Genomic DNA, 55,746 nt, shown 5'->3' on the forward strand with positions numbered 1-55,746 from the left:
AATCCGGACGAACGGCAGCCGGGTAGAACCCGGCTCTACGCGGCTTGCATCAGGTGTGCACGAATCCAGACGAAAGGCAGCCGGGTAGAACCCGGCTCTACGAGGTTTGCATCAGGTGTGCAGGAATCCAAACGAAAGGCAGCCCCGTAGAGCCGGGCTCTGCCCGGCTGGTGTCAGGTGTGCACGATTCCAAACGAACGGCAGCCCCGTAGAGCCGGGCTCTGCCCGGCTTGCGTCAGGTGTGCACGCATCCAAACGAAAGGCAGCCGGGTAGAACCCGGCTCTACGCGGCTTGCGTCAGGTGTGCACGAATCCAAACGAACGGCAGCCCCGTAGAGCCGGGCTCTGCCCGGCTGGTGTCAGGTGTGCACGCATCCGGACGAACGGCAGCCGGGTAGAACCCGGCTCTACGGGGGTGCGCGCCAAGCAGCCGGGGATCAGTCGCGGAAGTTGTCGAACTGCAGCGGTACTTCGAAGGTTTCCTTCTTCAGCAGGGCGATGGCGTCCTGCAGATCGTCGCGCTTCTTGCCGTTGACGCGCAGCTTGTCGCCGTTGATCTGGCTGTCCACCTTGAGCTTGGCTTCCTTGAGCTTGGCCGCGATCTGCTTGGCCACCTTCTGCTCGATGCCCTGCTTGACGGTGACCTTCTGGCGCGCGCCGGCCAGGTTGGTCTCGATGTCGCCGAACTCCAGGCAGCGGGTGTCGATGCTGCGGGCGATCAGGCGTGCGCGCAGGATGTCGGTCATCTGCTGCAGCTGGAAGTCGCTCGGGGCCGACTGGCTGATCACGCTGTCCTCGAGCACGAACTTGGCGTCCACACCCTTGAAATCGAAGCGGGTGGACAGCTCGCGGTTGGCCTGGTCGACCGCGTTGGTCAGTTCGTGGGTGTTGACTTCGGAGACGACGTCGAAGGAGGGCATGGGAATACTCCAGCAGGTGAAGCCCCCATTCTAACCAACCCGACGTGGACGGCCCGGCCGTGGCGGCGATAATGGGCCATGAACATGCAACGCTCTCCCTCCCGCGCGGTCGCCTGGATGCTCCTGGCGGTCGCCTGCTTCTCGCTGATGGATGCGGGCATGAAGCAGCTCTCCGCCAGCTATCCGACCCTGCAGGTGACCTTCCTGCGTGGCGCCGCCTCGCTCCCGTTCGTGCTGGTCTGGGTGCTGGCCACGGCCGGCCCGCGGTCACTGGTGCCGGTGCGCTGGGGCCTGCACCTGCTGCGCGGCCTGCTGGGCATGGCGATGATCGGCTGCTTCGTGTTCGCCCTGCGCAGCCTGCCGCTGTCCACCGCGTACACCATCTATTTCGTCGCGCCGCTGCTGATCGCCGCGCTGTCGGTGCCCCTGCTGGGCGAGCATGTCGGCCCGCGCCGCTGGATCGCCATCGGTATCGGCCTGGTCGGCGTGCTGGTGGTACTGCGGCCGGGCGGGGATGGCTTCATCTCGATCCCGGGGTTGATGGTGCTGCTGGCGGCGACCGCCTACGCGGTGGCTGCGATCACGGTCAGCATGCTGACCCGCACCGACACCCCGCAGTCGATGGTGGTCTGGTTCCTGGTGATCATGGCGGTGGGCGCGGGCCTGCTGGCGCTGCCGGACTGGCAGCCGCTGCAGTGGGGGCATGCGGCCCTGATCGGCGGCATGGGCCTGGCCGGGGCCGCCGGGCAGGTTGCGCTGACCCGTGCCTTCCAGCTCGGGGAAGCCTCGCTGATCGCCCCGCTGGAGTACACCGGGCTGGTCTGGGTGATCGGCTGGGACCTGCTGTTCTGGAGCGTGCTGCCCGACCAGGTGACTTGGCTGGGCGCGGCGATCATCGTCGCCTCGGGCCTGTACCTGCTGCACCGTGAGCGGGTCCGCCAGGTCCAGCCGCCGGCGCCGCTGGACCACCCCTGACCGGCCCCGGGCGTCGTGTGGCGCCCGATCACGCCGGCTTAGAACCAAACGGAATATCATTCCGCGCAACCGCACGGGCGAGGGCCGTCCCGCGCTGGTAGGCTGCACGCCCCCTCCCGTCGATGCCCCGGTTGACCGCGAAAGTGATCGAGTTCCAGCGCCTGCACAAATCCTATGCCGTCGGCGGCCGCGCGATCGCCGCGCTGCAGCCGCTGGACCTGACCATCGAGGCCGGCGAGGTATTCGGCATCATCGGGCACTCCGGCGCGGGCAAATCGACCCTGATCCGGCTGATCAACCGGCTTGAGGAGCCCACCGGTGGGCGCCTGCTGATCGACGGCGAAGACGTCACCGCGCTGGACGCCGATGGCCTGCGCACGCTGCGCCGGCGCATCGGCATGATCTTCCAGCACTTCAACCTGCTGTCGTCGCGCACGGTGGCGGCCAACGTCGCCTTCCCGCTGGAGCTGGCAGGCACGCCGCGCGCGGAGATCGATGCGCGCGTGGACGAACTGCTGCACACCGTGGGCCTGGAGGCGCACGCCACCAAGTACCCGGCGCAGTTGTCCGGCGGCCAGAAGCAGCGCGTCGGCATCGCCCGCGCGCTGGCCACGCGCCCGCAGATCCTGCTGTGCGACGAGGCCACCAGTGCGCTGGACCCGCAGACCACCGCGTCGGTGCTGAAGCTGCTGGGCAGGATCAACCGCGAACTCGGCCTGACCATCGTGCTGATCACCCACGAGATGGATGTGATCCGCCGCGTCTGCGACCGCGTGGCCGTGCTCGATGCCGGCGCACTGGTTGAAACCGGGCCGGTGACCGAGGTCTTCCTGCACCCGCAGCACCCGACCACACGCCGCTTCGTGACCGAATCCGAGCAGGTGGACGAGGGCGAGCTGCACAAGGATTTCGACGCCGTCGCCGGGCGCATCGTGCGCCTGACCTTCCTCGGCGCGGACACCTACGAACCGTTGCTGGGCCGCATCGCGCGCGACACCGGCGTGGACTACAACATCCTGTCCGGCCGCATCGACCGGATCAAGGACACCCCGTATGGCCAGTTGACGGTGTCGCTGGTTGGGGGCGATGTGCAGGCCGCGCAGGCCGGCTTCGTCGCTGCCGGTGTCCACCTTGAGGAGCTGCGCCGATGATGTTCGCCACCGCCGGCGGGTTCTTCCGCCATCTCGATGCCGGCAAGTGGGCCGATATCGGCCAGGCCACGCTCGATACCCTGCTGATGCTGGGTGGCTCGCTGCCGCTGACGCTGGCCATCGGCCTGCCGCTGGGTGTGCTGCTGTTCCTCACCGGCTCGCCGCAGCTGCACCGCAAGCCGGTGGTGTACGGCGCGCTGGCGCTGCTGGTGAACCTGCTGCGCTCGGTGCCCTTCATCATCCTGATGATCGTGCTGATTCCGCTCACGCTGTGGATGATGGGCACCTCGCTGGGCGTGCGCGGGGCCATCGTGCCGCTGGTGATCGGCGCGGCGCCGTTCTATGCGCGCCTGGTCGAAACCGCGTTGCGCGAAGTGGACCGCGGCGTGATCGAAGCCACCCAGGCGATGGGCGCAACCACCTGGCAGCTGGTGACGCGGGTGCTGCTGCCCGAAGCCCGGCCCGGTCTGATTGCCGGTGCCACGGTCACGGTCATCGCACTGATCGGCTTCACCGCGATGGGCGGTGCGATCGGCTCCGGTGGCCTGGGCGACCTCGCGTTCCGCGACGGCTACCAGCGCTCGCACACCGATGTGGCCCTGGTTACGGTGGTGCTGCTGCTGATCCTCGTCCAGATCCTGCAGATGCTCGGCGACCGCCTCGTCGCACATTACAGCCGCCGGTAACCCTGCACCGTCTGCCGGTAGCGCCGACCGTTGGTCGGCTGCTCTCCGTTCCGACATCGACAAACCCCGCGCTGCGCGCGGCAGCCGACCAACGGTCGGCTCTACGGGGTGCGGTGCCGATGGACCCATCGCGACAGCCGCCCAGAGGTCGGCTCTACGGGTTCCGGTGCCGATGGACCCATCGCGACAGCCGACCAGAGGTCGGCTCTACGGGGTCACGCTCAGCGGACGTTCGGGACCTCGTAGCCCAGGCGGTCCACCTGCTCGCGGTGCTGCGGGACGCGCTTGAGCTTGTCGGTGTTGACCCCGTACTCGTCGCGCAGGCGCGTGGCCAGGTCCTTGTACAGGTCTTTGTCCATGTCCGGCTGGCGCGCGAAGATCCACGCCATTTCACGGCCCGGGTAACCCACCAGCGCCCACGAATAGTCCGGCGCCACTTCCAGTACGCGGGTGTGGGTCGGCACGATCTTGTAGAACCAGGTGCGCCAGTTGTGGTTGCCGCTGTCCTCGTCCACCGACGCGCGCACCGTGAGTTCTTCCTGCGGTTCGGAGAAGCCGTTGCGGTAACGATAGGTGATGGCAACCTTCTGGTCGCCGCGCAGCCGGTATTCGTTGACGCTGGCCACATGGCCGCGCTCGACCGGATTCGGGACGCGTCCGATCACATACCAGGTGCCCATGAAGCGCTGCAGGTCGATCGCCGGGCCCACGCGCTCGGTCGTCGTCGGTGCCGGCGCCGGCTTGGCCTCATGACGGAAGGCGCAGGCAGGCAGCAGCGACAGCGTGGACAGCAACAGGACAGCGCGAAGCGGGCGGTTCACAGACATGCGGCGGTTGGCTCCAGGGGCTGGCAGGGGCATGGTGGGTGGGACGGCGAAGAACGTCAATGGTGGCGCACCGGTTGCATGACCGGTTCACGCTGCGGCACAAGGTCGCAGCCGGTGAGATGGTGGCACGGCAAGGTGACGCATCACTTTCGCACGGAGCGGTGTCATGTCCCTGTCGTCTTTGCAGCGTTCGTCCCGTTCCGCCGAGGCACCCGACCCGCGGGTGCTGCGTTGCGTCAGGCAGGCGGCCCTTGCCGGGCTGGCCCTGGTGCTGGTCTGGCCGGCCGCACGCGGCTACAGCAGCTGGTTGGGGTGGGGGCCGTTGTGGCTGGTCGGAATGCCGTGGCTGGCCTGGTGGGCGCTGTACCGCTTCCGGCTGCCGCTGCGCTGGTGGGCCCAGCGCCGGGCCACGGCCCGCCGGCGTGCGCCGCAGGCCCGGCGGCGGCGGCCGGCGCGGCGCCTGCGCGCGGCCTGACCTTCGACACGGGAGGGGCAGTGGCCGCCTGTGATAGCGTCCGGGGCCTATGACTGCCTGGAGCTGCAATGTCCCGAATCGCTTCCGCCTGCCTGGTGGCAGGCTTGATGTCCGTCGCCACGGCCGCGACCGCCGTGGCCGCTGAAACGCCGGCCGATCCGTACGCCTGGCTGGAGGACGTGACCGGCGACAAGCCGCTGTCCTGGGTCAAGGAACAGAACGCCAAGTCCGAGGGGCGCCTGGCGCAGACCCCGGCCTTCAAGGCGATGGAAGCCAGCATCCGCGAGGTGCTCGATTCGGACGCCAAGATTCCCGGCGTGCAGAAGATCGGCGATTACTACTACAACTTCTGGAAGGACAAGCAGCACGAGCGCGGCGTGTGGCGTCGTACCACGCTGGAGGAGTACCGCAAGGCCTCGCCGCGCTGGGAAACCGTGCTCGACCTGGATGCGCTGAACAAGAGCGAAGGCGAGAACTGGGTCTGGCACGGCGCCGACTGCCTGCGCCCGGATTACGCGCGCTGCCTGGTCGCGCTGTCGCGCGGCGGTGCCGACGCCGACGTCACCCGTGAGTTCGACCTGGCCAACAAGACCTGGATCAAGGACGGTTTCTTCCGCCCCGAGTCCAAGGGCGGCCTGAACTGGATCGATCGCGATACCGTGTTCGTCTACACCGACTTCGGCGCCGGCACGATGACCACCTCGGGCTACCCGCGCGTGGCCAAGCTGTGGAAGCGCGGCACGCCGATGGCCTCGGCCAGCGTGGTGTACGAAGGCAAGCCGGATGACATGTACATCTCGGCGATGCACGACGACACCCCGGGCTACGAGCGCAACCTGGTCAGCCGCACCCTGGCGTTCTACAACAACGAGATCTACCTGCGCGCCAACGATGGCACGCTGACCAAGATCGACGCGCCCAACTCGGCCGAGAAGGGCCTGCGCAAGCAGTGGCTGACCCTGGAACTGCGCGATCCGTGGACCGTGGGCGGCAAGACCTACGCAGCCGGTTCGCTGCTGGCCACCAAGCTGGACGATTACCTGGCCGGCAAGCGTGAGTTCGAGGTGCTGTTCGCGCCGACCGAGACCACCTCGCTGGCAGGCGCCAGCTGGACCCGCTCGCACCTGGTCCTCAACGTGCTCGACGACGTCAAGAGCCGCCTGAGCGTGCTGACCCCGACCGACAGCGGCTGGAAGAAGAGCGCGTTCACCGGGGCGCCGTCGTTCGGTACCGTGGCCGTGAGCGCGGTCGATGCCGACGAAAGCGACGCGGTGTGGATGACCGTCACCGACTACCTGACCCCGACCACGCTGGCCCTGGCCGAGATCGGCAAGCAGCCGGAAGTGCTCAAGACCATGCCGGCGTTCTTCAATGCCGACGGCAAGGTGATCGAGCAGCACTTCGCCACCAGCAAGGACGGTACCCGCGTGCCGTACTTCGTGGTGCACGGCAAGGACATGAAGCTGGACGGTTCCAACCCGACCCTGCTGTACGGCTACGGCGGCTTCGAGATTTCGCTGACCCCGTCGTACTCCGGTGCGATGGGCCGTGCATGGCTGGAGAAGGGCGGCGTGTATGTGGTCGCCAACATCCGCGGCGGTGGCGAGTACGGCCCGCGCTGGCACCAGGCGGCGCTCAAGCAGAACCGTCACAAGGCGTATGAAGACATGGCCGCGGTCGCCCGCGACCTGGTCAGCCGCAAGATCACCTCGGCCAAGCACCTGGGCGTGCAGGGCGGCAGCAACGGTGGCCTGCTCACCGGCAACATGCTGACCCAGTACCCCGAGCTGTTCGGTGCGGTGGTGGTGCAGGTTCCGCTGCTGGACATGAAGCGCTACAACCACCTGCTGGCCGGTGCGTCCTGGATGGCTGAATACGGCAACCCGGACACGGCCGACTGGTCCTTCATCAAGACCTTCTCGCCGTACCACCTGTTCGACGCCAGCAAGACCTACCCGCCGGTGCTGTTCACCACCTCCACCCGCGACGACCGCGTCCATCCGGCCCACGCCCGCAAGATGGCGGCCAAGATGATCGAGGCCGGCAAGGACGTGACCTACTACGAGAACATCGAGGGGGGGCACGGCGGTGCGGCCAACAATGCGCAGGCCGCGCACATGTCGGCACTGGCCTACAGCTTCCTCTGGGAGCAGCTGAGCAAGTAAGGTCGGGTATGCTCGACGGCCAGGGGCGGTCGAGCATCCCGCGGGGCGTCGGCCCGACGCGGACCCATCGCCCCGTGAACTCCGGGTGGTGGGGCGTCAGGTTGGCTCCACCCCAGCTTCAGCGCCACGCAGCGATGCGTGGCGTTTTTTTTTGGTGCAGGCAGGGGGCAGTCAACGCACCCATGTTTCCAGGCCACGGCGGATACGGGCCACGGCTTCTTCCAGCCGCGGCACCTCCTGCGTGTACGCCAGCCGCACGTGCTGGTGGGCGCGGTGGTGGCCGAAATCCAGGCCGGGGGTGAACGCCACGTGCTGGGTCTCCAGGAAGTGCGCGCAGAAGGCCTGCGCGTCGTCGGTGAACGCGCTGACATCGCAGTAGAGGTAGAACGCGCCTTCCGGCTCGACGTCGATGCGGAAGCCGAGCGCGCGCAGGGCCGGCAGCAGGTAGTCGCGGCGCTCGCGGAAGGCGGCGCGGCGTTGCTCGAAGATGGCGATGGTGGCCGGTTCGAAGCAGGCCAGCGCGGCGTGCTGGGCGATGCTGGAGGCGCTGATGTACAGGTTCTGGGCCAGCTTCTCCAGGTCGGGCACGGCCTGCGGCGGTGCCACCAGCCAGCCCAGGCGCCAGCCGGTCATGCCGAAGTACTTGGAGAAGCTGTTCAGCACGAACGCATCGTCGTCCACCTGCAGCACGCTCTGGGCGTCCATGCCGTAGGTGAGGCCGTGGTAGATCTCATCGACCACCAGGTGACCGCCGCGTGCCTTCAGCGCCTGCGACAGCGCCGCCAGTTCCGCGGCCGACAACACCGTGCCGGTGGGGTTGGCCGGCGACGCCACCAGCGCGCCAACGCTGTCGGCATTCCAGTGGCGTTCCACCAGGGACGGGGTGAGCTGGTAGGCCGTCTCCGGTCCGACCGGCACCAGTTGCGCGGCCCCTTCGACCAGGCGCAGGAAATGCCGGTTGCAGGGGTAGCCCGGGTCGGCCAGCAGCCAGTGCCGGCCGGGATCGACCAGCAGGCTGCTGGCCAGCAGAAGCGCGCCGGAACCGCCGGGCGTGATCAGGATCCGCTCCGGATCGATCTGCACCTGGTACCGGTCCTGGTAGAAGCCGGCGATGGCCTGGCGCAGGGCGGGCAGGCCGCGCGCGGCGGTGTACCGGGTATGGCCGGCGGCCAGGGCAGCCTGGCCGGCCTGCACGATCGGTGCGGCGGTGGTGAAGTCCGGCTCGCCGATCTCCAGGTGGATGACATCGTGGCCGGCCTGTTCCAGCGCCTGCGCGCGGGCCAGCAGCGACATGACGTGGAAGGGGGCGATGTCCTGGCTGCGGCGGCTGTAGCCGGCGGGGGAGGGCGTGGGGAAAGTGTCCATGATCCGATGATAGGCGCAGTGACCAACGACACGCTTGCCGCCGGCCCAACGCCCGCCGCAGACTGCGTGGACACGGACGCCATTGCATTCCCCCGCCAGGAGCCTTATCTCGTGAAGCCCGCCCATTGTTTACTGGTTGCCAGCCTGATGACCACTTCCGCGCATGCCGCCCCCACGCCGACCGCGCCTGACGCCGAAAAGCACCCGCATACGGTCAAGGCCCCGTTCGGCGCCACCCGCAGCGACGATTACTACTGGCTGCGCGACGACAAGCGCGAAAACCCGGCGATGCTCGCGTACCTGAACGCGGAAAATGCGTACACCGATACGGTGATGGCGCCGCTCAAGCCGCTGGAGGACACCCTCTACAAGGAGATCGTGGCGCGCATCAAGCAGGACGATGCCAGCGTGCCGGCGCGCGAGCGCGGCTACTGGTATTACACCCGCTTCGAGACCGGCAAGGATTACCCGATCCAGGCCCGCCGCAAGGGCAGCATGGAATCGCCCGAAGAGATCCTGCTGGACATCAACGCGATGGCCGCCGGCAAGGGCTACTTCAGCGTCGGCGATATGGACGTCAGCCCGGACAACCACCTGCTGGCGTGGGCCGAGGACGATGTGGGCCGCCGCCAGTACGTGATCCGCTTCAAGGACCTGCGCACCGGTGAGGTGCTGCCGGACCGGATCGAGAACGTGTCGCCGAACGTGGTCTGGGCCGATGACAACCGCACCCTGTTCTACGTCGAGAACGATCCGGAAACGCTGCTCACGGTGCGGGTGAAGAAGCACGTGCTGGGCACGCCGGCCGCCAGCGATGTGCTGGTCTACGAAGAGAAGGACGACAGCTTCTACATGGGCGTCGGCCGCAGCCGCGACGACCGCTTCCTGACCATCGACCTGCACAGCACGGTCAGCTCGGAGACGCGCTACGCACCGGCGGCCGATCCGCAGGCCTTCACCGTGCTCGCCCCGCGCGCGCGCGACGTCGAGTACGACGCCGACCACTTCGACGGCCGCTGGGTGATCCGCACCAACGACGCCGGTGCGACCAACTTCAAGATCGTCACCGCACCGTCCGATGCCACCGCACGCAGCCAGTGGAAGGACTGGGTGGCCCATGACGAGGCCGTGCTGATCGAGGGCTTCGAACTGTTCGACGGCTACAGCGCCATCGCCGAACGCTCCAACGGGCTGGAGCGCATCCGCCTGCTGTTCGCCGACGGTCGCCAGGAGTACGTCAAGGCCGATGAGCCGGCCTATTCGATGGGCCTGGCCGCCAATCCGGAACACGACACCCCGTGGCTGCGCTATGCCTACACCTCGCTGACCACGCCCACCACCACCTACGAGCTCAACACCGTCACCGGCGAGCGCCGCCAGCTCAAGCAGCAGCCGGTGATCGGCTACGACCCGTCCAAGTACACCACCGAGCGGGTGTGGGTCACCGCCCGCGATGGCGTCAAGGTGCCGGTGTCGCTGGTCTACCGCAACGGCTTCAAAAAGGACGGCAGCGGTGCGCTGTACCAGTACGCGTACGGCAGCTACGGCATGTCGATGGACCCGGGTTTCAACCAGACCGTGGTCAGCCTGCTCGACCGTGGCGTGGTCTATGCGATCGCGCATATCCGCGGTGGCCAGGAGATGGGCCGGGCCTGGTACGAGAACGGCAAGCTGCTGCACAAGCAGAACACCTTCAACGACTTCGTGGATGTCACCCGTGAGCTGGTCCGCCAGGGCTATGCCGCCAAGGACCGCGTGGCGGCGTCGGGCGGCAGCGCCGGCGGCCTGCTGATGGGCGCGGTGGCCAACCAGGCACCGCAGGACTACCGCGTGATGGTGGCCCAGGTGCCGTTCGTGGACGTGGTCACCACCATGCTCGATGCCAGCATCCCGCTGACCACCAACGAGTACGACGAGTGGGGCAACCCCGAGCAGCGCGAGTACTACGACTACATGCTCACCTACTCGCCGTATGACAACGTCCGCCGCCAGGCCTACCCGGCGCTGTTTGTCGGCACCGGGCTGTGGGATTCGCAGGTGCAGTACTGGGAACCGGCCAAGTGGGTGGCCAAGCTGCGCGACGACAACACCGGCACCCATCCGATCGTGTTCCGCACCAACATGGAGGCCGGGCACGGCGGCAAGTCGGGGCGCTTCCAGCGTTACCACGAGCTGGCCGAGTCCTATGCGTTCGTGCTTGACCAGCTCGGCGTCACTCCCGCAACGAACTGATCCACGGCCGGACGGGAGGCGGCCATCGCGGTCGCCTTCCCGGCTCGCTATGCTGGCGGCATGAGCCTGCCAGAGCGCCCTGACGTTGCCGATGCCGCCCCCGTGCGGCGGCCGGTGCGTTTCCGCTGGGCGTGGTGGCTGCTGGCGTATGTCAGCCTCGGCACCGGCATCGTCGGCATCTTCGTGCCGGGCCTGCCGACCACCGTGTTCATCCTGATTTCGGCCTGGGCCGCCTCGCGCGGCTCGGAGCGCCTGCACAACCGGTTGCTGCAGCACCCCCGTTTCGGCCCCGCCATCCGCAACTGGCAGGCGCACGGCGCGGTCAGCCGCTACGCGAAGTGGATGGCCACGCTGACCATGACCATCTGCGCCGGCATCATGCTGTGGTGCGTGCCCATCGCATGGGTCAAATGGCTGTCGATCGGCTGCATGACGGCCGTGGCACTGTGGCTGTGGAGCCGGCCGCTGCCGCCGCGCTCATCCTGAGGGGTTGCTGAGGTTGCCGGCCGGCGGCCGGGCATTACCGCAGGGGGCATGGCTATACTTGGGGCATGAAGACATCCCCCCGTACCCTCATCTCCCTGACGCTGGCCGCCTCGGCGCTGCTGGTGCTGTCGGCCTGTGGCAACAAGGGCCCGCTGGTCATGCCGCAGAAGCCTGTTCCGGTCGAAGAAGTGGTCGAGCCGGCCGCCGAGCCGGAGGCCACCCAACCCGCGGCCGATGCCGAGGTCGGTGCCACCCCGGTCGCCCCCGATCCGGTCGACGCGCCGGCACTCAAGGCCGATGACGGGAATGAATAAGGCGGCACCCCGGGCACTGCGCTTCAGCAAAATGCACGGTGCCGGCAACGACTTCATCGTGCTGGATCTGCGCGACGGCAGCCCCCCGCCGGAACCGGCGCTGGCGGCCCGTCTGGCCGATCGCCACACCGGCGTGGGCTGCGATCAGATCCTCACCATCGAGCCGCCCACCGCCGACGGTTCGGTTGCCTCGTACCGGATCTGGAATGCCGACGGCTCCAGCTCGCAGCAGTGCGGCAATGGCGCGCGCTGCGTGGCGGCCTGGCTGGTCCGCGACGGCGCCACCAGTGGCGACACCTTCGCCATCGACAGCCCGGTTGGCAGCCACGCGGTGGAACGCCTGGGCGAGGATCAGTACGCCGTGGCGATGGGCGTGCCGCGCTTCGAGCCCGATCAGGTGCCGTTGATCGGCTTCGCCCACGCCCGCGAGGAATATCTGCTGCCGCTGCAGGGCGACACCGTGCGTTTCGGCGCGGTCTCGATGGGCAATCCGCACGCCGTGATCGAGGTCGGGCTGGTGGATGCGGCGCCGGTCGAGCGCCTCGGCCCGCTGCTGCAGCAGCACGCCACCTTCCCGCAGTCGGTGAACGTCGGCTTCGTGCAGGTCATGGACCCGCGCCACGCCCGCCTGCGGGTCTACGAGCGCGGCGTTGGCGAGACCCTGGCGTGCGGTAGCGGCGCCTGTGCGGCGGCCGTGGTGATGATGCACCGCGGCCGGCTGGAACGTGACGCCATCATGTCGCTGCCCGGTGGCGACCTGCGCATCCGCTGGCCGGACCCGACGGCCCAGATCGTGATGTCCGGGCCGGCTGCCTTCGTCTTCGAAGGGGAATGGAACGCATGAGCGAGACCGTCGAGAAAATCGGAGCGCACGAAGTCGCCGCCTGGCTGCGACGTCATCCGACCTTCCTGAAGCAGTTCCCGGACCTGGCGCTGACCCTGGTGGTGCCGCGCGATGACGGTCCCACCGCGTCGCTCGCCAGCTACCAGCTGGACGTGCTGCGCGACAAGAACCGCGAACTGCAGCGCAGGCTGGCCGACCTGGCCGCCAACGCGCAGATCAACGAACGACTCGCCGTACGCACGCACCAGCTCACCCTGGCGCTGATGAAGCAGTCCAGCGCCGGCGACACGCTGCGGGCGATGGCCGCATCGCTGGAAGAGGATTTCGCCGGCGACCTGGTCCGCCTGGTGCTGCTGACGCCGGTGGCGGGTCTGGAGCAGGCGCCGTGGTTGCAGGTGGTGGCCGCCGACAGCCCGGCGCTGTCGTCGTTCCGCGATTGCCTCAACGACGGCGAACCCATCTGCGGGCGGCTGCAGCCGGAGAAGAACGCGCTGCTGTACGGCGACCGCGTGGACGATGTGCAGTCCAGCGCGCTGCTGCCGCTGCCGGGCGTCGGCCTGATCGCGGTCGGCAGCCGCGACGGCAACCGCTTCTATCCCGGCATGGGCACGCTGTTCCTGCGCATGATGGGTGAAGCGCTGGTGGTCGCGCTGGCGCGCTTCGACCCGGCCTGAACCGCCACGGCGCCGTGCCCATGACCGCCGTCGCCGAGTTTCTCGCCCACCTGCAGGTGGAGCGCCGCATGTCGGCGCACACGCTGGATGCCTACCGCCGCGATCTCGATGCGGTGTCGGTGTGGGCACAGGCGCAGGAGGCGGCAATCGAAACCCTGGACAGCGAGCAGCTGCGCCAGTTCATCGCCGCCGAGCACCGTCGCGGCCTCTCGCCGACCTCGCTGCAGCGCCGGCTGTCGGCCTGCCGCAGTTTCTACGGCTGGCTACTGCGGCACCGCCGCATCGAGGTCAGCCCCGCCGCCACGCTGAAGGCCCCCAAGGCGCCGCGCAAGCTGCCGCAGGTACTCGATGCCGACGAAGCGGTGCGACTGGTCGAGCTGCCCACCGACGCCCCCTTGGGCCTGCGCGACCGCGCGCTGCTGGAGCTGTTCTATTCCTCGGGACTGCGCCTGAGCGAACTGTGCGCGCTGATCTGGCGCGACCTGGATTTCGCGACCGGCCTGGTCAATGTGCTCGGCAAGGGCAACCGGCAACGGCGCGTTCCGTTCGGCTCGCATGCGCGCGCCGCCCTGCAGGCCTGGCAGGCCGACAGCGGTGGTGCCGCTGGCACGCCGGTATTCCCCGGGCGCAACGGCGGGCCGATCACCCAACGCGCGGTGCAGATCCGCATCCGCCAGCTCGCCCAGCGCCAGGGCCTGTTCAAGCACGTGCACCCGCACATGCTGCGGCACAGTTTCGCCAGCCACATCCTGGAATCTTCCGGCGACCTGCGCGGCGTGCAGGAGCTGCTCGGCCATGCCGATATCGCCACCACGCAGATCTACACCCACCTGGATTTCCAGCACCTGGCCAAGGTTTACGATGCCGCGCACCCGCGCGCGAAGCGGCGGCGCAGCAGCAACGAAAGCTGAATCGATCCGGTGCGTCACTGCGGCGCAGGGCAGGGTGGCTTGAAGCCCCGGGCAACGACCCCACCTCAGTCTCTGTCACCCCGGAGGCCACATGGACCCCAGTCAGAACCCCAACGTTTTTCACGCCACCACCATCATTTCGGTGCGCCGCAACGGCCACGTCGCGGTCGCGGGTGATGGCCAGGTCACGCTCGGCCACACGGTGATGAAGGGCAATGCCCGCAAAGTGCGCCGGCTGGGCCGTGAGGGCCAAGTGCTGGCCGGTTTTGCCGGTGCCGCCGCCGATGCCTTCACCCTGTTCGAACTGTTCGAAGCCAAGCTGGAAAAGCACGGCCAGCTGCAGCGCGCCGCCGTCGAGCTGGCCAAGGATTGGCGCACCGAGCGCCGCCTGGGCAAGCTGGAAGCGCTGCTCGCGGTGGCCGACAAGGACACCTCGCTGATCATCAGCGGCACCGGTGATGTGATCGAGCCGGAAGACGGCATCATCGCCATCGGCTCGGGCGGCTCCTACGCGTTGTCGGCCGCGCGCGCGCTGCTGGCGCATACCGAACTGGACGCCCGCACCATCGCCACCGAATCGATCAACATCGCCGGCGACATCTGCATCTACACCAATCGCAATGTGGTGGTTGAAGAGCTGTAAGCGAGCGCCGGCCTACGGCCGGCGCCGACCCGATACATGGCGTTGTGCCGGCCGCTTCCCGGCACCCCCCCCCCCCCCCCCCCCCCCCCCGACCCGATACATGGCGTTGTGCCGGCCGCTGGCCGGCAACCTCGATCAACCACATTCACTCGTGAGCACACCCATGCCGCACAAGATTGAAGTTTCGTCCGCCACCATGACCCCGCGCGAGATCGTGCAGGAGCTGGATCGGCACATCGTCGGCCAGCATGACGCCAAGCGCGCGGTCGCCATCGCGCTGCGCAACCGCTGGCGCCGCATGCAGCTGCCGGCCGAGCTGCGCAACGAAGTCATGCCCAAGAACATCCTGATGATCGGCCCGACCGGCGTCGGCAAGACCGAGATCGCGCGCCGCCTGGCCACGCTGGCCAACGCGCCGTTCGTGAAGGTCGAAGCGACCCGCTTCACCGAGGTGGGCTACGTCGGCAAGGATGTGGAGCAGATCATCCGCGACCTCGCCGACACCGCGGTCAAGCTGTATCGCGAGCAGGCCAAGGTGCGCGTGCGCAACCAGGCCGAAGAGCGGGCCGAGGACCGCATCCTCGATGCGCTGCTGCCGCGCCGCAGCGCCGGTATCGGCTTCGATGCCGAGGCTGCGCGCAATGAGCCGTCCGCGCAGGACAATGAAACCCGGATCAAGTTCCGTCGCATGCTGCGCAATGGCGAACTGGACGAGCGCGAGATCGAGCTGGAAGTCTCGGCCAACGTCGGCGTGGACATCATGACCCCGCCGGGCATGGAGGAAATGGGCCAGCAGCTGCGCCAGATGTTCTCCAGCATGGGCGGCGCCAAGGCGCAGAAGCGCACGCTGAGCATCAAGGCCGCGCGCCCGCTGCTGATCGAGGAAGAGGCTGGCAAGCTGGTCAACGAAGACGACATCCGCAGCGCGGCGATCGAGGCCTGCGAACAGCACGGCATCGTGTTCATCGACGAGATCGACAAGGTCGCCAAGCGTGGCGAAGCCGGCGCGTCCGGCGGCGACGTATCGCGCGAAGGCGTGCAGCGCGACCTGCTGCCGCTGGTGGAAGGCTCCAACGTGTCCACCAAGTACGGCACGGTCAAGACCGACCACATCCTGTTCATCGCCTCCGGTGCGTTCCACCTGGCCAAGCCCAGCGACCTGATCCCCGAGCTGCAGGGCCGCTTCCCGATCCGGGTGGAACTGGGCGCGCTGAGCAAGAACGACTTCGTGCGCATCCTCACCGAGCCGAAGGCCGCGCTGACCAAGCAGTACGAAGCGCTGCTGCTCACCGAAGGCGTGTCGGTGGCGTTCACCGCCGATGCGGTCGACCGGTTGGCCGAGATCGCGTTCCAGGTCAACGAGCGCCAGGAGAACATCGGTGCCCGCCGCCTGCACACCGTGCTTGAGCGCCTGCTGGATACGCTCAGCTACGAGGCCCCGGACCGCGACGGCGAGACGATCAGCATCGACCACGCCTACGTGGACGCCCACCTGGGCGAGCTGGTGCAGGATCCGGATCTGAGCCGCTACATCCTGTAAGCGGTGGGTGGTATGAACTGAAAGGGCGGCACTTCGGTGCCGCCTTTTTTTGTTGGCTCGGCGTGGGCGGAGCCAAATCTTCATAGTGGAAACGGCGCATACGCGACGGGAGGAAAATTCTGCTATGTCGGCATCACTGACGATCACGATATTGCGCGCGCATTCGGCGCAAGGATAGACAGCTACGTGGCCAGGCCTGATGGAAAAGCTGTATGGTTTGCCCAGAAGGGCTGGAGAAAGGCGGGCGTTTCATCAGGCGAGGGGGAGGTTCATGCAGGTCATTTCGAGAAAGTGCTTTAGCGCTGCTTCCACGGTCGCTGTTGCTACTCTTGCAGTCGGCATTGCATGTGGATACGCGTCGCCCCCGGTAAAACACAACCAGTGCAACATTGAGGAGCAGCGGGCTGGGAAAGCTGTCTGCGGCACACCTTTGACAAGACTGATCGTCGCGCCCAGCGATTTTGAAGGAGTGAGGGTAGAGACCAGCGGATTCATGCTCTATGAAGGCGCGAAAGGAGTTGTCTTCTATCCATCTGATTCCTTGCCCAACAGAACCGACGCATATAGCTGCATCGTAGTGTGGTCAGACAGTTCAAAAATTGACTGGTCCTCGCCGGAGCCGGAACATGGAGTCTACTTCGCCACCGTTGTGGGGACGGTTAGCCTTTCTGACCGTCGAAGAACCTGCTCAGCAGAACTCACCGGAGCTGAAGTCTCAGATATTTCGGTCGTCAAGCTGCATGAATGAGAAATGCTCGGGCCTTGTCCGCCATGTCGGCGTGACTCAAACCAATGAGTCTCCGAGATTCCCGGGGCGATTCATTCGGTGGTGTGCTGGTTGATCTGGAAGACGCTTCAATTTGTAGGTAGTGATGAGAACGCTGTTTGGCACAACCACGCCAGCATCCGCTACCGCTGCAATGCGGTGCCTTTGATCTTCCGTGGTCATCGGCCATCTGTCGAAGGCCGGCCGGGGCGGGTTTGCGGGACCGTCTAAAACAGGGATGTGTTTGACGAGCCTCCAGGGACGGATTCACGGGGTGTCCCGCAAACCCGCGCCGGACGGCCAAACCCACGGAACCGATGCCCACCGGCTGTTCGCCTGAATGCATGAGGCTGCCGGGCAGAGCCCGGCACCCAGGGAACCCATGCAATCCGAGGAGCCGGCCAGCGGCCGGCACTACGCCTCGTCGTCGGTCGGCAGCGCCGTCGGCGCCGCACCGGGGGTGAACACACCCGGTTTCACGAACGCACTGAGGATCGCGTCCAGGGTCTCCGCCCCGTCGCGTTTGATCTCGAACAGCTCCGGCTCCAGCATCGCGCTGTACAGCACGCCGGTGAGGCTGGTGCTGACGATGCGCGCCACCGTGTCCACGTCCACGCCATCACGCAGCTGGCCCAGGTCGCGCGCGCGCTGGAAGGCGGCCGCGAAGATGGCCAGCTCCTCGCGCGAGGCCTCCAGCTGCAGCTGCTGCATTGCCTGGCTCTCCACCGACAGATCGTTGCGCAGCATGATTTCCATCATGTTGCGCAGGCGCTCGTCGTCGGCCAGTTCCTGGAACGACACCAGCAGCGCCGAGCGCAGGTCCAGCACGGGTGTGGAGCGCTTGGAGGAGGTCGTGCGGCGCAGGCGCTCGATGAACGGGATGCGCTCGCGGTCGATCATCGCCGTCAGCACTTCGGTCTTGTTCTTGAAGTGCCAGTACACCGCACCCCGGGTAAAACCCGCACGCGCGCCGATCATCGCCAGGCTGGTGCCGGCGACCCCGTATTCATGGAAACAGGCCTGGGCGGCATCGAGGATGCCTTCGCGGGTGGCCTGTGCTTCTTCTTTGGTTTTTCTGGCCATTGCGCTGCGCAGGTGCTGGATGAAACCGGCCTGAATTGTACCGCTTTACAAACAAACATGCATGTATGTATATTTGCGCCCCACTGATCCTCGCCAAGCACCGCCTGCCTCGCGCCGGTAGGCACTCAGCCAGGTTTTGTCTGCATTTGTCGCCCTGTTGGCCGTGATTCGCCGTTTTATCGGTGACATTTCGTGGCGGGGTGCCCCTTATTCGTACCTGTGAGCCCACGCTGCCATGTCCCGATCCCCCTATCGCTTCCTCGCGCTGTCCCTCGCGATCGCCCTGACTGTGTCCGCCTGCGGCGGCGGTGCCCCGGAGGGGCAGCAGGGCGGTCCCGGCCAGGTCACCGTGGCCACCCTGAAGGCCGAGCAGGTCGGGCTGACCCGTGAACTGCCGGGCCGGACCAATGCCTTCCTGGTGGCCGAAGTGCGCCCCCAGGTCAGCGGCATCGTGGCCAAGCGCCTGTTCACCGAGGGTGGGCTGGTCAGCGCCGGCCAGGCGCTTTACCAGATCGACGACGCCAGCTACCGCGCCCAGGCCAACAGCGCCCGCGCCCAGCTGGCCCGCGCCGAAGCCACCGCCAACGCAGCCCGACTGAGCGCGCGACGCATCGCTGAACTGGCCAAGGTCGATGCGGTCAGCACCCAGGACAACGAGAACGCGATCGCCGCGCTGAAGCAGGCCGAGGCCGATGTCGGTGCCGCCCGCGCCGCGCTGGATGCGGCCAACGTCACCCTCGGCTACGCGCGCATCACCGCGCCGATCAGCGGCCGCATCGGCAAGTCGTCGGTCACCCAGGGCGCGCTGGTCAGCGCCGGCCAGGCCGATGCGCTGGCCACCGTGCAGCAGCTGGACCCGATCTACGTCGACCTGACCCAGTCGGCCAGCGAACTGCTGCAGATGCGTCGCGAGCTGGCCACCGGCCGCCTGCAGGACAACCAGAGCCTGCCGGTGACCATCCTGCTCGATGACGGCACCGAGTTCGCCCACAAGGGCACCCTGGAGTTCTCCGAAGTCAGCGTTGATCCCACCACCGGCAGCTATGCCATGCGGGTCAAGGTCGACAACCCCGACCAGATCCTGATGCCGGGCATGTACGTGCGCGCCCAGGTCGGCAGCGGCGTGCGCGAGAACGGCCTGCTGGTGCCGATGCAGGGCGTCGCGCGCGATCCGAAGGGTGATACCACCGCGATGGTGGTCGGCAAGGACAACAAGGTCGAAGTGCGTCCGGTCAAGGTCAGCCGTGCGGTCGGCAGCAAGTGGCTGGTCGAGGACGGCCTGCAGGCCGGCGACAAGGTCATTGTCGAAGGGCTGCAGAAGATCCAGCCGGGCATGCCCGTGCAGGCCACCGAGATGGGCGCCGCGCCGGCCAAGCCGGCCGCAGCGCCGGCGGCTCCGGCCGCTCCGGCCGACAAGCAGTAAGCGGAGAATCCAATGGCACGTTATTTCATTGATCGCCCCATCTTTGCATGGGTGATCGCGATCATCATCATGCTTGCCGGTGCGCTGGCCGTGGTGAAGCTGCCGGTCTCGATGTACCCGGAAGTGGCACCGCCGGCCGTCGAGATCAGCGCGACCTATCCGGGTGCATCGGCCAAGGTGGTCGAGGACTCGGTGACCCAGATCATCGAACAGAACATGAAAGGCATCGATGGCCTGATCTACTTCTCGTCCAACAGCTCGGCCAACGGCCAGGCCACCATCACCCTCACCTTCGAGAGCGGGACCAACCCGGATATCGCGCAGGTGCAGGTGCAGAACAAGCTGCAGCTGGCCATGCCGCTGCTGCCGCAGGAAGTGCAGCGGCAGGGCATCAACGTGGCCAAGTCCAGCAGCGGCTTCCTGCAGGTGATCGGCTTTGTGTCCAACGACGGCAGCATGGATGCCAACGACATCTCCGACTATGTCGGCTCCAATGTCGTCGATCCGCTCAGCCGCGTCCCGGGCGTGGGCAACATCCAGGTGTTCGGCGGCAAGTACGCCATGCGCATCTGGCTGGACCCCAACAAGCTGCACACCTACAAGCTGTCGGTGGATGAAGTCACCGCGGCCATCACCGCGCAGAACGCACAGGTGGCCATCGGCCAGCTCGGCGGTGCGCCGTCGGTGAAGGGCCAGCAGCTCAACGCCACCATCAACGCGCAGGACCGCCTGCAGACCCCGGAACAGTTCCGCAACATCCTGGTCCGCGGTGGCACCGACGGCAGCGAGCTGCGCCTGGGCGATGTGGCCCGGGTCGAACTCGGTGCGGAAAGCTACGACTTCGTCACCCGCTACAACGGCAAGCCCTCCACCGGTATCGCCATCACTCTGGCCACCGGCGCCAACGCACTGGACACCGCCAACGGCGTCCGCGCGGCGCTGGAGGACATGAAGGCGAACTTCCCGGCCGGGCTGGAATCGGTGGTGCCCTACGACACTACGCCGTTCGTGCAGGTCTCGATCAAGGGCGTGATCAAGACCCTGATCGAAGCCATCGTGCTGGTGTTCGTGGTGATGTACCTGTTCCTGCAGAACTTCCGCGCCACCCTGATCCCCACCATCGCCGTGCCGGTGGTGCTGCTGGGTACGTTCGGCATCCTGGCCGCGCTGGGCTTCTCGATCAACATGCTCACCATGTTCGCGATGGTGCTGGCGATCGGCCTGCTGGTCGACGACGCCATCGTGGTGGTGGAGAACGTCGAACGCATCATGTCCGAAGAAGGCCTGTCGCCATTGGAGGCCACCCGCAAGTCGATGGGCCAGATCACCGGCGCGCTGGTCGGCATCGGCCTGGTGCTGTCGGCGGTGTTCGTGCCGATGGCCTTCATGAGCGGCTCCACGGGCGTGATCTACCGGCAGTTCTCGGCGACGATCGTGTCGGCGATGGCCTTGTCGGTGCTGGTTGCCATCGTGCTGACCCCGGCGCTGTGCGCCACCATGCTCAAGCCGCTGAAGAAGGGCGAGCATCACGTGGCGCACCGCGGCCTGGCCGGTCGGTTCTTCAACGGCTTCAACCGTGGCTTCGACCGCTCCAGCGAAACCTACCAGCGTGGCGTCAAGGGCATCCTGGCGCGGCCGTGGCGCTTCATGTCCATCTTCGCCGCGCTGGCGGTGGTGATGGGCCTGCTGTTCGTGCGCCTGCCCAGTTCGTTCCTGCCCAATGAAGACCAGGGCATCCTGATGGCGCTGGTGCAGACCCCGGTCGGCGCCACCCAGGAGCGCACCCTGGAGGCGATGTACAAGCTGGAAGACCACTTCCTCACCAATGAATCCGAGGCGGTCGAGTCGGTGTTCATGGTGCAGGGCTTCAGCTTCGCCGGCATGGGCCAGAACGCGGGCATGGCCTTCATCAAGCTCAAGGACTGGAAGGACCGCAATGCCGACCAGGGCGTCGGCCCGATCACCGGCCGCGCGATGGGCGCGCTGGGCCAGATCAAGGACGCCTTCATCTTTGCTTTCCCGCCGCCGGCGATGCCGGAGCTGGGCATCGGCTCGGGTTACACCTTCTTCCTGAAGGACAACAGCGGCCAGGGCCACGAGGCCCTGCTCAACGCGCGCAACCAGCTGCTCGGCGGCGCGGGTCAGAGCAAGCTGCTGGCCAACGTTCGCCCGAACGGCCAGGAAGACACCCCGCAGCTGCGCATCGACGTGGACGTGGAGAAAGCCAACGCACTGGGCCTGTCGGTCGCCTCGATCAACAACACGCTGGCCACCGCGTGGGGCAGCAGCTACATCGACGACTTCATCGACCGCGGCCGGGTCAAGCGCGTGTACGTGCAGTCCGATGCGGACTTCCGCATGAACCCGGACGATTTCAACGTCTGGTCGGTGAAGAACACCAAGGGCGAGATGGTGCCGTTCAGCGCCTTCGCAACCAAGCGCTGGGACTACGGTTCGCCGCGTCTGGAACGCTACAACGGCGTGTCGGCGATGGAAATCCAGGGCGAACCCGCCCCGGGCGTGGCCTCGGGCGATGCAATGGCCGAGATCGAGCGCATCGCCAAGGATCTGCCGCCGGGCTTCGAGATCGAGTGGACGGCGTTGTCCTACCAGGAACGCCAGGCCGGTTCGCAGACGCCGCTGCTGTACACGCTGTCGCTGCTGATCGTGTTCCTGTGCCTGGCCGCGCTGTATGAAAGCTGGAGCGTGCCGACCTCGGTGCTGCTGGTGGCGCCGCTGGGCATCCTCGGCGCGGTGCTGGCCAACACCATGCGCGGCATGGAGCGCGACATCTACTTCCAGGTGGCGATGCTCACCACCGTGGGTCTGACCAGCAAGAACGCGATCCTGATCGTGGAGTTCGCCAAGGAGAACCTGGAGAAGGGCGTCGGGCTGATCGAGGCCACCATGCATGCCGTGCGCGACCGTCTGCGCCCGATCATCATGACCTCGCTGGCCTTCGGCCTGGGCGTGCTGCCGCTGGCGATCGCCTCCGGTGCCGGCTCCGGTGCGCAGCGCGCGATCGGTACCGGTGTGCTCGGCGGCATGGTGGTGGGCACTCTGCTGGGCGTGTTCTTCATCCCGCTGTTCTTCGTGGTGGTGCAGCGCGTGTTCAACCGCAAGGCGCGCACCTGACAGTCATGAAGGAAATCTCAATGAACCGTTCAACGCTTTCCCTTGCCCTTGTGGCCGCGCTGCTGCTGTCCGGCTGCGCCACGCTGGTGCCGCGCAGCACCGAAGTGGCCCCTGCGATTCCCGCGCAGTGGCCCGGCAGTACGGTGGCCGACGCGTCGGCCACCCCGGTCGCCGACATCGGCTGGCGCGACTTCTTCGTCGACCCGCGCCTGCAGGCGGTGATCGGCCAGTCGCTGGAGAACAATCGCGACCTGCGCGTGGCGGTGCTCAACGTCGAACGCGCCCGCGCGCAGTACCGCATCCAGCGCGCCGACCGCGTGCCGGCGATCGCCGCCCAGGGCCAGATGACCCGCAGTGGCGGCGACGTGCCGGTGACCGAACAGTTCAGCGCCAACTTGGGCGTGGTCGAATTCGAGCTGGATCTGTTCGGCCGCGTGCGCAATCTCAGCCAGGCGGCACTGCAGCAGTACTTCGCCGAAGCGGCCAACCGCCGCAGCGCGCAGTTGTCACTGGTGGCCGAGGTCGCCAATGCCTGGTTGACGCTGGGCGCCGATGCCGAGCAGCTGCGCATTGCCCAGGCCACGCTGGCCACCTATGAAGACTCGCTGCGCCTGACCGAAGCGCGGCACCGTCTGGGCGGCGCCTCGGCACTGGAACTGAGCCAGACCCGCACGCTGGTGGAAACCGCCCGCACCGATGTCGCCCGCTTCGGGGGACAGGTCGCGCAGGACCGCAATGCGCTGGTGCTGCTGGCAGGCGGTCCGATCGACGAGGCGCTGCTGCCGCAGGGTGAAATCACCGATGTGGCGGCCGTGCAGCCGCTGCCGGCCGGCGTGCCCGGCGATGTGCTGCTGCGGCGCCCGGATGTGATGGCCGCCGAGCACACGCTGATCTCGGCCAATGCCAACATCGGCGCGGCGCGTGCGGCGTTCTTCCCGTCGATCAGCCTGACCGGCAGTGTCGGTTCGGCATCCTCGGAGCTGTCCGGCCTGTTCGACAGCGGCACGCGCGTGTGGAGCTTCATTCCCAAGCTCAACCTGCCGATCTTCCAGGGCGGCAAGCTGCGCGCGAACCTGGGCATGGCCACTGCCGATCGCGATATCGCGCTGGCGCAGTACGAAAAAGCCATCCAGTCCGGCTTCCGCGAAGCGGCCGATGGGCTGGCGTTGAACCGCAGCCTGGCCGAGCAGCTGCAGTCGCAGCAGGCGCTGGTGGCGGCGGCCGAGCAGGCGCAGCGGTTGTCGCAGGCCCGCTACGACGCCGGGCTGGACAGCTTCCTGACCCTGCTCGACGCGCGTCGCACCGCTTACAGCGCACGCCAGTCGCTGGTCAGCACGCAGCTGGCGCAGCAGTCCAACCAGGTGGCGTTGTACAAGGTGCTCGGCGGCGGCTGGCACGAGCGCGGCTGAGCACGCGGGAATGACGGGGCGGTCACACCGCCTCGTCATCCGGGCGAGGGTGATGGCATGAGGCGCGCACCCGTTCCAGCGCGTCGCCGGCGTCACGCGCCATGCGTTCGTACTCGCGGCGGATCTCTTCCAGTCGTTCCTCGTCGAGTTCTTCCAGGTCCAGCAGCTCGTTGTTCGCCTCGGCGGTGGCGCGGATCAGCTCATCGAGCTTGATCTGGATCGCGGCCGTGTCCGCGTTCTGACTGTGCTGGATCAGAAACACCATCAGGAAGGTGATGATGGTGGTGCCGGTGTTGATCACCAGCTGCCAGGTATCGTTGAACTTGAAGATGGGGCCGCTGGCGCCCCAGATCACCACGATGGCCAGCGCGCCGAGGAACGTCCACGGCGTTCCAGCAGAGTAGGACGCCTTCTTGGCGACCAGGTTGAATACACGACGAAGTTTCATGGGCCCCGGCAGGGTGGTGGCGATGACCCATCATTGGTGGCGCTGCGTGCAGGCGGCGTGCACCGCCGCCGCTCAGGCGCGTGCGCCCAGACGCGGGCGTGAGGACAGATCCTGGCGCCCGGCGCGGTAGACGTGTTCCCAGCACTGCTCGACGAAGTCGCGGGCCTGGTCTTCGCTCAGGCGCGGCATGATCTGCAGCGCGTAGTGCGTCTGGAAGGATTCATCGCGCTGCTCGTCGCTGGCCCGTGGCTGGGTGATCAGCGAATCGCAGGCGAATTTGATCCACGGGATGTAGTGCCCGAACGAGCCGGCGCCGAGCGTTCCGTCGGCATGTCGCTGGCGCCAATGGGCCACTTCGGCGTCGACGTCGATCACGGCGGGGATGGAAAGCGAGGCGGAAGACATGGTTGCGTCGATATGGAAGGAGGGAGTCGAACAAGAGTGCGTAATGCGCGGTGCATGCGATGTCATGGCGATGTCGAGCCGGCGTGGCGGGCATCGCTGAAAGATTCAGGCAGCGCGGTGCCGAGAAGCTGTGCGTGGGCGACCACACCCAGCCGTTCGGCCAACGTGGCCAGCTGGTTGCAGACATCGATGCAGTGGTTCGGGTGGGAGACCATCAGTTCGTTCTGAATGGCCTGGTAGGCGCTCCAGAACGGCGCGGAATTGCGGTATCTGGAGTAGGACACCTGCAGCTGTTCCCAGGCGAGGATCATGCTGGGTTCGACAGCAGCGGTGCGGCGTATTCGGGCGTTCATGGCGTCTCCTCGACGATGCAGCCCCCTGTGCACCCACCATAGGCGGTCACCGATGCCCAATTGTTATTGCGGCGTGTGCAGCGGGTGCGACGGATGTGCGCACCGTGTCGTTTTCTGTCGAGCAGACGCTGCTGGCACAACGTGTTTGCACCGCCGCCGGGAACTGAAGCGTTCATAACGCCGTTCCGCAGCGGGGCCGCGGCGGACCACCGGCGCGCCGGAATGCCGCAGCGCGCCGTGGTTGGGGCGGGATTACTCGCCGATGTCTTCGTTCCAGACCTCGGGATGGGCCGAGATGAAGCCGCCGAGCAGGTCGATGCAGGCCTGGCTCTGCATGTCGATCACCTTCACCCCGTTCTCGCGCAGCCACTCGATGCCACCCTGGAAGGTGACCGATTCGCCCACCACCACGGTGCCGATGTTGAACTGGCGGACCAGCCCGCTGCAGTACCAGCAGGGGGCCAGCGTGGTCACCATGATGGTGTCCTGGTAGCGGCGCTGGCGGCCGGCCTTGCGGAACGCGTCGGTTTCGCCGTGGACCGAGGGGTCGCCTTCCTGCACCCGTCGGTTGTGGCCGCAGCCGAGCAGGCGGCCGTCGTTGTGGTACAGGGCCGCGCCGATCGGGATGCCGCCTTCGGCCAGGCCCTGGCGGGCTTCGGCGATGGCGGTTTCGAGCAGGGCAGCGTAATCGGGCGTGGTGATCATGGTCGGTCCGGTAAACAGGAGCGGCCATGATAGGCGGTGGGTGCCGCAGCGTGGCCAGCGGTGCGATAATCGGGGCCATGAGCGAATCCCCCTACAAGACTGGCACCACCCATTTCGGCTTCCGCGATGTCGCCGCCAAGGACAAGCAGAAGCTGGTGGGCGAAGTGTTCACCTCGGTCGCGCGCAGCTACGACCTGATGAACGACCTGATGAGCCTGGGTATCCACCGGGCCTGGAAGCGCTACTACGTAGCCACCGCGCAGGTGAAGCCGGGCGACCGCGTGCTCGACCTGGCCGGCGGCACCGGCGACATCGCCGCGCTGATCAAGGAGCGCGTGGGTGAGGACGGCGAAGTGGTGCTCGGCGACATCAACGCCGGCATGCTCTCGGTGGGCCGCGACCGCCTGACCAACCGGGGCCTGGTGTCGGGCCTGCAGTACGTCCAGTGCAACGCCGAGGCGCTGCCGTTCCCGGATGCCAGCTTCGATCTGGTCACCATCGCCTTCGGGCTGCGCAACGTGACCGACAAGGACGCTGGCCTGCGCGAGATGTACCGCGTGCTCAAGGTGGGCGGCCAGGCGCGCGTGCTGGAGTTCTCCGAGGTCACCGCCGACTGGTTCAAGCCGATCTACGACTTCCACTCGTTCAAGATCCTGCCCAAGCTGGGCCAGCTGTTCGCGCGCGACGGCGACAGCTACCAGTACCTGGCCGAGAGCATCCGCAAGCACCCGCCGCAGGAACAGCTCAAGACCATGATGGGCGAGGCGGGCTTCGCGCGCTGCCACTACAAGAACCTGACCGGCGGCATCGTCTCGATCCACTCCGGCTACAAGGTGTGACATCCGGTCCCGGCTCCCGCTGAGAGAGCCTGGCGACACTGCAGGCAGGCTGCCGGAGAGGGCCTGCCATGCGGCATTGCGGCGGCCTGTCCCGCGTGGCCCCCGCGCGTTCAGCGCCGGGCGGATCCACGCCGGCGGTGCGCGGCCGCCGTGCGAGCGCGACTGAATAGGGCAGGTGGGGGGTAAACTGGTGGTTTCACCCTGATCGGTCCCGTACATGCGATCTCCGTTCCTGCTGATTCCCCTGGCCGTCGCGCTCGCCGCCGGCTGTTCCAAAGAGCCTGCCGCGCCCACCGCCGACCCTGCCGCCCAGACGCCGAGCGCCACCGCCGTGAAAGCCGACAACCGCAGCCACGACGAAAGCTCCTATGCCGAGCCGGACAAGGTCGTCATCAAGGACCTGGCGCTGGACCTGAAGCTGGATTTCGACAGCAGGCAGATCGGCGGCACCGCCACCTACACCCTGGAGTGGAAGGACAAGGCGGCCAAGCAGCTGGTGCTCGATACCCGCGAACTGACCGTGGAAAAGGTCGAGGCACTGGGTGCCGACGGCAAGGCGACGCCGCTGGCCTTCGTGCTGGCCCCGGTCGACAAGGTGTTTGGCAGCAAGCTGAGCATCGAAGCGCCGGAACAGCCGGCCAAGGTGCAGATCACCTACCACACCGCCCCGACCGCCTCGGGCCTGCAGTGGCTGGAGCCGTCGATGACCGAGGGCAAGCAGCTGCCCTTCATGTTCAGCCAGTCGCAGGCCATCCACGCGCGTTCGTGGGTGCCGCTGCAGGACACCCCGAGCGTGCGTTTCACTTACACCGCGCACGTGGTGTCGCGCCCGGACGTGATGGTGCTGATGAGCGCCGACAACGATCCCAAGGCCGCGCGTGATGGTGACTACACCTTCAAGATGCCGCAGCCGATCCCGTCCTACCTGCTGGCCATCGCCGCCGGTGACCTGGTGTTCGAGCCGATTTCCGGCCGCTCCGGTGTCTGGGCCGAACCGACGATGGTCGGCAAGGCGGTCAAGGAGTTCGAGGACACCGAGAAGATGATCGGTGCCGCCGAGAAGCTGTACGGCGAGTACCGCTGGGGCCGCTACGACATGCTCGTGCTGCCGCCGTCGTTCCCGTTCGGCGGCATGGAAAACCCGCGCCTGACCTTCGCCACCCCGACCGTGATCGTGGGCGACAAGTCGCTGGTGTCGCTGGTGGCCCATGAGCTGGCGCACAGCTGGTCCGGCAACCTGGTGACCAATGCGAGCTGGAAGGACATCTGGCTCAACGAAGGCTTCACCACCTACGTGCAGGGCCGCATCACCGAAGCGCTGTATGGCCAGGAAATGGCTGAAATGGAGCGCGAAATCGACCAGAACGACCTGCTCGCCGAGGTCAAGGACATGAGCCCGGCCGACCAGGCGCTGGCGCTGCCGCCGCTGACCGAACGCGACCCGGACGAAGCGCTGAGCAACGTCGCCTACGTCAAGGGCTCGTGGTTCCTGCAGTTCCTGGAGCAGCGCTTCGGCCGCGAAACCTTCGACCCGTTCCTGCGTGGCTGGTTCGATGACCATGCCTTCCAGAGCGCGAACACCGACCAGTTCGTTGCGTACCTGAAGAAGAACCTGCTGCCGAAGAAGCCGGGCGCCGTCACCGACGCCGAGCTGAAGGCGTGGCTGGACGAGCCGGGCATCCCGGCGTTCGCCACCAAGGCACGCTCGCGCAACTTCTCCATCGTCGACACCGCGCGCATCGCGTGGGATGGCAGTGGCACGCTGCCGACCCAGCAGATCACCGGCGAGTGGGGCACCCAGGAGTGGGTCCACTTCATCGACGGCCTGGGCAAGACCCTGCCGGTGGAAAAGCTGGCCGCGCTGGACAAGGCCTACCACTTCACCGGCACCGCCAATGGCGAAATCGCCATGCGCTGGTACCCGCTGGCGATCCGCAGTGGGTATGCCGAGGCCAACGAGGACGCCGCGGCGTTCATCGAGCGCGTCGGCCGTCGCAAGCTGATCCTGCCGATCTATGCCGAACTGGTGAAGACCCCCGAAGGCCTGGTGCTGGCCAAGGCCGCCTTCGAGAAGGCCAAGCCGGGCTACCACCCGATCACCACCGCCTCGGTGCAGGACATGCTGGACAAGGCAAGCAAGTAATCCCGGCGGCTGGCCGGCCACGTCGGCCGGCTGGACCACGCGATGCAATGCCTGAAAACGGCGGGGAAACCCGCCGTTTTCGTTTGTGCGGCAGCGCGGGGCGCAACCTCGGTAAACTCGGGGAAAACTCCCGAACCGGACGTCTGCAATGAAACGACTGATCCTCATCGCGGCCTGCACGCTGGCCCTGGCCGCCTGCAGCAATCCCGAAGAAGAGCGCAAGGCACAGGAGGCCGCCGCTGCCGCTGCCAAGGCGCAGCAGGAGGCGAAGGCCGAAGGCGTGGCCAAGCAGTACGACATGGCCGTGGCTGCCCAGGACTGGGAGCGTGCGCGCATCCACGGCGGGTCGCTGCTGGACCAGTACAAGGACACCGACGTGGCGGCACGGATCGAGCCGGGCTACGCCGAGGTGAAGGTCAAGGCCGAGGCCGCGCGCGACCTGCGCCGCATGCAGGCCCTGTGGCAGTACAACCAGATTCCGGTGGGCAAGGGAACGCAGGTCTCGGCGCAGATCTACAGCAAGGAGCGCGTGGACGTGGACGGCAGCGGCGCCAAGACGGTGCAGCTGGTGTTCCGCGATCACCCCCAGTGGATGCGCCATGCCTACCTGGTGCTGCAGGCCGGCGACTTCCGCTGCCCGCAGTGCAAGGTGCAGGTCAGCGTGGATGGCGGCAAGCCGATCGCGATGGCCGCCTGGCGGCCGTCGACCGACGAGGCGATCGCGATGTTCATCACCGACCAGAAGGCGCTGTGGAAGCTGGCGCGCAAGGCCAAGGTGATCAGCATCGAATTCCCGGTCAAGGCCGGCGGGACCCGTACGGCGGTGTTCGAGACCGGTGGGGTGGACAGCAGCCGCATGCCGACCTGGTGGAACTGAGCGTGGCCGCGCCGCTGTCGGCGATCCGCCACTGGGTGTTCGACATGGACGGCACCCTGACCGTGGCGGTGCACGACTTCGAGTGGATCAAGCGCGCGCTGGGCATTCCGGCGCAGGACGACATCCTCACCCACTTGGCCGGCCTGTCCGCCGAGGCCGCCACCGCCAAGCACGCCTGGCTGCTGGAGCACGAGCGGGAGCTGGCGGAGGCCGCGCAGCCCGCCCCGGGCGCGGTGGCGCTGGTGCGCGCGCTGCAGGCGCAGGGCTGCCGGCTCGGCATCCTGACCCGCAATGCGCGCGCGCTGGCCGAGGTGACGCTGCAGGCGATCGGACTGGGTGACGTATTCGGCGCGGACGACATCATCGGCCGCGACGAAGCCGAGCCGAAGCCGTCGCCGGCCGGCCTGCTGCACTTCGTACGGCGCTGGCAGGTGGACCCTGCGCAGGTGGTGATGGTGGGCGACTACCGCTTCGACCTGGAATGCGGGCGGGCGGCGGGCACCCGCACACTGCTGGTCAATGCCCCGGACAACCCCTGGCCGGGCCTGGCCTGCTGGCACCTGGCCGATTGCGGCCAGGTGCTGGAGACGTGGCAGACGCCGTGACGCGGCCGGTTACGCGCTCAGCGCGTAACCGAACTGCTGCTTGAACTGCTCGTTGAACTCATCGAAGGTGAAGCGCTGGTTCTGGGTGCCGGGGTGTTCGACCTTCAGCGCGCCCATCAGGTTGCCCATGCGGCCGATGGTCAGCCAGTCGTAGCCCTTCTCGATGCCGTAGATCAGGCCGGCGCGGAAGGCGTCGCCACAGCCGGTCGGGTCGACCACGCGGCGCTCGTGCGCCGGCGGGATGTCGTAGGTCTTTTCCGGGGTGTGGATGACCGCACCCTTCGGCCCGCGGGTGGTGATGTAGGCCTTGACCCGGCTCACGATCTCCTTCTCGTCCCAGCCGGTGCGCTCCTGCAGCAGGTTGGACTCGTAGTCGTTGACGACCACGTAGTCGGCCTGCTCGATGAAGGTGCGCAGTTCCGGGCCGTTGAACAGCGGCATGGCCTGGCCGGGGTCGAAGATGAACGGCACGCCACCGTCGAAGAATTCCTGCGAATTCTGGATCATGCCTTCGCGGCCGTCCGGGCCCACCAGGCCCAGGGTGACGCCCGGCACGTCCTTCACGTGGTTCTCGTAGGACCGCATCATCGCGCCCGGGTGGAACGCGGTGATCTGGTTGTTGTCGTGGTCGGTGGTGATGAACGCCTGCGGGGTGAACAGTTCGTCGATCACCTTGACCCGGCTCAGGTCGATGCCCAGGCCCTGGAAGTACTCGCGGTACGGGCCGAAGTCCGAGCCCACGGTGCCCATCGGAATCGGCTCGCCGCCCAGCAGGTACAGGTTGTAGGCGATGTTGCCGGCGCAGCCGCCGAACTCGCGGCGCATGCGCGGAACCAGGAACGACACGTTCAGGATGTGGACCTTGTCCGGCAGGATGTGATTCTTGAACTGGTCCGGGAACACCATGATGGTGTCGAAGGCAAGAGAACCACAGATCAAAGCGGACATCGATTAAGGCCTATGCGGAGAGGGTGTTGAGGCCCGTCGGGCGGGCAACGAAACGGCGCCCTCGGGCGCCCTGCGGCGCAAAGGTTAACGGGTGAGACGCCACAGGGCCAGAACCTGGGCTGTCCGGATTGGGCTGAATGGCCGTGAAGGCTGGCTTTGCACCAGATTTGTCCTTGCTCGCACACAGGGGGATTGCTAGGCTTGTCGGCCTCGAATTCTGCCCATTTTTTCGCCATCCCGCGTTGGGCGCGACACCCCTCAGGATCAACTCCCAGATGTTCAAGAAACTGCGTGGCATGTTCTCCAATGACCTGTCCATCGACCTGGGCACGGCCAACACCCTCATTTACGTGCGTGGGCAGGGGATCGTGCTGAATGAGCCGTCGGTCGTGGCCGTGCGCCAGGACCGCGCCATCGGTGGCACCCGTTCGGTCGCCGCCGTCGGCGCCGAGGCCAAGCAGATGCTGGGCCGTACCCCGGGCCATATCACCACCATCCGCCCGATGAAGGACGGCGTCATCGCCGACTTCACCTACACCGAGGCGATGCTCAAGCACTTCATCAAGAAGGTGCACAAGTCGCGCTTCCTGCGCCCGAGCCCGCGCGTGCTGGTCTGCGTGCCGGCCGGCTCGACCCAGGTCGAGCGCCGCGCGATCAAGGAATCGGCCGAAGAGGCCGGTGCGCGCGACGTGTTCCTGATCGAGGAACCGATGGCCGCCGCGATCGGCGCCGGCATGCCGGTGACCGAAGCGCGCGGTTCGATGGTCATCGACATCGGCGGCGGCACCACCGAGGTGGCCGTGATCTCGCTGAACGGCATCGTCTACTCGGCGTCGGTGCGCATCGGTGGCGACCGCTTCGACGAGTCGATCACCAACTACGTGCGCCGCAACCACGGCATGCTGATCGGTGAAGCCACCGCCGAGCGCATCAAGGTCGAGCTGGGCTGCGCCTACCCGCAGGCCGAAGTGATCGAGATGGAGATCTCCGGGCGCAACCTCGCCGAGGGCGTGCCGAAGATGATCAAGATCAGCTCCAACGAGGTGCTGGAAGCCCTGCACGAGCCGCTGTCGGGCATCGTCAGCGCGGTCAAGCTGGCGCTGGAGCAGACCCCCCCGGAACTGTGCGCCGACGTCGCCGAGCGCGGCATCGTGCTGACCGGCGGTGGCGCCCTGCTGCGTGACCTGGACCGCCTGATCTCCGAGGAAACCGGCCTGCACGTGCAGGTGGCCGACGACCCGCTGACCTGCGTGGCCCGCGGTGGCGGTCGTGCGCTGGAACTGGTGGACATGCACGGCAACGAGTTCTTTGCGCCGGAGTAAGCCGTACCGGACCTGTTCCACGGACGCGCCCCTGCGGCGTGATGCCGGTGGCGTGCGCGCCACGCCGGGCATCGCAGCGCTGGGGCGTTGTCGCATCCCCAACACCTTTTCCAGTCGAAGCCTGTCGTGCCGCCCTATGCCGGTCCTCCCGTAGCCTCCCGCCAGGGTGATGCCAGCAGCCCACTGCGGCTGCTCGCCTACCTGGCCCTGGCCATTGTCCTGATCGTGCTTGACGACCAGGCCGGCTGGCTCGCCCGCCTGCGCGCGCAGGCCAATGTGCTGGTGCAGCCGGTGTGGGCCCTGGCCGGGTTGCCGGGCAAGCTCGGCACCCAGGTCAAGGACAACGCGGCCAGCCACGGCCAGCTGGTGGCCGAGAACCGCGAACTGCGCAACCAGCTGCTGATCGCCAATGCGCGCCTGACCCGCCTGCAGACCGCCGCGCTGGACAACGCCCAGCTGCGCGAGCTGCTCAACGTGGCCGAGCGCAGCGGCCTGGACGTGCAGCTGGCGCCGATCCTGGACATCGACCTGGATCCGGTGCGCCAGCGCCTGGTGCTGGCTGCGGGCACCCGCGACGGGGTGCACATGGGCCAGGCGGTGATCGATGCCGGCGGCCTGATGGGGCAGGTGATCGCCACCACCGGCAACAGCGCCACGGTGCTGCTGCTGACTGACCCGGACCATGCCGTTCCGGTGACCGTGGCGCGCAATGGCGTGCGCCTGATCGTCTACGGGCGGGGCGACACCCTGGAACTGCGCGACATCCCGCTCAGCGCCGGGGTCGAAGTGGGCGACGAGATCGTCACCTCGGGCCTCGGCGGGCGCTTCCCGGCCGGTTTCCCGGTCGGCAGCATCACCGCGCTGCGCCCGGACGACACCCATGCCTTCCTGGTGGGCGAGCTCAAGCCCGCCGCCCAGCTCGACCGTGGCCGCGACGTCCTCCTGCTCAGGCCCGGGGCTGCCATTCACGTCCCGCCGAACCTGCAGCTCTCCGAAGCCGCCGGTGGCCCCGCGGCCACCACCCCGCCGGCCGCCACCCCGGTAGTGCCGGCCGCTGGCCGGCAGCCGCAGCCATCCCCCCCTGTAGTGCCGGCCGCTGGCCGGCAGCCGCAGCCATCCACCCCGACCCCGCCGGCCGCTCAGCCCACTGAAACGGGCGCACCGCCGCCGGAGGAACAGCGATGAGCCGCCTGCGCGACAAACCCTGGGTGCTGCCGGTCAGCCTGGTGCTGGCCCTGCTGCTGGGCCTGCTCCCGCTGCCGGCGCTGCTGCAGCCGCTGCGGCCGTACTGGCTGGCGCTGGTGCTGGCCTACTGGGTGATCGAAGCGCCCGACCGGGTTGGCCTGGGCATCGCCTTCGCCAGCGGCGTGGTCGCCGACCTGCTGTACGGCGGGGTGCTTGGCGAGCAGTCGCTGCGCCTGGTCATGCTGACCTTCATCCTGCAGCGCTTCCGCGCACGGATCCGCTTCTTCCCGATGTCCCAGCAGATGCTGGCCATCGGCGGGCTGCTGTTCAACGACCGCATCGTCAGCGCGGTGGTGCACATCGTGGTGGGCGAGCCGACCCTGCCGTGGTCGTACTGGTGGGCGCCGCTGCTGGGCATGGGGCTGTGGCCGCTGGTGTTCGTCCTGCTCGACGCCGTGCGCTTCGGACGTCGCGGGCGCTGACATGCACATGCGCCGCCAGGCCAAGAACCCCCATGCCGAAGCCGAGCAGTTCCGGCGCCGCGCCGCGCTGGGCTTCCTCGGCGTGCTGGTCTGCCTGATCGGGCTGGGGGCCTGGTACTTCAAGCTGCAGGTGCTCGACCACGACATCTACGCCACGCGCTCGGAAGCCAACCGGATCAAGCCACGTCCGGTGGTACCCGGGCGCGGGATGATCTACGACCGCAACGGCCGGCTGCTGGCCGAGAACGTGCCCGCGTTCCGGCTCGACATCACCCCGGACAAGGTCAAGGACATGGACGCCACCCTGGCCGGGCTGGCGGCGATCCTGGACCTGAGCCCGGAAGACATCGAGACCTTCAACAAGTCGCGCAAGGCGCGCCGCAGCTTCCTGCCGGTGACGCTCAAGCTGCGCGTCACCGACGAGGAAATGGCGCGCTTCGCGGTGGACCGCTGGCGGTTCCCGGGCGTGGAGCTGGAGCCCTACCTGACCCGGCGCTACCCCTACGGCGACCTGTTCGCGCACATCATCGGCTACGTCGGCCGCGTGGACGACAAGGACCTGGAGATGCTGGGCGAGGGCAATGCCGCGCTGACCCACATCGGCAAGTCCGGGCTGGAGCGCTATTACGAGGCGCAGCTGCGCGGCAAGGTCGGCTATGAGCAGGTTGAAACCAACGTGCAGGGCCGTGCGATCCGCACCATCGGCCGGGTCGCCGCGCAGTCCGGCAGCGATCTGCGGCTGTCGATCGACGCCGACCTGCAGCGCGCGATGGTGGCCGCCTTCGGCGACTTCGAAGGTGCGGCAGTGGCGATGGACCCGCGCACCGGTGAAGTGCTGGCGATGGTCAGCCTGCCGTCCTACGACCCCAACCTGTTCGTCAACGGCATTTCCCATGCCGACTTCAAAGCCCTCAACGACAACCCCTCGCGGCCGCAGTTCAACCGCCTGGTGCTGGGCGGCGTGGCGCCGGGTTCGACCATCAAGCCGCTGATCGGTCTGGCCGGCCTGGACAGCGGCGTGCGCAAGCCGGAAGACAGGATCCTGTCCACCGGCATGTTCTACCTGCCCGGCACCTCGCGCGGCTGGGGCGATGCCAACCGCGGCGGACACGGCTGGACCGACCTGCGCAAGTCGATCACCCAGTCGGTCAACACGTACTACTACCGGCTGGCGCTGGACATGGGCATCGAGCGCTTCGACCAGTACATGGGGTACTACGGCTTCGGTGCGCCCACCGGCATCGACCTGACCGGCGAGATCGGCGGCATCCTGCCCTCGCCGCAGAACAAGTACAAGGCGCGCAAGGAGCGCTGGTACCCGGGCGACACGGTCAACGTCAGCATCGGCCAGGGCGACTGGAAGGTCACCCCGCTGCAGCTGGTGCATGGGGTGGGCGGCATCGGCGACGGCCAGCTGCGCACGCCGCACCTGGTGATGCAGGAGCGCGACGGGTTCGACGCCGAGTGGACTGCCGTGGAAGCCGGCCCGACCAAGCCGATCAGCCCCAACGCCAGCAATCTGCAGGCGGTGCGCGAAGGCATGATGGGCACCATGCGCCCGGGCGGCAGCGGCGCGCGCGCGGCGGCCGGCGCGCCGTACACCATCGCCGGCAAGACCGGCACCGCGCAGGTGATCAGCCGCCGCGGCACTGCGGCCGTCAATCCCAAAAGCCTGCCGCTGCACCTGCGTCACCGGTCGCTGTTCGTCGGCTTCGCGCCGGCGGAAAACCCGGTGATCGCGCTGGCAATCGCGGTGGAAGGCGGCGGCTACGGCGGCTCGGCGGCTGCGCCGATCGCCCGCAAGCTGTTCGATGCCTGGCTGCTCGGCAAGATGCCCGATGGCCTGGAGCCGCTGGACAGCGAGCGCGGCACCACCGCGATCGGCATCACCGCGTTCGACGGCGGCGACGTCAACGTACGCCAGGCCGGCGATGCCGCTGCTGCGGCGCTGGAACTGCTGCCGGTGCAGGTGGGTGTGCCGGCCGCCCCCGAGCCTGCGCCGCTGCCCGCGCCGCTGCCGGGCGCACCGCCACCGCCTGCCGCCGCACCGCCCACCGCGCCGGAGCGCAGCCGATGAACGTGTTCCTGCGCTGGGCCACCGACATGGCGGTGCGCTTCGTCAGCACCCTGGACTGGGTGCTGTGCCTGGCCCTGACCGCGCTGATGCTGATCGGCCTGGCGGTGCTCAAGAGTGCCGGCGGCGATGGCCTGGTGTTCGCGCAGGGCGCGCGCTTCGTGGTCGGCCTGGCCGCGATGTGGGCGATCTCGAGGGTGCCGATCCTGCGTATCCGGTCGGCCACGCCGCTGATCTACGCGGTGTCGATGATCCCGCTGCTGGCGGTGTTCGTGCTCGGCACCGGCAAGTACGGGCGCCAATGGCTCGACCTGAAACTGTTCTACCTGCAGCCGGCCGAGCTGCTCAAGGTCAGCCTGCCGATGATGGTGGCCTGGTACCTGCACAAGATGCCGCTGCCGCCGCGCTTCTCAACGGTGATGGTCAGCGCGGTGATCATCGGTGTGCCGACCGGGCTGGTGATGCTGCAGCCGGACTTCGGTACCGGCGTGCTGATTGCCGCCAGTGGCGCGTTCGTGCTGCTGCTGGCCGGCCTGCCGTGGTGGTGGGTGGGCGTGGCGGTCGGCGGTGTTGCCGCGGCGGCGCCGGTGGCCTGGATCTGGCTGCTGCGGCCGTACCAGAAGGACCGCATCATGATGTTCCTGGACCCGGAGATGGACGCGCTCGGCGCGGGCTGGAACATCATCCAGTCCAAGATCGCGATCGGCTCGGGCGGCTTCGACGGCAAGGGCTGGGGGCAGGGCTCGCAGTCGCACCTGAACTTCATTCCCGAACAGACCACCGACTTTGCCTTCTCCGTGCTCAGCGAAGAATTCGGCTGGATCGGCGTGGCCGTGGTGCTGGCGCTGTACCTGGTGGTGATCGGGCGTTGTCTGTGGATCGCCAGCCAGTCGCGCGATTCCTACTCGCGCCTGCTGGCCGGTGCCACCGGCCTGGCGTTCTTCGTCTACGTGCTGGTCAACGGCGGGATGATCTCCGGCCTGCTGCCGGTGGTTGGCGTGCCGATGCCGCTGATCAGCTACGGCGGCACCTCGGCGGTATCGCTGCTGGCCGGCTTCGGCCTGGTGATGGCCGCGCGCGCCTACAACCCGGTACACGGCGGCTACGGCTGAGCGTTGCGGCGACCGCGCCATAGCGTTGCGGCGACCGCGCCATAGCGTGGATCGCACCCCGCGGGTGCACGCGTCGTCAACAATTCCCGAGAAAAGTGAGAAGTGGCGCACAGATACGATGCGACTTGATCCTGATCAATGGACTTGTCGCAATCGGCCTGCACAATGGCGGCCCGCCAGCAAAGACGCGTCGAGCCAAGCGATGCGCAGGGGAGTTTGGCGGGGAGCAGTTGACCTCATGGGCACATGGGGCGAGGCGCGCGCTGGGGAGATGCGCGCCGCGCCGGTGCCGACCTGGTCGGTTTGGCCGGTTGCGTCTGCGGGGATGGGGACGCAACCGGCAAGACCTTACGACCGGGTACCGGTCCAGATGAATGGGGAAGACCCGAACCCGCGAACCATCCGACGCCGCAATTCGTTGTGATTCATGGTGTTAGGGGTTTTAATTCATCCATGACCTGCTAACCTGCCTCGATGATTCGACGCACTCTGGCCTGCATGCTTACGCTCGGTTTGGTCGCCTGCGCGACCCAGCCGCCTTCCCCCGCCCCGTCGCCGCAGGCCTCGGGTGCTCCGAACAAGCCCGCTCACGGGCACAAGGGTCCGGCCGAAGCCGCGCCCGAAGCGGCCGCAGCGACCGCGCCGCCGGTGGACCTGACCCCGGTGCCGTTCGAGGTCGCACGCGCCAATTTCGTCCGCGATACCGCCGCCCGCTACGGCATTCCCGCCGCGCAGATCGAGGCCACCCTGGCCCAGGCGCAGATCCGCGATCCGATCATCGCCGCGATGTCGCGCCCGGCCGAGCGGGTCAAGCCGTGGAACGAGTACCGGCCGATGTTCATCAGCCAGGCGCGGATCGACGGCGGCCGGGCCTTCCTTGCCGAACACCGCGGCGAACTGATGCGGGTGCAGGAGCGCACCGGCGTGCCGGCAGAAGTGATCGTGGCGATCATCGGCGTAGAAACCAGCTATGGGCGCAACACCGGCAGCTACCGGGTGCTCGACGCGCTGTACACGCTGGCGTTCAAGTATCCGCGCAGCGGCGACCCGGCCAAGCTCGAGCGCGAAGTGCGCCGCGAGCTGTTCTTCCGCGACGAACTGGCGCGCCTGTTCGCGCTCACCCGCGATGAAAAGCTGGACATCCTCTCGATCAAGGGCAGCTATGCCGGTGCGATGGGCATGGGCCAGTTCATGCCGTCCAGCTACCTGGACTATGCGGTGGACGGCAACGGCGATGGCCGCCGCGACCTGTTCAACAGCTACGACGACGTGTTCTCTTCGATCGCCAATTACTTCGTGAAGAAGGGCGGCTGGGTGCGTGGCGGTCCGGTCGCCGTTCCGGCCACCCTGCAGGCCGGGCGCGAGCCGTTCGATCCCACCGACTGGACCCCGACCTGGACCCTGTCCGATCTGGCCCAGCGTGGTTATCAGCCCAGCATGCCGGTCGGCGCGGGCCTGACCGCAACGCCGATCACGCTGGAAGCCAGCACCGGCAAGCAGTACTGGCTGGGCTTCCAGAACTACTACGCGATCACCCGTTACAACCTCTCGAAAATGTATGCGATGGCCGTGTACCAGCTTTCCCAGGCCATCGCCGGACAGGAGCTGCCGCCGGCATGAACGCAACCGCACGCTTCAGATGGCTGATCCCGGGGATGTTGATACTGGCGCTCGCCGCCTGCAGCAGTGCGCCGAAGAAGCCGGCCGCCGGCATCGGTGGCGGCAAGCCGGCCGGAACGGTGGTGCAGGGCAAGGGCAAGGGCGCGCGTCCGGCGCATTGCCCGGACGGCTCGCCGTATGCGGCGGCCGCCGAGGATCCGTCGACGCGCGGGGACTACCGCGCCGGTGGCCTGTACAAGCCCGGCGTCAATGACAGCACGCCCACCTACATTCCCAATGTGGCCTGCATTCCCGAGCCGGACGTGGTCGACCTGCCGCGCTCGCCGGTGGGCAACAAATCGCCGTACGTGGTGCTGGGCAAGCAGTACGAGGTGATGGACAAGACCGGCGGCTATGCCGAGAAGGGCACCGCCTCGTACTACGGCGCCAAGTTCCACGGGCGCCTGACCTCCAACCGCGAGGTGTACGACATGTACGCGTTCACCGCCGCGCACAAGACGCTGCCGCTGCCGAGCTTCGCGCGGGTGACCAACCTGGACAACGGCGAGTCGGTGATTGTGCGGGTCAACGATCGCGGCCCGTTCCATGACGGCCGGGTCATCGACCTCAGCTACGCGGCCGCCGTGCGCCTGGGCATCACCCAGCGCGGCACCGGCAACGTGGAGGTGCGCGCGCTGAGCCCGGGCCAGGACAACCTGCTGGCATCGGCCGACAAGCCGTCGCGGCGCGAGCGCCGCGAGGCCGCCACGGCGGCCAAGGCGAGCGAGATGGACGCGCTGGTCGGCAAGCTGCCGGCGGCGGCGGCCACCGCCCGCACGCCCCCCAAGGCCGGTGCCGAGGCCTACCGCTACCGCGTCGCCGACAGCGCCAAGCCGGGCAACGCGGACAATTTCGATGCCTGGATGCGCGACAACGGCGTGCGCGTGGCCACCGGCAAGCCGGCCGCCACCCAGGCTGCACCGACCGACAGCGCGCCGGTGAGTGTGGCCGCGCTGCCGGCCGCCGCCCCCCGGGCACCGACCCCCGTGGCCGCCGCACCGGCACGCCCGGCCGCCGGCGCCAGCCTGCCGCAGCAGGTGCTGGGCAGCGTGCTGCTGCAGGTAGCCAGCTTCGCCAGCCGCGACAACGCCACGCGCGCGCTGGGCCAGCTGTCCTCGGCAGGCATCGCCGGGGCCAGCATCAGCGACATCGTCAGCGGCGGCCGCACCCTGTGGCGCCTGCGGGTGCCGGCGCCGGACCATGCCAGTGCCTCGGAACTTGCCGGCCGCATTGCCGGTCTGGGCTTCGGGGCGCCGCAGATCGTCAAGGACTGACCTTCACGCCCGGCACGCGGTCTGCACCGCGTGCCAACGCTCCGTGGGCCTACAATGCCCGTTCTCCTTCCATCTCCCCTTGGCGCCCTCCAGGAGCTTGCTGTCCGATGAAATTCCGCTTTGCCGCCGTTGCCATGACCACGACCCTGTTCGTGGGCCTGGTTTCCGCCCAGACCCCCCTGCCGACCCCGGCGCCGACGCCCGCACCTGCTGCGACCGCCCCGGCGACGGTAGCCACGCCGCCGGCCCCCGTGCCGAGCGTTTCCAAGGCCTGGGTGCTGATGGATTACGCCACCGGGCAGGTGCTGGCCGGTGAAAACGCGAACGTGCAGTTGGCCCCGGCCAGCATCACCAAGGTGATGACCTCGTACGTCATTGCCGCCGAGGTCAAGAACGGCAAGGTCCGTCCCGACGACCAGGTGATGATGAGCGAGCGCGCCTGGCGCGAAGGTGGCGCCGGGACCGACGGCAGCTACAGCGGCTTCCCGGTCAACCAGACCGCGCGTCTGGAAGACATGGAAAAGGGCATGGCGATCCAGTCCGGCAACGATGCCGCGATCGCCCTGGCCGAGCACGTGGCCGGCAGCGAAGAAGCCTTCGCATCGCTGATGAACAGCTACGCGGCCAAGATCGGGATGAAGGATTCGCACTTCGTCAACGCGCACGGCCTGAGCGCGCCGGGCCACCACACCACCGCCTACGACCTGGCACTGCTGGGCCGCGCGATGGTGCGCGACTACCCGGAGACCTACGCCTACAACAAGGTGAAGGAATTCACCGTGGGCAACATCACCCAGCCCAACCGCAACCTGCTGCTGTGGCGCGACCAGAGCGTGGACGGGATCAAGACCGGCCACACCTCCGAAGCGGGCTACTGCCTGATGAGTTCGGCACAGCGTGGCGATCAGCGTCTGATCGCGGTGGTGCTGGGCGGCAGTTCGGAGAAGCAGCGCGCCGACGACAGCCTGGCGCTGTTGAACTGGGGCTTCCGCTTCTTCGAAACGCACCGCATGTATGAGCCCGGCAAGGTCGTGGCCGAGCACAAGGTGTGGAAGGGCAAGGCCGACAACGTGCAGCTGGGCGTGGCCCAGCCGCTGCTGGTGAGCGTGCCGCGCGGCCGCTACAACGACCTGAAGCCGAGCATCGACGTGCCCAAGACGCTGGAGGCGCCGTTCACCGCGGGCCAGCCGATCGGCACGCTGAAGGTGATGCTGGACGGCAAGGTGGTCGCGCAGGCGCCGCTGGTGGCCGTGGCAGCGGTGGAAGAAGCCGGCTTCTTCAAGCGCCTGTGGGACAGCTTCTGGATGTGGTGGGAATCGGAATGACGCAGTAGCGCCGACCGTGGGTCGGCTGCAGGAAAAAAAAGACCGGCGGAAGCCGGTCTTTTTTTGTGCCGACCAGCGGTCGGCACCTGCCCATGTGGTTTGCCGACCAGCGGTCGGTACCTGCCGCTGTGGCGCGCCTTACAGCGAGCGGCTGATGGTGAAGCTGCCGAACACCGGCGCTTCCTTCTGGCCGTCGAACTCGCGGGTGCTGTGGTAGCGGGCGAGGGCGAACTTCCAGCGGCCGCGCATGATCGCCAGGCCGTAGCCGAGCTGGCCGACCACGTGGCGCTTGTCCACGCTGTGGCTGTTGCGGAAGGTGTTGCCATCCAGGGTGATGTCGCGGATCACCCAGGCCACGTCGCTGGTGCCGAACAGGTGCCAGGACCAGCCGCTGGGCTTGCCGCCGCGGGTGGGGGCGGTGTTCTCGCCGGCCGGGCGCAGCGGGGTGCTGCCGAAGTCGTCGGGCAGCTTCCAGCCGAAGCGCACTTCGGCACCGCCATTGAGGTGCGTGGCCAGGTTGCCCACCGCGCCGCCGTAGTGGCTGATGGCATCCCAGCCCCAGCCGCCGGCGTTGAGGCTGGCATCGCCCGGCCAGCGGCGCATGCGCTCGTGGGTAAGCATGAACACCGGTTCGTTGTGCAGCTGGTTGTCCCAGCCCTGGAACTTCTCGTCGCCGAGCAGCTCGTGCACCGCGTTCTGCACCTGCTCGCCCTGCGCCCACGGCCCGACCACGCCCAGCGAGAGCTGGGTGGTCTGCAGGCGGTCGCCGCGGCGGGCGTTGTAGCCGAAGCTGGCGATCAGCACGCCGGCATAGGGGCGGTCGTCTTCGATGAGATCCTTCCGGGTGAAATCGGTCGGGGTGAAGATGCCCTGGGCGAGGCTGAAGATCATGTTCTGCTGCTCGAACTCGCCGGGATGCAGCGATTCGAGGTGCTGGTTCACCCAGCGCGCCATGCGCGGCAGGCAGGGGTCGTCGGTGTAGTCGACCAGGTTCGGCGAAACCAGGGTCAACTGGGCGCCGTTGGTATAGCCCTGGTCCTGGTCCTTGCCGCCGAACAGATCGTTGTCGACGCGGAAATTGACCTGCGGCGGGTGCTCGCGCATCGCGTCGGGTCCGCACGCGGGGGCGGCATGCGCGGCAAAGGAGACGGTGGAGGCCAGAAGGCCGGACAAGGCGAGGGCTGCGGCGGTGCGTTTGGGGTGTGCGGGCATGGGCGAGCTGCTTTTTTCTGTCGTCTTTTGCGGAGATACGGTACAGCCAGCGGTGGGCGGGATCGACTACGCGATCGTCACCGGTCTGTTGCGAAACGCAGGGCGTCCCCGTCGCGGCCACGCCTGCAGTCGGCATCGGGGGGCATGGGGCGACCCTGACCGCATCTGCGAGTCAGCTCCCGTTGTGGTTGGCAGGCCTTTGCCATATTCTCCGCCCCGTGGCGTCAGGGGACGCCATCAATGGACTCGAGTCTGCGCAGGCAGGCCCTTTCTCAACCCACGGATCGCGCTTGGCCGGCAACGGGAGCGCTGGATGAAACAGATGACCAAATCGCATTCGCTCGCCCACCTGCTGGCTTGCGCCACGCTGGGCGCAGGACTGATGGCCGTCAGCACGCCGGCGTCGGCCGGTCTGCGCGACGCCTTCGGCAGCCGCGCCTCCGCCCAGGAGCAGAGCAAGAACGGCCAGGCGGAGATTCCGGTATGCAGCAAGCCGCTCGGCACCATCGCGGTGATCGAGCCGGAGGACGTGGTGAACTGGTGGAGCGGCGAGCAGCTGCCGGCCCCGTCCCGCCTGATCAAGGTGTTCGTCAGCAAGTCCAAGTGCTTCACGCTGGTGGACCGAGGCGTGGGCCTCGCCGCTTCCCAGGCCGAGCGCGCCCTGGCCGCCGACGGTGAGCTGCGTGGCCGCTCCAACATCGGCAAGGGCCAGATGCGGGCCGCCGACTACGTGCTGATTCCCGACCTGATCTCGCAGAACAGCGATGCCGGCGGCAATGCCATCGGTGGCCTGATCAGTGGCCTGGTGGGGAGCAAGGCCGGTTCGGTGGCCAGCGGCCTCAACCTGCGCAGCAAGACCGCCAACGTGACCTTGAGCCTGACCGATGTGCGGTCCTCCGAACAGGTGGCCGTGGTCGAAGGCAACTCCAAGAAGACCGACCTGAGCTGGGGTGCCCGCGGCAGCCTGTTCGGGGGTGGCGGTCTGGGCGGCATGGGCGTGGGCGGTTACGCCAACACCGAAATCGGCCAGGTGATCACGCTGGCCTACCTGCAGGCCTACACCAACCTGGTGGGCGAGCTCGGTGGCCTGTCCGGCAACCCGGCCGCGTCCAATGTCAGCCAGGCCGTGACCATGCTCAAGCCGGGCCGCCTGCTGGCCAATGCCAAGGGCACCGGTGCGGCCGTGCGCTCGCTGGAGCCGGGCATGCTGCTGTATCCCACCGGCGTCAAGGAAGGCGCGATGTGGGAAGTGGAAGACGAAATGGGCAACAAGGGCTGGGTCAACGCCACCCTGATGGAACTGGCCCGTTGATCGGGCAGGGAGGTGGCGGCTGACCGGCCGTCACCTTCACGCCGCCTCTTGGGTTTGGTGCCCGGCGACCCGATAATGGGCGCATGGAGATCAAGTCTGACAACCCCGACCACGGCTTCCAGTTCCCCGGCCAGTTTGAACTCAGCGCCATGGGCGCGGCTGGCAAGGAGCTGGAACGCGAACTGCCGCGCCTGCTTGAGCTGGCCGGTCTTGAAGTACTGACCGAGCGGGTCAGCTGGAAACACTCGTCCAACGGCAAGTATGTGTCGGTGCGGCTGGTGTTCAAGGCCGACAACCGCGAGCAGTACGACGCCGCCCACACCGCCCTGCGCGATCACCCGGAAGTGAAGTGGACGCTGTAGGCGCCTGCTCCACCGCGTCTGCCCCGGGCACCCGGGCAGCGCAGCCGGCATGGGTGCGCGACCTCGGCCGCCAGCCCTACGCGCCGGTCTGGCATGCAATGCAGCGTTTCACCGATGCCCGTACCGACGACACGCCCGACGAGCTCTGGGTGGTCGAGCACGACCCGGTGTTCACCCTGGGCCAGGCGGGCAAGGACGAGCACGTGCTCGCCCCCGGCGATATCCCCGTGCTGCATGTGGACCGCGGCGGCCAGGTGACCTACCACGGTCCCGGCCAGCTGGTGGTGTACCCGCTGCTGCAGCTGCGGCGGCTGGGCATCGGCGTGCGCGACTACGTCTGCCGGATCGAGCAGGCGATCATCGACACGCTGGACGAATGGAATATCGGCGCTGAACGGCTGGATGGTGCGCCGGGCGTCTATGTCGGCGGGGCCAAGGTCGCCGCGCTGGGCATCCGGGTCCGCCGTGGCTGCACATTCCACGGGCTGTCCTTCAACGTGGCGATGGACCTGGAGCCGTTCCGCCGCATCAACCCCTGCGGCTATCAAGGGCTGCAGGTGACCTCGGTGATAGACTTGGGGGGACCGTCCGGCATGGCGGCCGTCACGCCGGTACTGCTGGGCCATCTGGCCCGCCAGTTCGGCCTGGACCTCCAGCCCGCCACCGAATTGCCCGATCTGACAGACGCGGCCTGAGCGCCGCCGACCAAGGCCATGACTGAAACCACCGCTCGCATCATTCCCCTGCAGGTCGTGCAGGGCGACACGCCGTCCGCCGCGCCGTTGCAGGCCGGGGTCAAACAGCTGGGCGGTGACAAGATCGGCCGCTCGCCGGTGCAGTTCGCCGACGCGCCGGTGCTGCGCAAGCCGTCGTGGATCCGGGTACGGATTCCGTCGGGCAACGCGGTGCAGACGCTGAAGGCCAAGCTGCGCGAGAACCGTCTGGTGACGGTCTGCGAGGAGGCCAGCTGCCCCAACATCCACGAGTGCTTCAGCCACGGCACGGCGACGTTCATGATCCTGGGCGAGGTCTGCACGCGTCGCTGCTCGTTCTGCGATGTGGCACACGGCCGGCCGAAGCCGCCCGATGCCAATGAGCCGGCCAGCCTGGCGCAGACCGTGGCCGACATGGGCCTGAAGTATGTGGTGGTGACCAGCGTGGACCGCGACGATCTGCGCGACGGCGGTGCCCAGCACTTTGCCGACTGCATCGGCGCCATCCGGGCGACGTCGCCGAACACGCGGATCGAGGTGCTGACGCCGGACTTCCGCGGCAAGGGCCGCATGGAGCGGGCGCTGGACATCCTGGCGACCAACCCGCCGGATGTGTTCAACCACAACATCGAAACCGTGCCGGACCTGTATCGCAACGTGCGCCCGGGTGCGGATTACCAGTGGTCGCTGACGCTGCTGAAGAACTTCAAGGCGCAGCATCCGTCCATCGCCACCAAGTCCGGCATCATGCTGGGCCTGGGCGAGGACCTGGACCAGGTGCGCGCGACGATGCGCGACCTGCGTGCCCACGACGTGGACATGATCACGATCGGCCAGTACCTGCAGCCGACGGCGCACCACCACCCGGTGCTGCGTTACTGGACGCCGGAGGACTACAAGGCGCTCGAGGTCTACGGCTACGAGCTGGGCTTCAGCCATGTGGCGTCCGGCCCGATGGTGCGTTCGTCCTACCACGCCGACGTGCAGGCCAAGGGCGCCGGCGTCGCCTGACCGCCGACGCCGGGCAACCCCTCGATTGACGGGGGTGTGGCGTCTCCCGGCCATCGGCTGGCCGGGGACGGCCATTCACAATTTGCTACAGGGGCCGGTTTAGGCTGGAAATCCCTGTTGCGCCGGGTGGATGACAAACCTCGCAACTTTCGGCACTGTCGTGTGGTCTGATCCGCACGCAGTCTTCTCCTTGGCAAGGTGCCACGAGCTCGTCCATGAAATTCAAAGCCCCCGCATTCCTGTTGGCCCTGGCGCTCACCGCGCCGCTGGCGCTGGCCGCATACGCCGATTCGCCGGCGCTGCCGTCGGCGGCCACCGCCGACCAGGCGACCACCTCCAAGCTGGTCTATGGACTGTTGTCGGACAGCCGCTACGCCTACCGGCCGCGCGCGTTGGATACGGCCACCTCCAAGGACGTGTTCAAGCGCTATCTGGAAGCCCTGGATGGCAGCAAGCAGTTCTTCACCCAGGCCGACGTCACCCGCTTTGCACCGTTCGAGGCGAACATCGCCACGGCGATCCGCGGCGGCGAGCTGGAGCCGGCGTTCCAGGTGTTCGCGGTGTACAAGCAGCGCGTCGGCGAACGCGTGGCGTATGCACGCAAGGTGCTCAAGCAGGATTTCGACTTCAGCACCCAGGATCGCTTCGAGTACGACCGCAAGGACGTGCCGTGGGCGGCCAGTGATGCCGAGCTGGACGAACTGTGGCGCAAGTCGGTCAAGAACGACTGGCTGCGGCTGAAGCTGGCCGGCAAGCCGGCCGCCGAGATCCGCAAGACGCTGGACAAGCGCTACGCCACGCTGGAAAAGTCGGTCAATGAGTTGAAGGGCGAGGACGTGTTCCAGTTCTTCCTCAATTCCTACACCAGCGCGGTCGATCCGCACACCGATTACTTCACTCCGCGCACGGCCGAGAACTTCAACCAGGCCATGTCGCTGTCGCTGGAAGGCATCGGCGCGCAGCTGCAGCGGCAGGACGACATGGTGGTGATCCGCGAGATCATCGCCGGTGGCCCGGCCGCGGTGAACGGCACGCTCAAGCCGGGCGACCGCATCGTCGGCGTCGGCCAGGGCAAGTCCGGTCCGCTGGAAGATGTGATCGGCTGGCGCATCGATGACGTGGTGGCCAAGATCCGCGGCAAGAAGGATACCCAGGTGCGCCTGGAGTTCATTCCGGCCGAAGAGGGCGTCGACGGCAAGCATCACACCCTGGTGCTGACCCGCCAGAAGGTGCGCCTGGCCGAGCAGGCCGCCAAGGGCGAGACGCTGACCATCCCCGGCAACGACGGTGAGCCCGCCCGCAAGGTCGGTGTGATCAAGCTGCCGACCTTCTACCAGGACTTCGAAGGCCGCCGCCGCAACGCGGCCGACTACGCCTCGGCCACCCGCGACGTGGCCAAGCTGCTGGCCGGCTTCAAGGCCGACAAGCTCGACGGCGTGGTGCTGGACCTGCGCAACAACGGCGGCGGTTCGCTGGATGAAGCGATCGAACTGACCGGCCTGTTCATCGAGCAGGGCCCGGTGGTGCAGGTGCGCGAATCCGGTGGCCGCGTCACGGTTAACAGCGACCGCAGCGAAGCGGTGGCCTGGGACGGCCCGCTGGCGGTGCTGATCAACCGCGGGTCGGCCTCGGCATCGGAGATTTTCGCCGGCGCCATCCAGGACTATGGTCGTGGCCTGGTGATCGGCGAGACCACCTTCGGCAAGGGCACGGTGCAGAACATCGTGGACCTGGACCGTTGGCCGAGCGGGGAAACCCAGCGCTTCGGGCAGGTCAAGCTGACCATCGCGCAGTTCTTCCGTGTCAGCGGCAGCAGCACCCAGCACAAGGGTGTGGTGCCGGACCTGGCCTTCCCGGCCAGCGTGGATGCCAGCGAGTACGGCGAAAGCACCTACGACAACGCCCTGCCGTGGACCCGCATCGCCGCCGTGCCGCACACCCAGTACGGCAATTTCGGCCCGCTGCTGCCCAAGCTGGAAACCCGCCATGCCGCGCGCATCGCCGCCGACAAGGAATTCCAGTGGTGGAACGAGGACGTGGCGCAGTTCCGCGCCGAGGCCGCCAAGAAGTATGTGTCGCTCAATGAAGGCGAGCGTCGTGCCGAACGCGAGAAGCAGGAAGCCCAGCGCAAGCAGCGCCAGGCCATCCGCAAGGAACTGGGCCTGGACCTGGACCCGCTGGCCGACGACAGCAACGATGACGGCCTGACCGGCAACGAGCGCGACATCGTCAAGGATGCCGCCCGCGAGAAGGCCGCCGAGAAGCGTCCGGACCCGCTGCTGCGCGAGTCAGCGTCGATCCTGGCCGACGCGGTGAACCTGCTGGAAGCCGACCGTCCGCTGTCGGCGCAGGTGTTGCCGCAGTCCACCGCGGCAGGCCGCTGGGCCGACTGACCGCGAAAGTCGCCCGTAAAGGCCGACCGTAGAGCCGACTGTAGAGCCGACTTCTAGTCGGCTGCTCTCCGGCCAGCCACCGATTTACCCACCCCGCCCGCGCCGTGCGCGCAAGCCGACCAACGGTCGGCTCTACCAAGGGGCAAGCCGACCAACGGTCGGCTCTACCAGGGCGCAAGCCGACCAACGGTCGGCTCTACCGGGGCGCAAGCCGACCAGCGGTCGGCGCTACCGCGGTGAATGGCGGCGCAACGCGGGGGCTGTCGCGCGCGGTGTAAACCTGGCGCTTACGCGGGCAGGACTATGCTGGGGCGAGTCTGATCCTGCAGGAGCGTCCATGCGGCTGTACCACGCACTTCCGGCCGGCCTGCTGGCCGCGTCCGTCCTGACCGCCTGCGGTGGCCGCGCCGCCGACAGCACCGTGCTCCGCGAATCCTTCGATTCCGGCGATACCTATTCGCGCAGCGTACCTGGCGACCCGGGGCATGCCTGCGAAGCGGCACGCCGCACGCTGCTCAGCCAGGGCTATGCGATCGCCCGGGCCGGCAGCGATGCCGTGGAAGGCAACAAGAACTTCCAGCCCCGCGAAGACGAACACGAGCAGCTGGTGCTGCGTATTTCCTGTGCGCCGCGCGGCGACCAGGCGCTGGTGTTCGTCAGTGCCGTGCAGGACCGCTACGCGCTGAAAAAAAGCCCCACCTCGGCCAGCGTCGGCGTGGGTGCCATCGGCTCGGTGTCGCTGCCGTTCGGCAGCAACGACGACTCGCTGGTGAAGGTGACCAGCAGCACGGTGCAGGACGCCGATTTCTACAAGCGCTTCTTCGACCGCCTGCAGCAGTACCTGCCTGCGGCAGCGGCCGCGCCCCCGCCGGCCCCGGTCGAGCCGGTGCCGGCACCGCGTCCTGCGGCGCCCCCCACCCCCGAACCGGCGCCATCGCTGGTGCCGGCAGCGGAGATTCCGGCGGACGCGGGCTGAGTCGGATGCGCAGGCGCGCGATGCTGCGGGGGGCACTGCTGGTGGGTCTGCTGGGGCCGGCGTTGGCGTCCGGTCAGCCAGGCGGCTGCGCGCAGGCGCTGTTGACCGAGCTGGGGTGGCGGATCGAGACGGCCGACATTGCCGCTCCCGTCGTGCACGGTGGCCCGGTCTGCGAGCGTGCCGACCTCGCCCAGGCGCAGGCGGCCGGCGACCTGCGCGTGCAGCTGCCCGCGCGCTGGAGCGAGGACCAGCGCGGCGGCTTTCTGCGTGAACTGTTCGACGATCCGGCCACGGTCTGCGCGTATGCGTTTCCGCTGGGGCAGGCCGCCCGACGTGCCGCCACCCACCTGGAGGCCAACGACGGCTTCCGCTTCTCTGCGCTGCAGCTGGGCTGGATCGGCTTCGGCGCGCGTGGCGCGCAGGCACAGGGATGGGAGGGGTTCCGCAGCTTCGGGCGCGGCTACCAGCCGGCCGCCGGCAACAGCGCGGCGCTGCAGGCGTTCTACAGCGGCCGCGTACGCGCCGAATGCGGGGTAGGGCGCCAGGTTGCCCAACTGGCCACCCAGCGTGAGCTGTACGGCGATGCCGCCTTCGATGCCGAGTTCGCGCCGGGCGAGCTGTCCATCGGCACCTTCCTGACCCTGCACGACACCGACAGCATCCTGCTCGGCCGCCATGCCGGCCGCTTCCTTGCCGACGGCAAGGCGCGCCTGACCGCGCAGCGCGGGCGGCAGGCATTCGTCGGCGCACCGGGATTCATCGAACACGTGTTCGACCGCCAGTACCTGGACGACATCAACAACCAGGCCGAGAACTTCGTGGTGGTGGACGTGGGCGATGCGGCGGCGCGTGCGCTGCGCGCGCACGGCGGCTTTGCCCACTACGACGCGGTCAACCGGCGCATCTGGACGCTGGCCACACAGCTGCCCGGTCCCGGTCCACGCCGCTTCGAACGGCTGCTGATCGAGCGTGACCCGATCGCGCGGCGCGAGGTGCCGGCCGACAAGCGGGCGCTTCTGGCTGAACTGGACGACCTGCTGGACGATCCGTTCTACCGGGAGTTCCTGATTTATGTGCACCCACGCGGTATACGTCCCATCGGGTATCACGTGGCCCGCCTGCTCGACCGCAACCCGCGTACGCCGTTTGCGATCGAACTGGGGCTGCACAATCTGCATACCACGCTGTACCGGCGCTGGATCGACGCACGCCTGCGGCAGTGCGCGGCCACGGCGCCGGTTTCCCTGACGAATTCGCAAGCTGAGCAAAGGTGATCGATGGACATTGCAATGATTGGACTGGGGCGCATGGGCGCCAACATGGCCGAACGGCTGCATCGCGGCGGGCATCGCGTGATCGGCGTGGACCCCGGTGAAGGCGCGCGTGCCAGTGCGGCCGCACGCGGTTTCGAGGTCAGCGCGTCGGTCGCCGATGCGCTGGCCGCGTTGCCGGTGCCGCGCGTGGTATGGCTGATGGTGCCGGCCGGCGAGGTGGTGGACCAGACGCTGGCGGCGCTCGCCCCGCACCTGGCCGAAGGCGATGTGGTCATCGACGGCGGCAACTCGTACTACAAGGATTCCATGCGCCGCGCCACGCAGCTGCTGGCCGATGATGTGACCTACCTGGACTGCGGCACCAGCGGCGGCGTGTGGGGCCTGCAGGAAGGCTACAGCCTGATGATCGGCGGCGATGCGGCCGCCGTGGAGCGGGTCGGCGCGATCTTCCGCACCCTCGCACCGGCCGCCGACCGCGGCTGGGCGCACGTCGGGCCCAGCGGTGCAGGTCACTTCTGCAAGATGGTCCACAACGGCATCGAGTACGGAATGATGCAGGCCTACGCCGAGGGCTTCGCGCTGATGCAGCACAAGACCGAGTTCAACCTGGACCTGGCCGAGGTCGCCCGCGCGTGGCAGCACGGCAGCGTGGTGCGTTCGTGGCTGCTGGACCTGAGCGCCGATGCCCTGGGCCGCAATCCGCAGCTTGACGGCATCGCGCCGTACGTGGAGGACTCCGGCGAAGGCCGCTGGACGGTGGCCGAGGCGATCGATCTGGACGTGCCGGCGCCGGTGATCACGCTGTCGCTGCTGGAGCGTCTGCGTTCACGTGAGAAGAACTCCTTCAGCGATCGCCTGCTGGCGGCGATGCGCAACGAGTTCGGTGGCCACGCGATCCATCCCAAGGGCTGAGCCGGCGGCTCAGTCCAGGGCGATGCGCGCGCCGCAGGCCGCGCTGCGCTGGCCGGCGTCGAGCAGGCGCATCACCTGCAGTACCTGCGCGGCGCTGACCGGCGGCTCGCCCTGGCCCTGTATCGCGTCGCGGAAGGCGGCGTAGCAGGCACGGTAGTCGCCCGGCACGTTGTCCACGCTGCTGCGGTGCGCCTGGCCTTCGGCATCGACCACCACACGGTGCCCGTGCACCGGGTCGATGCCCCAGCCCGGCGCACCAGGCGCGATGCCGCGGCGAAGCTGGTCTTCCTGCACATCGCGCCCCTCCTTGAGCCAGCTGCCGGCGCTGCCATGCACGGCAAAGCGCGGCGTGCCTGCCGCCACCAGCGAGCCGGCGTGCAGGATCGCGCGGTGGCGCGGGTAATACAGCACGGCATGGACGTAGTCGTCGCTGCGCGCGTGCTCGCGCTGTGCCATCAGATCCACGCTGATCGCCTGCGGCCAGCCGAACAGCTGCAGCATCTGGTCGAGCAGGTGCGGGCCCAGATCCATCCACAACCCGGCACCGGGGCCATCGCCTTCGCGCCAGCGGTCGCGTACCTGCGGCCGGTAGCGGTCGAAGTGCGAGTGGCACTCGGCAATCTCACCGAGGTGGCCATCGGCCACCTGCTGGCGCAGGGTCAGGAAATCGGCGTCGTAGCGGCGGTTGTGGAACGCGGTGATCACGCGCTCGGCGGCGGCGCCTGCCTGCAGCATGGCGTCGGCTTCGTCCACCGACAGTGCGAACGGCTTGTCCACCAGTACATGTTTGCCCGCGGCCAGCGCCGCATGCGCCAGGTCGGCGTGGGTGTCGTTGGGTGTGGCGATCACCACCGCGTCGACGGCAGGATCGTCGAGGAGCTGCTGCGGATCGGCGCAGATGCGCACGTCGGTGAACTCGCGCAGCAGATGGTCACGCTGCGAACTGGCGATGCCGTGCAGCACCAGGCCGGGCGTGTGCCGGATCAACGGTGCATGGAACACGCGACCGGCCAGTCCGTAGCCGATCAAGCCGACATTCAACGCGGTGGCCATGTCGTACTCCACGAGGCAGGGGGAATGCAGAGCGTACCGGCTGCGCATGACGCACGGAAATCTGAACGGTGGTGCAGGAAGCTGAGCGGTTCACGGCAGCGTTATGCGGCAGCGACGTGCTGCATACGGCCCTGCACCGACACTGGGATCACCAACCCGCAGGAGACATCCGAGATGACCCTTACTACCCGTAATCTGCTTGCTGCTTCGCTGGCCTTCGGTATGGTGCTGGGCACGTCTTCGGTCATGGCCAAGACCCCGCCCAAGAGCACCGACGCGGCGGCGATGACCCATGCCGATACCCATGACTCCGCCGAACCGGTGACCGACAGCTGGATCACCACCAAGGTCAAGACCGACCTGCTGACCAGCAAGAACGTACCGGGCACCGAAGTGAAGGTGGAGACCGTCAATGGGGTGGTGACCCTGACCGGCACCGTGGCCAGCCAGGCCGAGCATGACAAGGCCGTCCGCGTGACCCAGGGCATCAAGGGCGTCAAGCGCGTGGATGCCAGCGGCCTGAAGGTGGCGGCTGCCCGCTAAACGCGGCCCGCACATCGCCGCACCCGAGGGGCGCGCCATCCGGCGCGCCCTTTTTTACGCGTTCATCAAACCGGGCCCGCCGCCGTATTCACACATGGGCTGGGGTATATTGGCCGTTCCGCCACCGCAGGTGTGGCGCGCTTGACGGCCTGCCGCGGGTGCGCATGGCCGGTCACGGCACAGTGAGCTGACGAGGGACTATGGCACTGGTTTTCAGTGATGAAATCTGGGATCGCTGGCGTTTGCCGGCACTGGGACTGGCGGCGATCGCCATTATCGTGGTGCCGTGGCTGACCCTGCGCAAGCTGGAGCAGGAAAACGCCAACGCCATGAAGTGGGTGAGCCATACCCAGGAAGTGGGCGTGGCGCTGTACCAGCTGCAGGCCGACGTGCGCGATGTGGAGTCGGCCGCGCTGACCATGTCCAAGGGCATCGACGCGCCCGGGCTGCGCGAACGCCTGGCCCAGGCCAACGACATTCCGACCCGGTTGTCCAAGCTGGCGGTGCTGACCCAGGACAACCCCGACCAGCTGGTGCGCATCGGCCGCATCGAGTCGATGCTGGAGCGGCGCATGGAGCTGGCCAAACAGCTGGCGCGCTCTTCGCCCACCTCCGACCAGCGTCAGCTGGTGCAGGACATGACCACCCGCTACCCGATCCGCAACCTGGTCGAGGAGCTGCAGAAACACGAGGAGCACCTGCTCGCCCAGCGGACCGAAAACCTCGCCAGGCAGCAGCGGCAGAGCGACATCGTCTCGTGGAGCGCGCTGCTCGTGCAGCTGCTGCTGCTGGGCCTGGTGCTGTGGCTGCTGCACCGCCAGATCGGCCACCGTGTCAATGCCGAACGGCAGTCGCTGCGCTCGGCCGCGCGCGCGGCCTCGGTGCTGCATACGGTGCGCGAACCGATCGTACTGCTGGACCGCCAGCTGCGCGTGCAGATGCACAACCCGGCCTTCGCCGAGCTGTACGGCCTGGACGAGGCCGAATCGTCCGACGGCATGGCACTGGACAGCGTCGGCGATGGCGCCTGGCAGGACGCGGTGGTGCGCCAGCGCCTGACCGACGTGCTGGTGCGTGGCCGCGAGCTGTGGGATTACGAACACGAGCAGCGCACCGCCGACGACGTGTCGCGCACGATGCTGATCAACGCGCGGCGCATGCCGCTGCCGGACAAGGACGACGAAGTGGTGCTGATGACCGTCAGCGACGTCACCGTGCAGCGTGCCGTGCAGCAGCGCGTTGAAGAGCTGAACCGCCAGCTGGAAGGCAAGGTCGAGCAGGTGTCGGAGGTCAATCGCGAACTGGAAGCATTCAGCTATTCGGTCTCGCACGATCTGCGCGCGCCGCTGCGGCATGTGGCCGGCTTCTCCGACAAGCTCACCCGCCACCTGGGCGACCAGGCCGACGAGAAGAGCCAGCACTACCTCGGGGTCATTTCCAACTCGGCACGGCGCATGGCCGCGTTGATCGACGACCTGCTGGTCTACTCGCGGCTGGGCCGGGCGGCGATGCGCCTGCAGGCGGTGGACATGCAGTCGCTGGTGGCCGATACCCGCTCGATGCTGGACGCCAACCTGCAGAGCGAGTCCGAGGCCAGCGGCGTGTCGCGCCAGGTCGAATGGTCGATCGCCCCGCTGCCGATCATCGTGTCCGACGAGAACATGATGCGGCAGGTCTGGCTGAACCTGTTGGGCAACGCAATCAAGTATTCTTCCACCCGGGATCCGGCCCGGATCGAGATCGACTACAAGCTGCAGCCCGATGGCAGCCACCTGTTCTCGGTACGCGACAATGGCGCCGGTTTCGACATGGCCTACGCCAGCAAGCTGTTCGGCGTGTTCCAGCGGCTCCACAAGGCCAGCGACTACCCCGGCACGGGCATCGGCCTGGCCAGCGTGCGCCGCGTGCTGACCCGGCACGGCGGCCGCATCTGGGCCGAGTCGGTGGTCGATCAAGGCGCCACGTTCCACTTCCTGCTTCCTCCTGCACTCGACGCAATCAACAAGGGCTCTGCCGCATGACCGCACTCCGTACCATCCTCCTTGCCGAGGACAGCCCCGCCGATGCCGAGATGGCGGTCGATGCCCTGAAGGAAGCGCGCCTGGCCAACCCGATCGTGCACGTCGAAGACGGCGTGGAAGCGATGGATTACCTGCTGCGCCGCGGCGCCTTCGCCAACCGCGAGGAAGGCCTGCCGGCCGTGCT

At 67.7% G+C, this 55,746-nt stretch carries 51 protein-coding genes (1 of these 51 only partly in view); 40 read left to right on the top strand and 11 right to left on the bottom strand.

The window, feature by feature from the left end; all coding sequences use genetic code 11:
* Window positions 1-437: 437 nt before the first annotated feature.
* Window positions 438-920, bottom strand: a complete 483-nt coding sequence (locus tag ACO6VK_RS17340) for a YajQ family cyclic di-GMP-binding protein (protein ID WP_422509292.1) — start codon at window positions 918-920, stop codon at window positions 438-440.
* A 78-nt stretch (window positions 921-998) separates the two neighbouring features.
* Between ACO6VK_RS17340 and ACO6VK_RS17345 the strand changes: the two genes are divergently transcribed.
* The 3 genes from ACO6VK_RS17345 to ACO6VK_RS17355 all read left to right on the top strand — a co-directional run bounded on the left by ACO6VK_RS17345 (window position 999) and on the right by ACO6VK_RS17355 (window position 3,732).
* On the top strand, window positions 999-1,895 hold the full coding sequence (locus ACO6VK_RS17345) for a DMT family transporter (protein ID WP_422509294.1): 897 nt from the start codon (window positions 999-1,001) through the stop codon (window positions 1,893-1,895).
* Window positions 1,896-2,038: 143 nt separating this feature from the next.
* Entirely contained in the window at window positions 2,039-3,046 is a 1,008-nt protein-coding gene (locus ACO6VK_RS17350; RefSeq protein WP_422509382.1) for a methionine ABC transporter ATP-binding protein, read from the top strand.
* On the top strand, window positions 3,043-3,732 hold the full coding sequence (locus ACO6VK_RS17355; protein ID WP_422509296.1) for a methionine ABC transporter permease: 690 nt from the start codon (window positions 3,043-3,045) through the stop codon (window positions 3,730-3,732). Before ACO6VK_RS17350 ends, ACO6VK_RS17355 begins: the two co-directional genes overlap by 4 nt.
* 221 nt (window positions 3,733-3,953) lie before the next feature.
* On the opposite strand, the gene ACO6VK_RS17360 is transcribed toward ACO6VK_RS17355, so the two are convergent.
* Window positions 3,954-4,559, bottom strand: a complete 606-nt coding sequence (locus ACO6VK_RS17360; RefSeq protein WP_422509298.1) for a lipocalin family protein — start codon at window positions 4,557-4,559, stop codon at window positions 3,954-3,956.
* Between the two features lie 166 nt (window positions 4,560-4,725).
* Between ACO6VK_RS17360 and ACO6VK_RS17365 the strand changes: the two genes are divergently transcribed.
* Together ACO6VK_RS17365 and ACO6VK_RS17370 are read left to right on the top strand one after the other, a co-directional pair.
* Window positions 4,726-5,034 carry a hypothetical protein gene (locus ACO6VK_RS17365; RefSeq protein WP_422509300.1) on the top strand — a complete coding sequence of 103 codons (309 nt, stop codon included), beginning with the start codon at window positions 4,726-4,728 and terminating at the stop codon, window positions 5,032-5,034.
* Between the two features lie 68 nt (window positions 5,035-5,102).
* Window positions 5,103-7,199 carry a prolyl oligopeptidase family serine peptidase gene (locus ACO6VK_RS17370; protein WP_422509302.1) on the top strand — a complete coding sequence of 699 codons (2,097 nt, stop codon included), beginning with the start codon at window positions 5,103-5,105 and terminating at the stop codon, window positions 7,197-7,199.
* Between the two features lie 171 nt (window positions 7,200-7,370).
* Here the strand turns inward: ACO6VK_RS17370 and ACO6VK_RS17375 are convergent, their stop codons facing one another.
* Entirely contained in the window at window positions 7,371-8,564 is a 1,194-nt protein-coding gene (locus ACO6VK_RS17375) for a pyridoxal phosphate-dependent aminotransferase (RefSeq protein WP_422509304.1), read from the bottom strand.
* Window positions 8,565-8,675: 111 nt separating this feature from the next.
* Between ACO6VK_RS17375 and ACO6VK_RS17380 the strand changes: the two genes are divergently transcribed.
* The 9 genes from ACO6VK_RS17380 (at window position 8,676) to ACO6VK_RS17420 (ending at window position 16,956) form a co-directional block, all read left to right on the top strand.
* Window positions 8,676-10,796, top strand: a complete 2,121-nt coding sequence (locus ACO6VK_RS17380; RefSeq protein WP_422509306.1) for a S9 family peptidase — start codon at window positions 8,676-8,678, stop codon at window positions 10,794-10,796.
* A 60-nt stretch (window positions 10,797-10,856) separates the two neighbouring features.
* Window positions 10,857-11,282 (top strand): YbaN family protein, encoded by a 426-nt coding sequence (locus tag ACO6VK_RS17385; protein WP_422509308.1) that lies wholly within the window; start codon window positions 10,857-10,859, stop codon window positions 11,280-11,282.
* 65 nt (window positions 11,283-11,347) lie between these two features.
* Window positions 11,348-11,596: an LPS translocon maturation chaperone LptM gene (gene lptM, locus ACO6VK_RS17390; protein ID WP_422509310.1), complete on the top strand. Its 249-nt coding sequence runs from the start codon at window positions 11,348-11,350 to the stop codon at window positions 11,594-11,596.
* Window positions 11,589-12,440: a diaminopimelate epimerase gene (gene dapF / locus ACO6VK_RS17395; RefSeq protein ID WP_422509384.1), complete on the top strand. Its 852-nt coding sequence runs from the start codon at window positions 11,589-11,591 to the stop codon at window positions 12,438-12,440. The genes lptM and dapF overlap by 8 nt, the downstream gene beginning before the upstream one ends.
* Window positions 12,437-13,114, top strand: a complete 678-nt coding sequence (locus ACO6VK_RS17400; protein WP_422509312.1) for a DUF484 family protein — start codon at window positions 12,437-12,439, stop codon at window positions 13,112-13,114. The genes dapF and ACO6VK_RS17400 overlap by 4 nt, the downstream gene beginning before the upstream one ends.
* 20 nt (window positions 13,115-13,134) lie before the next feature.
* Complete coding sequence (xerC, locus tag ACO6VK_RS17405; protein WP_422509314.1) at window positions 13,135-14,025, top strand: tyrosine recombinase XerC; 891 nt, start codon at window positions 13,135-13,137, stop codon at window positions 14,023-14,025.
* Between the two features lie 91 nt (window positions 14,026-14,116).
* A complete protein-coding gene (hslV, locus tag ACO6VK_RS17410) occupies window positions 14,117-14,668 on the top strand; it encodes an ATP-dependent protease subunit HslV (RefSeq protein WP_017356659.1) in 552 nt (183 codons plus the stop codon).
* A 163-nt stretch (window positions 14,669-14,831) separates the two neighbouring features.
* On the top strand, window positions 14,832-16,208 hold the full coding sequence (gene hslU / locus ACO6VK_RS17415; RefSeq protein WP_422509316.1) for an ATP-dependent protease ATPase subunit HslU: 1,377 nt from the start codon (window positions 14,832-14,834) through the stop codon (window positions 16,206-16,208).
* A gap of 199 nt (window positions 16,209-16,407) precedes the next feature.
* A complete protein-coding gene (locus ACO6VK_RS17420) occupies window positions 16,408-16,956 on the top strand; it encodes a hypothetical protein (protein WP_422509318.1) in 549 nt (182 codons plus the stop codon).
* A 432-nt stretch (window positions 16,957-17,388) separates the two neighbouring features.
* On the opposite strand, the gene ACO6VK_RS17425 is transcribed toward ACO6VK_RS17420, so the two are convergent.
* Window positions 17,389-18,057, bottom strand: a complete 669-nt coding sequence (locus ACO6VK_RS17425; protein ID WP_017356653.1) for a TetR family transcriptional regulator — start codon at window positions 18,055-18,057, stop codon at window positions 17,389-17,391.
* Between the two features lie 235 nt (window positions 18,058-18,292).
* On the opposite strand from ACO6VK_RS17425, the gene smeD reads away from it, so the two are divergent.
* Genes smeD through ACO6VK_RS17440 form a run of 3 tightly spaced genes read left to right on the top strand, consistent with a single transcriptional unit; the run spans window position 18,293 to window position 24,024 of the window.
* A complete protein-coding gene (gene smeD, locus ACO6VK_RS17430) occupies window positions 18,293-19,480 on the top strand; it encodes a multidrug efflux RND transporter periplasmic adaptor subunit SmeD (RefSeq protein ID WP_422509321.1) in 1,188 nt (395 codons plus the stop codon).
* Window positions 19,481-19,492: 12 nt separating this feature from the next.
* Window positions 19,493-22,615: a multidrug efflux RND transporter permease subunit SmeE gene (gene smeE, locus ACO6VK_RS17435; RefSeq protein WP_422509323.1), complete on the top strand. Its 3,123-nt coding sequence runs from the start codon at window positions 19,493-19,495 to the stop codon at window positions 22,613-22,615.
* Between the two features lie 20 nt (window positions 22,616-22,635).
* Window positions 22,636-24,024: an efflux transporter outer membrane subunit gene (locus ACO6VK_RS17440; RefSeq protein WP_422509325.1), complete on the top strand. Its 1,389-nt coding sequence runs from the start codon at window positions 22,636-22,638 to the stop codon at window positions 24,022-24,024.
* A gap of 22 nt (window positions 24,025-24,046) precedes the next feature.
* On the opposite strand, the gene ACO6VK_RS17445 is transcribed toward ACO6VK_RS17440, so the two are convergent.
* The 4 genes from ACO6VK_RS17445 to ACO6VK_RS17460 form a co-directional block, all read right to left on the bottom strand.
* The gene (locus ACO6VK_RS17445) at window positions 24,047-24,472 is read right to left on the bottom strand and encodes a low affinity iron permease family protein (protein WP_422509327.1); all 426 of its coding nucleotides are present in this window, start codon (window positions 24,470-24,472) and stop codon (window positions 24,047-24,049) included.
* A 72-nt stretch (window positions 24,473-24,544) separates the two neighbouring features.
* Window positions 24,545-24,877 (bottom strand): hypothetical protein, encoded by a 333-nt coding sequence (locus ACO6VK_RS17450; RefSeq protein WP_422509329.1) that lies wholly within the window; start codon window positions 24,875-24,877, stop codon window positions 24,545-24,547.
* A gap of 62 nt (window positions 24,878-24,939) precedes the next feature.
* Entirely contained in the window at window positions 24,940-25,230 is a 291-nt protein-coding gene (locus tag ACO6VK_RS17455; RefSeq protein WP_422509331.1) for a hypothetical protein, read from the bottom strand.
* Between the two features lie 252 nt (window positions 25,231-25,482).
* Window positions 25,483-25,935 carry a nucleoside deaminase gene (locus ACO6VK_RS17460; protein ID WP_019186053.1) on the bottom strand — a complete coding sequence of 151 codons (453 nt, stop codon included), beginning with the start codon at window positions 25,933-25,935 and terminating at the stop codon, window positions 25,483-25,485.
* Between the two features lie 77 nt (window positions 25,936-26,012).
* Here ACO6VK_RS17460 and ubiE point away from each other — a divergent pair, with 77 nt between their 5' ends.
* The 4 genes from ubiE (at window position 26,013) to ACO6VK_RS17480 (ending at window position 30,399) form a co-directional block, all read left to right on the top strand.
* Window positions 26,013-26,774, top strand: coding sequence for a bifunctional demethylmenaquinone methyltransferase/2-methoxy-6-polyprenyl-1,4-benzoquinol methylase UbiE (ubiE, locus tag ACO6VK_RS17465; RefSeq protein ID WP_017356645.1), 762 nt, complete (start codon window positions 26,013-26,015; stop codon window positions 26,772-26,774).
* A gap of 217 nt (window positions 26,775-26,991) precedes the next feature.
* Window positions 26,992-28,917 carry a M1 family metallopeptidase gene (locus tag ACO6VK_RS17470; protein ID WP_422509334.1) on the top strand — a complete coding sequence of 642 codons (1,926 nt, stop codon included), beginning with the start codon at window positions 26,992-26,994 and terminating at the stop codon, window positions 28,915-28,917.
* A 148-nt stretch (window positions 28,918-29,065) separates the two neighbouring features.
* On the top strand, window positions 29,066-29,794 hold the full coding sequence (locus ACO6VK_RS17475; protein ID WP_422509336.1) for a hypothetical protein: 729 nt from the start codon (window positions 29,066-29,068) through the stop codon (window positions 29,792-29,794).
* The gene (locus tag ACO6VK_RS17480) at window positions 29,791-30,399 is read left to right on the top strand and encodes an HAD family hydrolase (protein WP_422509386.1); all 609 of its coding nucleotides are present in this window, start codon (window positions 29,791-29,793) and stop codon (window positions 30,397-30,399) included. The genes ACO6VK_RS17475 and ACO6VK_RS17480 overlap by 4 nt, the downstream gene beginning before the upstream one ends.
* 9 nt (window positions 30,400-30,408) lie before the next feature.
* Here ACO6VK_RS17480 and ACO6VK_RS17485 read toward each other — a convergent pair whose 3' ends face one another.
* Entirely contained in the window at window positions 30,409-31,347 is a 939-nt protein-coding gene (locus tag ACO6VK_RS17485) for a carbohydrate kinase family protein (protein WP_046274250.1), read from the bottom strand.
* Window positions 31,348-31,622: 275 nt separating this feature from the next.
* Here ACO6VK_RS17485 and ACO6VK_RS17490 point away from each other — a divergent pair, with 275 nt between their 5' ends.
* The 8 genes from ACO6VK_RS17490 to ACO6VK_RS17525 all read left to right on the top strand — a co-directional run bounded on the left by ACO6VK_RS17490 (window position 31,623) and on the right by ACO6VK_RS17525 (window position 41,780).
* Window positions 31,623-32,669 (top strand): rod shape-determining protein, encoded by a 1,047-nt coding sequence (locus tag ACO6VK_RS17490; RefSeq protein WP_017355500.1) that lies wholly within the window; start codon window positions 31,623-31,625, stop codon window positions 32,667-32,669.
* Between the two features lie 126 nt (window positions 32,670-32,795).
* Complete coding sequence (gene mreC, locus ACO6VK_RS17495) at window positions 32,796-33,854, top strand: rod shape-determining protein MreC (RefSeq protein ID WP_422509338.1); 1,059 nt, start codon at window positions 32,796-32,798, stop codon at window positions 33,852-33,854.
* Window positions 33,851-34,336, top strand: coding sequence for a rod shape-determining protein MreD (gene mreD, locus ACO6VK_RS17500; RefSeq protein ID WP_136005149.1), 486 nt, complete (start codon window positions 33,851-33,853; stop codon window positions 34,334-34,336). Before mreC ends, mreD begins: the two co-directional genes overlap by 4 nt.
* Window position 34,337: 1 nt before the next feature.
* A complete protein-coding gene (gene mrdA / locus ACO6VK_RS17505) occupies window positions 34,338-36,413 on the top strand; it encodes a penicillin-binding protein 2 (protein WP_422509340.1) in 2,076 nt (691 codons plus the stop codon).
* Window positions 36,410-37,522 carry a rod shape-determining protein RodA gene (gene rodA, locus ACO6VK_RS17510; RefSeq protein ID WP_422509342.1) on the top strand — a complete coding sequence of 371 codons (1,113 nt, stop codon included), beginning with the start codon at window positions 36,410-36,412 and terminating at the stop codon, window positions 37,520-37,522. The genes mrdA and rodA overlap by 4 nt, the downstream gene beginning before the upstream one ends.
* Window positions 37,523-37,996: 474 nt before the next feature.
* A complete protein-coding gene (mltB, locus tag ACO6VK_RS17515; RefSeq protein WP_422509344.1) occupies window positions 37,997-39,142 on the top strand; it encodes a lytic murein transglycosylase B in 1,146 nt (381 codons plus the stop codon).
* Entirely contained in the window at window positions 39,139-40,455 is a 1,317-nt protein-coding gene (locus tag ACO6VK_RS17520; protein ID WP_422509346.1) for a septal ring lytic transglycosylase RlpA family protein, read from the top strand. Before mltB ends, ACO6VK_RS17520 begins: the two co-directional genes overlap by 4 nt.
* 107 nt (window positions 40,456-40,562) lie before the next feature.
* A complete protein-coding gene (locus ACO6VK_RS17525; protein WP_422509348.1) occupies window positions 40,563-41,780 on the top strand; it encodes a D-alanyl-D-alanine carboxypeptidase family protein in 1,218 nt (405 codons plus the stop codon).
* Between the two features lie 138 nt (window positions 41,781-41,918).
* Here the strand turns inward: ACO6VK_RS17525 and ACO6VK_RS17530 are convergent, their stop codons facing one another.
* Entirely contained in the window at window positions 41,919-42,992 is a 1,074-nt protein-coding gene (locus tag ACO6VK_RS17530) for a lipid A deacylase LpxR family protein (protein ID WP_422509350.1), read from the bottom strand.
* Between the two features lie 322 nt (window positions 42,993-43,314).
* On the opposite strand from ACO6VK_RS17530, the gene ACO6VK_RS17535 reads away from it, so the two are divergent.
* From ACO6VK_RS17535 to gnd, 8 genes are all read left to right on the top strand, one after another.
* Window positions 43,315-44,304 (top strand): CsgG/HfaB family protein, encoded by a 990-nt coding sequence (locus ACO6VK_RS17535; RefSeq protein WP_422509352.1) that lies wholly within the window; start codon window positions 43,315-43,317, stop codon window positions 44,302-44,304.
* Between the two features lie 83 nt (window positions 44,305-44,387).
* Window positions 44,388-44,666, top strand: a complete 279-nt coding sequence (locus ACO6VK_RS17540; protein ID WP_017354322.1) for a DUF493 family protein — start codon at window positions 44,388-44,390, stop codon at window positions 44,664-44,666.
* Window positions 44,654-45,361, top strand: a complete 708-nt coding sequence (gene lipB, locus ACO6VK_RS17545) for a lipoyl(octanoyl) transferase LipB (RefSeq protein ID WP_422509354.1) — start codon at window positions 44,654-44,656, stop codon at window positions 45,359-45,361. The genes ACO6VK_RS17540 and lipB overlap by 13 nt, the downstream gene beginning before the upstream one ends.
* Before the next feature lie 18 nt (window positions 45,362-45,379).
* Window positions 45,380-46,390, top strand: a complete 1,011-nt coding sequence (lipA, locus tag ACO6VK_RS17550; RefSeq protein WP_136005127.1) for a lipoyl synthase — start codon at window positions 45,380-45,382, stop codon at window positions 46,388-46,390.
* A 215-nt stretch (window positions 46,391-46,605) separates the two neighbouring features.
* Window positions 46,606-48,783, top strand: coding sequence for a carboxy terminal-processing peptidase (locus ACO6VK_RS17555; RefSeq protein ID WP_422509356.1), 2,178 nt, complete (start codon window positions 46,606-46,608; stop codon window positions 48,781-48,783).
* Window positions 48,784-49,120: 337 nt separating this feature from the next.
* Entirely contained in the window at window positions 49,121-49,759 is a 639-nt protein-coding gene (locus ACO6VK_RS17560) for a DUF2242 domain-containing protein (RefSeq protein WP_422509358.1), read from the top strand.
* A gap of 20 nt (window positions 49,760-49,779) precedes the next feature.
* Complete coding sequence (locus ACO6VK_RS17565) at window positions 49,780-51,033, top strand: hypothetical protein (protein WP_422509360.1); 1,254 nt, start codon at window positions 49,780-49,782, stop codon at window positions 51,031-51,033.
* Between the two features lie 3 nt (window positions 51,034-51,036).
* On the top strand, window positions 51,037-51,945 hold the full coding sequence (gene gnd / locus ACO6VK_RS17570; protein WP_422509362.1) for a phosphogluconate dehydrogenase (NAD(+)-dependent, decarboxylating): 909 nt from the start codon (window positions 51,037-51,039) through the stop codon (window positions 51,943-51,945).
* A gap of 9 nt (window positions 51,946-51,954) precedes the next feature.
* Here gnd and ACO6VK_RS17575 read toward each other — a convergent pair whose 3' ends face one another.
* Entirely contained in the window at window positions 51,955-52,998 is a 1,044-nt protein-coding gene (locus ACO6VK_RS17575) for an oxidoreductase (protein ID WP_422509364.1), read from the bottom strand.
* 174 nt (window positions 52,999-53,172) lie between these two features.
* On the opposite strand from ACO6VK_RS17575, the gene ACO6VK_RS17580 reads away from it, so the two are divergent.
* The 3 genes from ACO6VK_RS17580 to ACO6VK_RS17590 all read left to right on the top strand — a co-directional run.
* On the top strand, window positions 53,173-53,541 hold the full coding sequence (locus ACO6VK_RS17580) for a BON domain-containing protein (protein WP_422509366.1): 369 nt from the start codon (window positions 53,173-53,175) through the stop codon (window positions 53,539-53,541).
* Window positions 53,542-53,741: 200 nt separating this feature from the next.
* On the top strand, window positions 53,742-55,562 hold the full coding sequence (locus ACO6VK_RS17585; RefSeq protein ID WP_422509368.1) for a sensor histidine kinase: 1,821 nt from the start codon (window positions 53,742-53,744) through the stop codon (window positions 55,560-55,562).
* A protein-coding gene (locus ACO6VK_RS17590) for a response regulator (protein WP_017354409.1) crosses the window boundary here: on the top strand, window positions 55,559-55,746 show its 5' end (the start). The gene runs 253 nt beyond the window's last position; the window shows 188 of its 441 coding nt (coding positions 1-188); the start codon lies at window positions 55,559-55,561; its stop codon lies beyond the right edge, outside the window. The genes ACO6VK_RS17585 and ACO6VK_RS17590 overlap by 4 nt, the downstream gene beginning before the upstream one ends.

It is taken from the genome of Stenotrophomonas sp. GZD-301, from assembly GCF_049310345.1.
GTDB lineage: Bacteria > Pseudomonadota > Gammaproteobacteria > Xanthomonadales > Xanthomonadaceae > Stenotrophomonas.

Excerpts from the sequence above, each read along its gene's own strand:
- dapF (WP_422509384.1), top strand. The coding sequence starts at position 11,589 with ATGAATAAGGCGGCACCCCGGGCACTGCGCTTCAGCAAAATGCACGGT.
- smeD (WP_422509321.1), top strand. The coding sequence starts at position 18,293 with ATGTCCCGATCCCCCTATCGCTTCCTCGCGCTGTCCCTCGCGATCGCC.
- ACO6VK_RS17555 (WP_422509356.1), top strand. The coding sequence starts at position 46,606 with ATGAAATTCAAAGCCCCCGCATTCCTGTTGGCCCTGGCGCTCACCGCG.
- ACO6VK_RS17420 (WP_422509318.1), top strand. The coding sequence starts at position 16,408 with ATGGAAAAGCTGTATGGTTTGCCCAGAAGGGCTGGAGAAAGGCGGGCG.
- ACO6VK_RS17355 (WP_422509296.1), top strand. The coding sequence starts at position 3,043 with ATGATGTTCGCCACCGCCGGCGGGTTCTTCCGCCATCTCGATGCCGGC.
- ACO6VK_RS17530 (WP_422509350.1), bottom strand. The coding sequence starts at position 42,992 with ATGCCCGCACACCCCAAACGCACCGCCGCAGCCCTCGCCTTGTCCGGC.
- mrdA (WP_422509340.1), top strand. The coding sequence starts at position 34,338 with ATGCACATGCGCCGCCAGGCCAAGAACCCCCATGCCGAAGCCGAGCAG.
- ACO6VK_RS17460 (WP_019186053.1), bottom strand. The coding sequence starts at position 25,935 with ATGATCACCACGCCCGATTACGCTGCCCTGCTCGAAACCGCCATCGCC.
- smeE (WP_422509323.1), top strand. The coding sequence starts at position 19,493 with ATGGCACGTTATTTCATTGATCGCCCCATCTTTGCATGGGTGATCGCG.
- ACO6VK_RS17455 (WP_422509331.1), bottom strand. The coding sequence starts at position 25,230 with ATGAACGCCCGAATACGCCGCACCGCTGCTGTCGAACCCAGCATGATC.
- ACO6VK_RS17525 (WP_422509348.1), top strand. The coding sequence starts at position 40,563 with ATGAAATTCCGCTTTGCCGCCGTTGCCATGACCACGACCCTGTTCGTG.
- ACO6VK_RS17400 (WP_422509312.1), top strand. The coding sequence starts at position 12,437 with ATGAGCGAGACCGTCGAGAAAATCGGAGCGCACGAAGTCGCCGCCTGG.
- ACO6VK_RS17540 (WP_017354322.1), top strand. The coding sequence starts at position 44,388 with ATGGAGATCAAGTCTGACAACCCCGACCACGGCTTCCAGTTCCCCGGC.
- ACO6VK_RS17445 (WP_422509327.1), bottom strand. The coding sequence starts at position 24,472 with ATGAAACTTCGTCGTGTATTCAACCTGGTCGCCAAGAAGGCGTCCTAC.
- mltB (WP_422509344.1), top strand. The coding sequence starts at position 37,997 with ATGATTCGACGCACTCTGGCCTGCATGCTTACGCTCGGTTTGGTCGCC.
- hslU (WP_422509316.1), top strand. The coding sequence starts at position 14,832 with ATGCCGCACAAGATTGAAGTTTCGTCCGCCACCATGACCCCGCGCGAG.
- hslV (WP_017356659.1), top strand. The coding sequence starts at position 14,117 with ATGGACCCCAGTCAGAACCCCAACGTTTTTCACGCCACCACCATCATT.
- rodA (WP_422509342.1), top strand. The coding sequence starts at position 36,410 with ATGAACGTGTTCCTGCGCTGGGCCACCGACATGGCGGTGCGCTTCGTC.
- ACO6VK_RS17535 (WP_422509352.1), top strand. The coding sequence starts at position 43,315 with ATGACCAAATCGCATTCGCTCGCCCACCTGCTGGCTTGCGCCACGCTG.
- ACO6VK_RS17490 (WP_017355500.1), top strand. The coding sequence starts at position 31,623 with ATGTTCAAGAAACTGCGTGGCATGTTCTCCAATGACCTGTCCATCGAC.
- ACO6VK_RS17560 (WP_422509358.1), top strand. The coding sequence starts at position 49,121 with ATGCGGCTGTACCACGCACTTCCGGCCGGCCTGCTGGCCGCGTCCGTC.
- ACO6VK_RS17370 (WP_422509302.1), top strand. The coding sequence starts at position 5,103 with ATGTCCCGAATCGCTTCCGCCTGCCTGGTGGCAGGCTTGATGTCCGTC.
- ACO6VK_RS17580 (WP_422509366.1), top strand. The coding sequence starts at position 53,173 with ATGACCCTTACTACCCGTAATCTGCTTGCTGCTTCGCTGGCCTTCGGT.
- mreD (WP_136005149.1), top strand. The coding sequence starts at position 33,851 with ATGAGCCGCCTGCGCGACAAACCCTGGGTGCTGCCGGTCAGCCTGGTG.
- ACO6VK_RS17425 (WP_017356653.1), bottom strand. The coding sequence starts at position 18,057 with ATGGCCAGAAAAACCAAAGAAGAAGCACAGGCCACCCGCGAAGGCATC.
- gnd (WP_422509362.1), top strand. The coding sequence starts at position 51,037 with ATGGACATTGCAATGATTGGACTGGGGCGCATGGGCGCCAACATGGCC.
- lipA (WP_136005127.1), top strand. The coding sequence starts at position 45,380 with ATGACTGAAACCACCGCTCGCATCATTCCCCTGCAGGTCGTGCAGGGC.
- lptM (WP_422509310.1), top strand. The coding sequence starts at position 11,348 with ATGAAGACATCCCCCCGTACCCTCATCTCCCTGACGCTGGCCGCCTCG.
- ACO6VK_RS17485 (WP_046274250.1), bottom strand. The coding sequence starts at position 31,347 with ATGTCCGCTTTGATCTGTGGTTCTCTTGCCTTCGACACCATCATGGTG.
- ACO6VK_RS17345 (WP_422509294.1), top strand. The coding sequence starts at position 999 with ATGAACATGCAACGCTCTCCCTCCCGCGCGGTCGCCTGGATGCTCCTG.
- ACO6VK_RS17450 (WP_422509329.1), bottom strand. The coding sequence starts at position 24,877 with ATGTCTTCCGCCTCGCTTTCCATCCCCGCCGTGATCGACGTCGACGCC.
- ACO6VK_RS17340 (WP_422509292.1), bottom strand. The coding sequence starts at position 920 with ATGCCCTCCTTCGACGTCGTCTCCGAAGTCAACACCCACGAACTGACC.
- ACO6VK_RS17475 (WP_422509336.1), top strand. The coding sequence starts at position 29,066 with ATGAAACGACTGATCCTCATCGCGGCCTGCACGCTGGCCCTGGCCGCC.
- ACO6VK_RS17440 (WP_422509325.1), top strand. The coding sequence starts at position 22,636 with ATGAACCGTTCAACGCTTTCCCTTGCCCTTGTGGCCGCGCTGCTGCTG.
- ubiE (WP_017356645.1), top strand. The coding sequence starts at position 26,013 with ATGAGCGAATCCCCCTACAAGACTGGCACCACCCATTTCGGCTTCCGC.
- xerC (WP_422509314.1), top strand. The coding sequence starts at position 13,135 with ATGACCGCCGTCGCCGAGTTTCTCGCCCACCTGCAGGTGGAGCGCCGC.
- ACO6VK_RS17385 (WP_422509308.1), top strand. The coding sequence starts at position 10,857 with ATGAGCCTGCCAGAGCGCCCTGACGTTGCCGATGCCGCCCCCGTGCGG.
- ACO6VK_RS17360 (WP_422509298.1), bottom strand. The coding sequence starts at position 4,559 with ATGTCTGTGAACCGCCCGCTTCGCGCTGTCCTGTTGCTGTCCACGCTG.
- ACO6VK_RS17375 (WP_422509304.1), bottom strand. The coding sequence starts at position 8,564 with ATGGACACTTTCCCCACGCCCTCCCCCGCCGGCTACAGCCGCCGCAGC.
- ACO6VK_RS17470 (WP_422509334.1), top strand. The coding sequence starts at position 26,992 with ATGCGATCTCCGTTCCTGCTGATTCCCCTGGCCGTCGCGCTCGCCGCC.
- ACO6VK_RS17575 (WP_422509364.1), bottom strand. The coding sequence starts at position 52,998 with ATGGCCACCGCGTTGAATGTCGGCTTGATCGGCTACGGACTGGCCGGT.
- ACO6VK_RS17585 (WP_422509368.1), top strand. The coding sequence starts at position 53,742 with ATGGCACTGGTTTTCAGTGATGAAATCTGGGATCGCTGGCGTTTGCCG.
- ACO6VK_RS17365 (WP_422509300.1), top strand. The coding sequence starts at position 4,726 with ATGTCCCTGTCGTCTTTGCAGCGTTCGTCCCGTTCCGCCGAGGCACCC.
- ACO6VK_RS17520 (WP_422509346.1), top strand. The coding sequence starts at position 39,139 with ATGAACGCAACCGCACGCTTCAGATGGCTGATCCCGGGGATGTTGATA.
- ACO6VK_RS17565 (WP_422509360.1), top strand. The coding sequence starts at position 49,780 with ATGCTGCGGGGGGCACTGCTGGTGGGTCTGCTGGGGCCGGCGTTGGCG.